The 57,671-nt window shown below is 57.1% G+C and carries 42 protein-coding genes (2 of these 42 cut by a window edge); 15 read left to right on the forward strand and 27 right to left on the reverse strand.

All coding sequences use genetic code 11. The annotated features are described in order from the left end of the window. Positions 1–1,109: the 5' portion of a porin OmpC gene (locus tag H7R58_RS15370; protein WP_106924357.1), read on the reverse strand. Its footprint begins 61 nt before the window's first position; the window shows 1,109 of its 1,170 coding nt (coding positions 1–1,109); its start codon is at positions 1,107–1,109; its stop codon lies off the left edge, out of view. A gap of 835 nt (positions 1,110–1,944) precedes the next feature. Between H7R58_RS15370 and rcsD the strand changes: the two genes are divergently transcribed. Both rcsD and rcsB read left to right on the forward strand, forming a co-directional pair. Beyond that, positions 1,945–4,620 (forward strand): phosphotransferase RcsD, encoded by a 2,676-nt coding sequence (gene rcsD, locus H7R58_RS15375; protein ID WP_106924354.1) that lies wholly within the window; start codon positions 1,945–1,947, stop codon positions 4,618–4,620. 15 nt (positions 4,621–4,635) lie between these two features. Further along, entirely contained in the window at positions 4,636–5,286 is a 651-nt protein-coding gene (gene rcsB, locus H7R58_RS15380; protein ID WP_064544005.1) for a response regulator transcription factor RcsB, read from the forward strand. Positions 5,287–5,387: 101 nt separating this feature from the next. On the opposite strand, the gene rcsC is transcribed toward rcsB, so the two are convergent. Both rcsC and gyrA read right to left on the reverse strand, forming a co-directional pair. After that, positions 5,388–8,234, reverse strand: coding sequence for a two-component system sensor histidine kinase RcsC (gene rcsC / locus H7R58_RS15385; RefSeq protein ID WP_106924353.1), 2,847 nt, complete (start codon positions 8,232–8,234; stop codon positions 5,388–5,390). Positions 8,235–8,359: 125 nt separating this feature from the next. Continuing rightward, positions 8,360–10,996, reverse strand: coding sequence for a DNA topoisomerase (ATP-hydrolyzing) subunit A (gene gyrA / locus H7R58_RS15390; RefSeq protein ID WP_182934423.1), 2,637 nt, complete (start codon positions 10,994–10,996; stop codon positions 8,360–8,362). A gap of 161 nt (positions 10,997–11,157) precedes the next feature. Here gyrA and ubiG point away from each other — a divergent pair, with 161 nt between their 5' ends. The 7 genes from ubiG (at position 11,158) to glpC (ending at position 20,467) form a co-directional block, all read left to right on the forward strand. After that, entirely contained in the window at positions 11,158–11,886 is a 729-nt protein-coding gene (ubiG, locus tag H7R58_RS15395; protein WP_106924351.1) for a bifunctional 2-polyprenyl-6-hydroxyphenol methylase/3-demethylubiquinol 3-O-methyltransferase UbiG, read from the forward strand. Between the two features lie 470 nt (positions 11,887–12,356). Continuing rightward, on the forward strand, positions 12,357–14,642 hold the full coding sequence (gene nrdA / locus H7R58_RS15400) for a class 1a ribonucleoside-diphosphate reductase subunit alpha (protein ID WP_106924350.1): 2,286 nt from the start codon (positions 12,357–12,359) through the stop codon (positions 14,640–14,642). 149 nt (positions 14,643–14,791) lie between these two features. Continuing rightward, positions 14,792–15,922 (forward strand): class Ia ribonucleoside-diphosphate reductase subunit beta, encoded by a 1,131-nt coding sequence (gene nrdB / locus H7R58_RS15405; protein WP_106924349.1) that lies wholly within the window; start codon positions 14,792–14,794, stop codon positions 15,920–15,922. A gap of 1 nt (position 15,923) precedes the next feature. Further along, on the forward strand, positions 15,924–16,178 hold the full coding sequence (yfaE, locus tag H7R58_RS15410) for a class I ribonucleotide reductase maintenance protein YfaE (RefSeq protein ID WP_106924348.1): 255 nt from the start codon (positions 15,924–15,926) through the stop codon (positions 16,176–16,178). A 218-nt stretch (positions 16,179–16,396) separates the two neighbouring features. Next, positions 16,397–18,025, forward strand: a complete 1,629-nt coding sequence (gene glpA / locus H7R58_RS15415) for an anaerobic glycerol-3-phosphate dehydrogenase subunit A (RefSeq protein WP_182930284.1) — start codon at positions 16,397–16,399, stop codon at positions 18,023–18,025. Further along, positions 18,015–19,274, forward strand: coding sequence for a glycerol-3-phosphate dehydrogenase subunit GlpB (glpB, locus tag H7R58_RS15420; protein WP_106924346.1), 1,260 nt, complete (start codon positions 18,015–18,017; stop codon positions 19,272–19,274). Before glpA ends, glpB begins: the two co-directional genes overlap by 11 nt. Continuing rightward, positions 19,271–20,467 carry an anaerobic glycerol-3-phosphate dehydrogenase subunit GlpC gene (gene glpC, locus H7R58_RS15425; RefSeq protein WP_182930283.1) on the forward strand — a complete coding sequence of 399 codons (1,197 nt, stop codon included), beginning with the start codon at positions 19,271–19,273 and terminating at the stop codon, positions 20,465–20,467. Before glpB ends, glpC begins: the two co-directional genes overlap by 4 nt. A 64-nt stretch (positions 20,468–20,531) precedes the next feature. Here glpC and H7R58_RS15430 read toward each other — a convergent pair whose 3' ends face one another. The 9 genes from H7R58_RS15430 to H7R58_RS15470 form a co-directional block, all read right to left on the reverse strand. Beyond that, positions 20,532–21,728: a nicotinamide mononucleotide deamidase-related protein YfaY gene (locus H7R58_RS15430; protein WP_106924344.1), complete on the reverse strand. Its 1,197-nt coding sequence runs from the start codon at positions 21,726–21,728 to the stop codon at positions 20,532–20,534. Between the two features lie 165 nt (positions 21,729–21,893). Beyond that, positions 21,894–22,436 carry a YfaZ family outer membrane protein gene (locus H7R58_RS15435; RefSeq protein ID WP_106924343.1) on the reverse strand — a complete coding sequence of 181 codons (543 nt, stop codon included), beginning with the start codon at positions 22,434–22,436 and terminating at the stop codon, positions 21,894–21,896. Between the two features lie 174 nt (positions 22,437–22,610). Continuing rightward, positions 22,611–23,972 (reverse strand): o-succinylbenzoate--CoA ligase, encoded by a 1,362-nt coding sequence (gene menE / locus H7R58_RS15440; RefSeq protein WP_182930282.1) that lies wholly within the window; start codon positions 23,970–23,972, stop codon positions 22,611–22,613. Then, on the reverse strand, positions 23,969–24,934 hold the full coding sequence (gene menC / locus H7R58_RS15445) for an o-succinylbenzoate synthase (RefSeq protein ID WP_106924341.1): 966 nt from the start codon (positions 24,932–24,934) through the stop codon (positions 23,969–23,971). The genes menE and menC overlap by 4 nt, the downstream gene beginning before the upstream one ends. Then, positions 24,934–25,791 (reverse strand): 1,4-dihydroxy-2-naphthoyl-CoA synthase, encoded by an 858-nt coding sequence (gene menB / locus H7R58_RS15450; RefSeq protein WP_106924340.1) that lies wholly within the window; start codon positions 25,789–25,791, stop codon positions 24,934–24,936. Before menB ends, menC begins: the two co-directional genes overlap by 1 nt. Positions 25,792–25,799: 8 nt before the next feature. After that, positions 25,800–26,567: a 2-succinyl-6-hydroxy-2,4-cyclohexadiene-1-carboxylate synthase gene (gene menH, locus H7R58_RS15455; protein WP_182930281.1), complete on the reverse strand. Its 768-nt coding sequence runs from the start codon at positions 26,565–26,567 to the stop codon at positions 25,800–25,802. Beyond that, positions 26,564–28,234, reverse strand: a complete 1,671-nt coding sequence (gene menD / locus H7R58_RS15460) for a 2-succinyl-5-enolpyruvyl-6-hydroxy-3-cyclohexene-1-carboxylic-acid synthase (protein WP_106924338.1) — start codon at positions 28,232–28,234, stop codon at positions 26,564–26,566. Before menD ends, menH begins: the two co-directional genes overlap by 4 nt. 79 nt (positions 28,235–28,313) lie before the next feature. Further along, positions 28,314–29,606, reverse strand: a complete 1,293-nt coding sequence (menF, locus tag H7R58_RS15465; RefSeq protein WP_106924337.1) for an isochorismate synthase MenF — start codon at positions 29,604–29,606, stop codon at positions 28,314–28,316. 147 nt (positions 29,607–29,753) lie between these two features. Further along, complete coding sequence (locus H7R58_RS15470) at positions 29,754–30,215, reverse strand: GNAT family N-acetyltransferase (RefSeq protein ID WP_182930280.1); 462 nt, start codon at positions 30,213–30,215, stop codon at positions 29,754–29,756. Between the two features lie 44 nt (positions 30,216–30,259). On the opposite strand from H7R58_RS15470, the gene rbn reads away from it, so the two are divergent. Together rbn and H7R58_RS15480 are read left to right on the forward strand one after the other, a co-directional pair. After that, positions 30,260–31,180, forward strand: a complete 921-nt coding sequence (gene rbn / locus H7R58_RS15475) for a ribonuclease BN (protein ID WP_106924335.1) — start codon at positions 30,260–30,262, stop codon at positions 31,178–31,180. A 63-nt stretch (positions 31,181–31,243) separates the two neighbouring features. Next, entirely contained in the window at positions 31,244–32,236 is a 993-nt protein-coding gene (locus H7R58_RS15480; protein WP_106924334.1) for a chemotaxis protein, read from the forward strand. Between the two features lie 20 nt (positions 32,237–32,256). Here H7R58_RS15480 and H7R58_RS15485 read toward each other — a convergent pair whose 3' ends face one another. From H7R58_RS15485 to H7R58_RS15510, 6 genes are all read right to left on the reverse strand, one after another. Then, positions 32,257–33,699: an alpha/beta hydrolase gene (locus tag H7R58_RS15485; protein WP_182934424.1), complete on the reverse strand. Its 1,443-nt coding sequence runs from the start codon at positions 33,697–33,699 to the stop codon at positions 32,257–32,259. Between the two features lie 148 nt (positions 33,700–33,847). After that, a complete protein-coding gene (locus H7R58_RS15490; RefSeq protein WP_106924332.1) occupies positions 33,848–35,182 on the reverse strand; it encodes an HlyD family type I secretion periplasmic adaptor subunit in 1,335 nt (444 codons plus the stop codon). Continuing rightward, positions 35,179–36,951, reverse strand: a complete 1,773-nt coding sequence (locus H7R58_RS15495; RefSeq protein WP_106924331.1) for a type I secretion system permease/ATPase — start codon at positions 36,949–36,951, stop codon at positions 35,179–35,181. Before H7R58_RS15495 ends, H7R58_RS15490 begins: the two co-directional genes overlap by 4 nt. Before the next feature lie 54 nt (positions 36,952–37,005). Further along, positions 37,006–42,438, reverse strand: a complete 5,433-nt coding sequence (locus tag H7R58_RS15500; protein WP_182934425.1) for a peroxidase family protein — start codon at positions 42,436–42,438, stop codon at positions 37,006–37,008. 635 nt (positions 42,439–43,073) lie between these two features. After that, positions 43,074–43,922, reverse strand: a complete 849-nt coding sequence (locus H7R58_RS15505) for a fumarylacetoacetate hydrolase family protein (protein ID WP_182930279.1) — start codon at positions 43,920–43,922, stop codon at positions 43,074–43,076. 111 nt (positions 43,923–44,033) lie between these two features. Beyond that, positions 44,034–44,939 carry a LysR family transcriptional regulator gene (locus H7R58_RS15510; RefSeq protein ID WP_182930278.1) on the reverse strand — a complete coding sequence of 302 codons (906 nt, stop codon included), beginning with the start codon at positions 44,937–44,939 and terminating at the stop codon, positions 44,034–44,036. Between the two features lie 173 nt (positions 44,940–45,112). Between H7R58_RS15510 and H7R58_RS15515 the strand changes: the two genes are divergently transcribed. Further along, positions 45,113–45,862 carry an SDR family NAD(P)-dependent oxidoreductase gene (locus H7R58_RS15515; RefSeq protein ID WP_182930277.1) on the forward strand — a complete coding sequence of 250 codons (750 nt, stop codon included), beginning with the start codon at positions 45,113–45,115 and terminating at the stop codon, positions 45,860–45,862. A gap of 52 nt (positions 45,863–45,914) precedes the next feature. Here the strand turns inward: H7R58_RS15515 and H7R58_RS15520 are convergent, their stop codons facing one another. The 5 genes from H7R58_RS15520 to H7R58_RS15540 form a co-directional block, all read right to left on the reverse strand. Then, entirely contained in the window at positions 45,915–47,102 is a 1,188-nt protein-coding gene (locus tag H7R58_RS15520; RefSeq protein ID WP_182930603.1) for an MDR family MFS transporter, read from the reverse strand. Between the two features lie 60 nt (positions 47,103–47,162). Next, positions 47,163–47,924, reverse strand: coding sequence for a siderophore ABC transporter ATP-binding protein EitC (locus H7R58_RS15525; protein ID WP_182930276.1), 762 nt, complete (start codon positions 47,922–47,924; stop codon positions 47,163–47,165). Continuing rightward, on the reverse strand, positions 47,924–48,961 hold the full coding sequence (locus H7R58_RS15530; RefSeq protein ID WP_106924324.1) for a FecCD family ABC transporter permease: 1,038 nt from the start codon (positions 48,959–48,961) through the stop codon (positions 47,924–47,926). Before H7R58_RS15530 ends, H7R58_RS15525 begins: the two co-directional genes overlap by 1 nt. Beyond that, positions 48,961–49,959 (reverse strand): siderophore ABC transporter substrate-binding protein EitA, encoded by a 999-nt coding sequence (locus H7R58_RS15535; RefSeq protein ID WP_182934426.1) that lies wholly within the window; start codon positions 49,957–49,959, stop codon positions 48,961–48,963. The genes H7R58_RS15530 and H7R58_RS15535 overlap by 1 nt, the downstream gene beginning before the upstream one ends. A 158-nt stretch (positions 49,960–50,117) precedes the next feature. Further along, positions 50,118–50,990, reverse strand: coding sequence for a LysR family transcriptional regulator (locus H7R58_RS15540; RefSeq protein WP_106924322.1), 873 nt, complete (start codon positions 50,988–50,990; stop codon positions 50,118–50,120). 132 nt (positions 50,991–51,122) lie between these two features. Here H7R58_RS15540 and H7R58_RS15545 point away from each other — a divergent pair, with 132 nt between their 5' ends. Further along, positions 51,123–52,109: a zinc-binding dehydrogenase gene (locus H7R58_RS15545; RefSeq protein WP_182934427.1), complete on the forward strand. Its 987-nt coding sequence runs from the start codon at positions 51,123–51,125 to the stop codon at positions 52,107–52,109. 42 nt (positions 52,110–52,151) lie between these two features. Here the strand turns inward: H7R58_RS15545 and H7R58_RS15550 are convergent, their stop codons facing one another. Continuing rightward, the gene (locus H7R58_RS15550) at positions 52,152–53,039 is read right to left on the reverse strand and encodes a LysR family transcriptional regulator (protein ID WP_182930274.1); all 888 of its coding nucleotides are present in this window, start codon (positions 53,037–53,039) and stop codon (positions 52,152–52,154) included. Between the two features lie 164 nt (positions 53,040–53,203). Here H7R58_RS15550 and H7R58_RS15555 point away from each other — a divergent pair, with 164 nt between their 5' ends. Continuing rightward, a complete protein-coding gene (locus H7R58_RS15555) occupies positions 53,204–54,055 on the forward strand; it encodes a Vmh family MBL fold metallo-hydrolase (RefSeq protein WP_182930273.1) in 852 nt (283 codons plus the stop codon). 101 nt (positions 54,056–54,156) lie between these two features. Here the strand turns inward: H7R58_RS15555 and H7R58_RS15560 are convergent, their stop codons facing one another. Further along, positions 54,157–55,332 (reverse strand): MFS transporter, encoded by a 1,176-nt coding sequence (locus H7R58_RS15560; protein ID WP_182930272.1) that lies wholly within the window; start codon positions 55,330–55,332, stop codon positions 54,157–54,159. Positions 55,333–55,413: 81 nt separating this feature from the next. Here H7R58_RS15560 and H7R58_RS15565 point away from each other — a divergent pair, with 81 nt between their 5' ends. After that, on the forward strand, positions 55,414–55,914 hold the full coding sequence (locus tag H7R58_RS15565; protein ID WP_106924317.1) for an Lrp/AsnC family transcriptional regulator: 501 nt from the start codon (positions 55,414–55,416) through the stop codon (positions 55,912–55,914). 463 nt (positions 55,915–56,377) lie between these two features. On the opposite strand, the gene H7R58_RS15570 is transcribed toward H7R58_RS15565, so the two are convergent. Continuing rightward, positions 56,378–57,355: an ABC transporter ATP-binding protein gene (locus H7R58_RS15570; RefSeq protein ID WP_182930271.1), complete on the reverse strand. Its 978-nt coding sequence runs from the start codon at positions 57,353–57,355 to the stop codon at positions 56,378–56,380. Then, on the reverse strand, positions 57,352–57,671 hold the 3' portion of the coding sequence (locus tag H7R58_RS15575) for an ABC transporter ATP-binding protein (protein WP_106924315.1). Its footprint extends 661 nt past the window's final position; 320 of the gene's 981 nt are visible here — the last part of the coding sequence; its start codon lies off the right edge, out of view; its stop codon occupies positions 57,352–57,354. Before H7R58_RS15575 ends, H7R58_RS15570 begins: the two co-directional genes overlap by 4 nt.

The following is a 57,671-nucleotide window of genomic DNA, read 5'->3' on the forward strand; positions in this document are numbered from 1 at the left end:
GTGAAGTCGTTTTTGTCCAGCAGGTTGATTTTGTAGTCAACGTAGGTGGACATGTTTTTGTTGAAGTAGTAAGTCGCGCCCAGGTCGATGTATTTCAGCAGATCCTGGTCACCGTAGTTCACTACGCCGTTATTGATGTTTTTACCTTTAGACTGCAGGTAAGCAATGGACGGACGCAGACCGAAGTCGAACTGGTACTGTGCAACCACTTCAAAGTTCTGTGCTTTGTCAGCAAAACCGTAAACGCCAGCGTTCGGGGAACCACCGAAACGAGTTGCGTTGTAGGTCTGGGTGTACTGCGTTGCCAGATAGACGTTGTTCGCGTCATATTTCAGGCCAGCAGAGTAGGTTTCAGCGCGATCGCCGCTACCGTAGATTTTGCTGGTGCTAGTCACGTTACCAGCAGCATCGGTGGTGTTGAAGGTGCTGGTGTTCTGCTCAGTAGTACGTTTGGAGGAGGAGATTGCACCACCAACGCTGAAGCCTGCACCGATATCATAAGTGATAGAACCGCCGAAACCGTCGCCGTTCTGTTTCAGAGCCTGACGACCGTTAGCCGTTGCGCCTTCACCTGATACGCTGCCGTTTTTACCCTGATACTGCAGAGCAAAGTTCAGACCGTCAACCAGACCGAAGAAGTCGGTGTTACGGTAGGTTGCAACGCCGTTCGCACGGGATTGCATGAAGTTGTCAGAACCGTAGGTGTCGCCGCCGAATTCCGGCAGAACGTCGGTCCAGGAGGTCACGTCGTAAACAACGCCGTAGTTACGACCGTAGTCGAAAGAACCAGCGTCAGCAACACGGATACCCGCGAAGCCTACACGGGTCCAGGCCTGGTCAGAAGAACCTTCAGTGTTGTTCGCCTGAACGTTGTATTCCCACTGGCCGTAACCGGTCAGCTGGTCGTTAACCTGAGTTTCGCCTTTGAAGCCCAGACGAACGTAGGATTGGTCGCCGTCAGAACCGTTGTCGCTGGAGAAGTAGTGCAGGCCATCGACTTTACCGTACAGATCTAATTTGTTGCCATCTTTGTTATAAATTTCAGCCGCATTTGCTGCGCCCGCTACCAGCAGAGCCGGTACCAGGAGGGACAGTACTTTAACTTTCATGTTATTAACCCTCTGTTATATATATATGCCTTTATATATGCCACTGCTTACTGATTAACCCTCATTAATCAGTCGGCAGACCCATTGTGCTGTAAAAACAGGAATAATCCAATAAGAATATGATACGAAAACCCTTGAAATGTTTCATTTATCCATATAGATGTTTCAAAATGTAAAACTTACGGAACTTTTACAAGCACAAAAAGCCAGGAAAAATAGCACTAAAAATCAAAAAGCAAACAGAAATATACATTAAATCAATGAGTTGAAAATCATCAAAGTTATAGCACTGAATGGTAAAACAAAACCTTCACCCACAACTAGAATAGTCAGCGCTATCATCATTAACTTTATTTATTACCGTCATTCAGTTCTGAATGTCTGTTTACCCCTATTTCAACCGGATGCTTCGCATCCGGTTTTTTTTACCCTTCTTTACATAAACTGAATCAAACTGTGCTACCTCGCCTAAATTGTAACGACTATTAACTAATCGATTCGCATCAAAAAAAACAATATCGCCTACCGATGAAAATTAATATCTTGTTAATTAGTGCTATTTTTCTTAATGTTTGGTAAATAATTGTACAACAACGGCCTGTTTGTACACATTCCGCACAATATTGAATTTTCCCATCGGCGGAATAATACCGTTGATATTTTTCTGGCTCAGCGCCAGGCCCCTCTCCCCACGACGATTTTGCCGCGTTGATGCATCCAGGCAGATTTTTTGTATATACTGCCAGCAGAACAAAGCAGGGTTTACACGCCTCAATGCGCTATAAGCTTGAGCATATCCTCATTCAGATGCCGTTATGATGGGTTACACACGCCAATGAGTCAGTCCGACAAGATGAGCCCGACGAAATTTTCCCTGCTCCCAGGGAGCATCACCCGTTTCTTCCTTCTTATGATCATTGTCCTGCTGGTGACGATGGGCGTGATGATTCAAAGCGCGGTCAACGCGTGGCTAAAAGATAAGAGCTATCAGATTGTTGATATGACGCATGCGGTCCATAAACGAATTGAGACCTGGCGCTACACGACCTGGCAAATCTACGACAATATCGCCGCCGCCAGCACCAGCGCCACGCCGGCCGAAGGTTTACAGGAGACCCGCCTCAAGCAGGACGTCTATTACCTTGAGAAGCCAAGACGTAAAACCGAGGCGCTGATTTTCGGCTCTCATGACAGCGCAACGCTCGATATCACCCAGCGCATGTCAACCTATCTGGATACCCTATGGGGCGCGGAAAACGTACCGTGGTCCATGTACTACCTTAACGGCCAGGACAACAGCCTGATCCTGATTTCAACGCTGCCACTCAAAGATCTCTCCTCCGGTTTTAAGGAGTCGACCGTCGGCAGTATCGTCGATTCACGACGCGCCGAGATGCTCCAGCAGGCCAACACGCTGGACGAACGAGAGACTTTCTCAACCCTGCGCCGACTGGCATGGCAGAACGGCCGCTACTTCACCCTGCGCACCACCTTTAACCAGCCGGGGCATCTGGCGACCGTCGTCGCCTTCGACCTGCCGATTAACGACCTGGTGCCGCCAACCATGTCGCTGGACAGCTTCCGCCTGGAGCCGGACCCGGCACAGAACGCCCAGCGCAGCCAGGATAAAGATCCCAGCGACAGCGTGGCCATCAACTTTAATAGCTCGCGCATTGAGATCACCTCAGCGCTGAACTCCACCGGCATGCGCCTGGTGTGGCAGGTGCCGTTCGGCACGCTGCTGCTGGACACCTTCCAGAACATCATGCTGCCGCTGCTGCTGAATATCGGCCTGCTGGCGCTGGCGTTGTTTGGCTACTCCACCTTCCGTAACCTGCCGACGCGCGGCAGCGCCAGCAGCATGCCCTCCAGCGGCACCAACAACGAATTACGGGTGCTCAGGGCCATTAATGAAGAGATTGTTTCACTATTACCGCTGGGGCTGCTGGTGCACGACCAGGAGTCTAACCGTACAATAATCAGCAATAAAATTGCCGACCACCTGCTGCCGCACCTCAACTTGCAGAACATCACCAGCATGGCGGACCAGCATCAAGGCGTCATTCAGGCCACCATCAACAACGAACTGTATGAAATTCGCCAGTTCCGCAGCCAGGTTTCGCCGCGCACGCAGATATTCATCATTCGCGACCAGGATCGTGAAATTCTGGTGAATAAAAAACTCAAGCAGGCGCAGCGCCTGTACGAGAAAAACCAGCAGGGCCGCGCGGCATTTATGCAGAACATCAGCGATACGCTGAAGCAGCCGATTAAGGCGCTGGCCAATGAAGCCAGCCGCATCGACACGCCGGACAGCCAGAAGCTGGCCAACCATGCCGATCTTCTGGTGCGCCTGGTGGATGAAATCCAGCTGGCGAACATGCTGGAAAACGACAGCTGGAAAGGCACCTCCTCGCAGTTCTCACTGCAAGAGCTGATTGATGAAGTGGTGCCGGAAGTGCTGCCCTCGATCAAACGCAAAGGGCTACAGCTGCTTATCAACAACCAGGTCCCGGCCAAAGAACAGCGCCACGGCGACCGCGACGCGCTGCGCCGCATCCTTCTGCTGCTGATTCAGTATGCCGTCACCACTACGCAAATCGGCAAAATTACCCTTGAAGTGAGCGCCGATGAGTCGGCGGAAGAGCGTTTAACCTTCCGCATCCTCGACACCGGTAACGGCGTGTCGCACGGCGAAATAGACAACCTGCATTTCCCGTATCTCAACGACACGCAGTCGGACCGCTACGGGAAGGCTAACGCCCTCACCTTCTGGCTGTGCGATCAGCTGGCACGCAAGCTGGGCGGGCACTTAAACATTAAAGCGCGGGAATCGCTGGGCACCCGCTACACGCTGCACGTGAAAATGGCGGTACGCGAAGAAGATGCCGAGTCAGAAGAGCAGCTGCTCGACGACGTTGTGGCGATGATTGATATCACCTCCAATGAAATCCGCAACATCGTGACTCGCCAGCTGGAAAGCTGGGGGGCAACCTGCATCAGCCCCGACGAGCGTGCAACAAGTCAAGAATTTGATCTGTTTTTAACGGATAATCCGTCTAATCTTACTGCTTCCGGCTTGCTTTTAAGCGATGATGAAGCCGGAGTTCGTAAAATTGGCCCCGGCCAGCTGCGCGTTAACTTTAATATGAGTAACGCCATGCAGGATGCCGTGCTCCAGCTGATTGAAGAACAGCTGGCGCAGGAAGAAGTCACGGAGTCGCCGTTGGGGGGCGATGAAAACGCTGAGCTTCACGCCAGCGGTTATTATGCGCTGTTTGTTGATACGGTACCGGAAGATGTTAGCAGGCTGTATACTGAATCTGCGGCAAAGGACTTTGCTGCACTGGCACAGACAGCTCACCGCCTTAAGGGTGTGTTTGCCATGCTAAATCTGGTACCTGGCAAGCAGTTATGTGAAACGCTTGAACATCTTATTCGAGAGAAAGATGCATCCAGCATAGAAAAATACATCAGCGACATTGACGCCTACGTCAAGAGCTTGCTGTAGCAAGGTAGCCTTTACATGAACAATATGAACGTAATTATTGCCGATGACCATCCGATTGTGCTGTTCGGGATTCGTAAATCTCTGGAACAGATTGAATGGGTAAATGTTGTCGGTGAATTTGAAGACTCCACCGCGCTAATTAACAATTTACCCAAACTTGATGCCCACGTACTGATTACCGATCTCTCCATGCCTGGAGACAAGTACGGCGATGGTATTACGTTAATTAAGTATATTAAGCGCCATTTCCCAGGGCTGGCGATTATCGTACTGACCATGAATAACAACCCGGCGATTCTCAGCGCCGTGCTGGATCTCGATATCGAAGGGATCGTGCTGAAACAGGGCGCGCCGACCGATCTGCCTAAGGCGCTGGCTGCGCTGCAGAAAGGCAAAAAATTCACCCCGGAAAGCGTCTCTCGCCTGCTGGAGAAAATCAGCGCCGGCGGCTACGGTGACAAACGTCTGTCGCCAAAAGAGAGCGAAGTACTGCGCCTGTTCGCTGAAGGTTTCCTGGTGACCGAGATTGCCAAGAAGCTGAACCGCAGCATCAAAACCATCAGCAGCCAGAAAAAATCGGCGATGATGAAACTGGGCGTGGAAAACGACATCGCGCTGCTGAACTACCTCTCCTCCGTGACGCTGTCGCCGTCAGACAAAGACTAAGCATTGCTGCACATCGGGCCTGCATTCCGTAGGCCCGATAAGCGCAGCGCCATCGGGCAAACCTGCACCCAGCGCCGGATGGCGGCGTTGCCTTATCCGGCCTATTCCCGCGCTTTACGCACCCTTGCGGCATAAACCGTTAATGTCTGTTTGAGCACATCCAGCGTAACCGGCTTCGACAGACAGCTGTCCATGCCCGACTCCAGGCAGCGCTGCTTCTCTTCGGCCAGCGCATTCGCCGTCACGCCCACCACCGGCAGGGTCAGCCCCAGCTGGCGGATGCGCTGCGTCAGACGGTAGCCGTCCATATTCGGCATGTTCACATCGCTCAGCACGATATCAATGTGGTTCTTGCTCAGCACGTTCAGCGCGTCGACGCCATCATTAGCGGTTTTGCATTGATAGCCCAACGATCCCAGCTGATCGGCCAACAGACGGCGGTTGATCGGATGATCGTCGACGACCAGGATCATCATATCGTCGTTGCTGTCCGCCGGCGCTTCATGCGCCGCCTGCAGCTCAGCCGCGTCGCCGGTTTCTACCTTCACGCGATAAATACGGCCCAGCAGGGTCATCAACTCATGCGGCGACACAATACTGTGCACCCACTGCCCGGGCTCGAATTCCTGCGGAATACCGATATGCCGGCGGCAGAAGACGACCGCCGCCCGGCCAGCCCAAGGCTGCGACAGGGTATCATCGGCGATCAGCAGATCGTCCGGCCCCGGCGTCTCGCCGCCATAATTGCGCACGTCGATACCGTGGAAAGAGAGCAGCGTATGAATAAAGTCGGCAAGCGAGGCGTTGCGCACCGCCAGCCAGCAGCGGATCTTCGCCAGCCCGTCAATCTCTAGCGGCATCTGCGGCTGTTCACCGTACAGCGGAATGCGCAGCGTAAACTGGCTACCCATGCCCGGCTCGGTATCAACGGCGATGTCGCCATCCATCATATTGACCAGCTTTTCACAAATCGCCAGCCCCAGCCCCGTGCCCTGGAAATTACGCTGCACGCCGGTACCGACCTGGAAGAACGGGTCAAACAGGCGCACCACCTCTTTACCCGGAATGCCCACGCCGGTATCACGAATGCTGATGCTCAGGTAGTACCCTTCCCGCTTCAGGTGCAATACGATGCAGCCGATGTCGGTGAACTTAATCGCGTTGCTGAGCAGGTTAGAAATAACCTGCTGAAGGCGCATCGGATCGCCCATTAGCTTCATCGGCACGTCTGGTTCGATAAAGCAGTACATCCCGAGCTGCTTTCTGACCACCAGCGGTAGGTAGTTGGCGGTAATATGGTTCATCACCTCTTTAGGCGAGAACTCGCGCGGCTCAATTTTCAGCTGTTCGGATTCAATCTTCGAGAAGTCGAGAATGTCGCTGATGATCTTCAGCAGCAGGCCGGAGGAGTTGTTCATCGCCGTCACCAGACGGTCGACCCCCTTCGGCAGCTCTTTGGTTTGCAGCAGATCGAGGTTACCGATAATCCCGTACAGCGGCGTGCGCAGCTCATGGCTGACCGTCGCCAGGAACATCGATTTTGATTGGCTGGCCTGCTCGGCCGCCTGCGCCATCTCCTGCAGCGACTCTTCCATTTTGACGCGGGAACTCACGTCCACCAGCACGCAGATCGCCACGTTTTCATTACGATAGCGCGAATGCACAAAGCTGATTTGCAGGTTGGTATTGTTGCTGGTCAGCACATCAACGAAGTTGACCTGTTGACCGCAGATGATCTGCGTGAGCCGCTGACGGTCTTCGTGGGTCAGCATGTTCAGATAGTTATGCGCCAGCTCATTACTGAGGATATTCGTACCGTCCTGGGTGCGAAGAATACAAATTCCCACCGGCGCCGAGGCGACAATCTTGCGGTTAAACTGTTCGTGCTCTTCCAGGCGCAGCGCGTCGGACTCCGCGGGTAAGAAGATACGCCGCTCGTACATCCGCGCCATGGTAAACAGCGCAATGCCGGTGAGTACGTTCAGCAACAGCGCGTTGAGCACCAGAATACGAATACGCTCCAGCACGGCGTCCAGCGGCACCGAATAAACGATGCTCAGCGACGACGGCGCCAGCGTCTTTTTCAGCACCAGTTCACGGTAGCCTGCGGTGTAACCAAACCACAGACGCTCCTGCATCCCCCGCGCGCTGATGCGCAGACGGCTGTCCGGCCCGGCCAGTGAGATCAGCGTATTACCGTTTTCATCCAGAATAGACACCCCCATCGGCATACTGCCTGGGGTAAAGAAGTTTTCCGCGCGAATCGTTTGTTCCACGCCCAGCAGCGCCTGCAGACGATTAGCCAGATAGACCGGGGTCAGCGCATAGAAATAGCCCACGCTCTGGCGCGGCCCCTGTCCCACCCAAAACAAGTTGCCGCCGCGATCGTCCTGCGGCGCATTACGGTAATCAACAATCCGCTGGTGCAGCTCTTTCAGCGCTTCGGTGCGCTCAACCGGCATTTCGCGCAGGCCAAAATTGGCCATGCAAAGATTATCGCTGCCCACCAGGAACACGCGGTTAAGATCATAGGCGGCCGAGAAATTTTCGCGCCAGTAGCGCAGGAACCAGGCCAGCGACTCCAGCGGCCCGCGCCAGGTGGTGTCGAGCGCGCCGCAGTCAGAATCGGAGAACAGCGGTTCAAAGTCCGGTACGTCAGAAGTGTCTTTTAATGCGCCGGCCGGCATGACGCCGTTGGCGGCGGTTAAGCGGTTTTCCGCAATGTACTTCAGCTCCTTAATAACATCGGAGGTTCGCTGAAAGTAGCGCTGCGCCTGATCGGAATTAAGGTTAAATTCCTGACGAATTTCCGACTCTTTCTGATGCAGAGCATTCACGATGTAGAACACGGAAATCAGCGCGATAAGCAGCCAAAGCAGCAGCGCCAGAGCCCGAAACAGGTAGCGTGAGACTTTCAGCGTTGTGCGGAAGGAGACAAGATATTTCAAGTTGGCGAAACTCCGCCGTCAATGGCTAACAGGATGTGGTTAAGGTAGCGGGAAAAGGCCTTTGCCGCAATGTTAATGAAAAAAGGGCCGGTATTCACCGGCCCTTTCACTACGATATTTGACGATTACTCGTCAGCGTCGTCCGCTACATCATCTTCGCTGTCGGTTTCCGGCGCGATTTCATCATCACCTTCCGCCACGCTACCGTCGATAGCGTCCAGCTCTTCGTCGTCAACCGGCTCGGCCACGCGCTGCAGGCCCACCACGTTTTCATCTTCCGCAGTACGGATGAGGATAACGCCCTGGGTGTTACGCCCGACCACGCTGACTTCCGACACGCGGGTACGCACCAGCGTACCCGCGTCGGTGATCATCATGATCTGGTCACAGTCGTCGACCTGTACCGCGCCCACCACGGAGCCGTTACGCTCGGTGACTTTGATAGAGATAACGCCCTGCGTCGCACGCGACTTGGTCGGATACTCTTCAGCAGCGGTACGTTTACCGTAGCCGTTCTGAGTGACGGTCAGGATTGCACCTTCGCCGCGCGGAATAATCAGCGATACCACGCTGTCGTTTTCCGCCAGCTTGATACCGCGTACGCCGGTCGCAGTACGGCCCATGGCGCGAACGGCATCTTCTTTAAAGCGCACCACTTTACCGGCGGCGGAGAACAGCATGACTTCATCTTTACCTGCGGTCAGGTCAACGCCAATCAGTTCGTCGCCTTCGTTCAGATTCACCGCGATAATACCGGCGGAACGCGGACGGCTGAACTCGGTCAGCGCCGTTTTCTTCACGGTACCGCTGGCGGTTGCCATAAAGACGTTCACGCCCTCTTCGTACTCGCGCACCGGCAGAATCGCGGTGATACGTTCGTTCGCTTCCAGCGGCAGCAGGTTGACGATCGGACGGCCACGCGCGCCGCGGCTGGCTTCCGGCAACTGATAAACCTTCATCCAGTACAGACGGCCCCGGCTGGAGAAGCACAGGATGGTGTCATGGGTGTTGGCCACCAGCAGACGGTCAATAAAGTCTTCTTCTTTAATACGCGCTGCTGACTTGCCTTTACCGCCACGACGCTGAGCTTCGTAATCGGTTAACGGCTGATATTTGACGTAACCCTGGTGAGACAAGGTCACAACAACATCTTCCTGGCTAATCAGGTCTTCGATATTAATGTCGGCACTGTTGGCGGTGATTTCGGTACGGCGGGCGTCGCCGAACTGTTCGCGAATCAGCTCCAGCTCTTCGCGGATCACTTCCATCAGACGCTCGGCGCTGCCCAGAATGTGCAGCAGTTCAGCAATCTGTTCCAGCAGCTCTTTGTATTCGTCGAGCAGTTTTTCATGCTCAAGGCCGGTCAGTTTCTGCAAACGCAGATCCAGAATCGCCTGCGCCTGCTGTTCAGTCAGGTAGTATTTACCGTCGCGAACGCCAAACTCAGGTTCCAGCCATTCCGGACGCGCGGCGTCGTCGCCCGCACGTTCCAGCATCGCCGCGACGTTGCCCAGTTCCCACGGCTGCGCCACCAGGCCCGCTTTCGCTTCAGCCGGGGTCGGAGCACGACGGATCAGTTCAATGATCGGGTCGATATTCGCCAGCGCAACCGCCAGCGCTTCCAGAATGTGCGCACGATCGCGCGCTTTACGCAGTTCGAAAATGGTACGGCGAGTCACCACTTCACGACGGTGACGCACGAACGCGGCAATAATATCTTTCAGGTTCATGATCTTCGGCTGACCATGGTGCAGCGCAACCATGTTGATACCGAAGGAAACCTGCAGCTGAGTCTGGGAGTAGAGGTTGTTGAGAACCACTTCGCCCACCGCGTCGCGTTTCACTTCAATCACGATGCGCATCCCGTCTTTATCAGACTCGTCGCGCAGCGCGCTGATGCCTTCAACGCGTTTGTCTTTGACCAGCTCGGCGATTTTCTCGATCAGGCGCGCTTTGTTCACCTGATACGGAATTTCGTGCACGATGATGGTTTCACGACCGGTTTTGGCGTCGGCTTCCACTTCCGCGCGCGCGCGGATATACACTTTACCGCGGCCGGTGCGATAGGCTTCTTCAATCCCGCGGCGGCCGTTGATGATGGCGGCAGTCGGGAAATCCGGGCCAGGAATGTGTTCCATCAGGCCTTCGATGGTGATGTCTTCGTTGTCGACATACGCCAGACAGCCGTTGATCACTTCCGTCAGGTTATGCGGCGGAATGTTGGTTGCCATACCTACGGCAATACCGGAAGAACCGTTGACCAGCAGGTTAGGAATTTTGGTCGGCATGACGTCTGGAATTTTTTCCGTACCGTCATAGTTGTCCACAAAGTCTACCGTCTCTTTTTCGAGATCGGCCATCAGCTCATGAGCGATTTTCGCCAGACGGATTTCCGTGTAACGCATTGCCGCCGCGGAGTCGCCGTCGATGGAACCGAAGTTCCCCTGGCCGTCCACCAGCATGTAGCGCAGCGAGAACGGCTGGGCCATACGAACAATGGTGTCATATACCGCAGAGTCGCCGTGCGGGTGGTATTTACCGATCACGTCACCCACGACACGGGCTGATTTTTTATAGGCTTTGTTCCAGTCATTGCCCAATACGTTCATGGCGTAAAGTACGCGACGGTGTACCGGCTTCAGGCCATCTCGGACATCCGGCAGCGCACGGCCAACAATGACCGACATCGCGTAATCCAGATAAGAGTTTTTAAGCTCTTCCTCAATGTTGACCGGTGTAATTTCTCTCGCAAGGTCGCTCATCTAACCGCTATCCCTCTACTGTATTCCCGGATTCAAAGGTCGCAAATTATAACACATTAGCGTAAAGACAGGTAAACCCATTAGCACCTGCCGGACGCTTTATTCGCGCGTCGGTACTGATATACTCGCAGGCAATAATGAAATAAGGAGCAGGAACACCCATGAATGCCGAAAAAGCTGCGGTAGCGCATAACGTTGACCACGAAGAAATCGCCAAATTCGAGGCCGTCGCATCACGCTGGTGGGATCTGGAAGGGGAATTTAAGCCCCTGCACCGCATTAACCCGCTGCGCTTAGGCTACATCGCCGAACGTTCCGGCGGCCTGTTCGGTAAGAAAGTGCTGGACGTTGGCTGCGGCGGCGGCATCCTGGCAGAAAGCATGGCCCGCGAAGGTGCCACGGTGACCGGCCTGGATATGGGCTTTGAGCCGTTACAGGTGGCGAAACTCCACGCGCTGGAAACCGGTATTCAGGTCGAATACGTACAGGAGACAGTAGAAGAACACGCGGCGAAGCACGCCGGGCAATATGACGTCGTCACCTGCATGGAAATGCTGGAACACGTCCCGGACCCACAGTCGGTGGTAAAAGCCTGCGCCCGGTTGGTCAAACCCGGCGGCCAGGTCTTCTTCTCCACGCTCAACCGCAACGGTAAATCCTGGCTGATGGCGGTGGTCGGCGCGGAATACATTCTGCGCATGGTGCCCAAAGGTACGCACGACGTGAAAAAATTCATCAAGCCTGCCGAACTGCTCAGTTGGGTTGATCGGACCGTGCTCAAAGAGCGCCATATGATTGGCCTGCACTACAACCCGATAACCAATAGCTTCAAGCTGGCACCGGGCGTTGATGTTAACTATATGCTGCACACTACCGCCAAAAGCGAGTAAGCCGCTGATGACGCTGGCCCGCAGGCCGGATAAGGCGCAGCGCCGCCATCCGGCGCTGCGCCGACGTTCAACGCCTGATGGCGTTTCGCTTATCAGGCCTGCAAACCTATCGGCCCTACCAATCATTGGTATTGCCACTGCGGCAAAATTGCGCTGCATCATATAGCGCAATTTTCCCCTTCGCCGAAGAAATCAGCACTCGATCAAATTTTCATTTTTTTTTGCGCATTATTGACATCCCCGCCAGCCCTTATGCGCCGTGGACTTCGCGTTTTTCACCCTTTATCAACCTCAATTTAACGTCAAAATCAACCCTTGTACTCAAAAGAATCCAGACTAGAATACTCACCATATAGCGTTTAATTAATCAACGAACCCCTACATGTAGTATTTATCCACAGGTTTTACTACAACCGGCATTGTGGATAAATCAGGGGATATTTTCCTTTTCACGGACAGGTAACAATCACATGAATCAGAGTCTGCTGGTGACGAAGCGTGACGGCCGCACAGAGCGCATTAACCTCGACAAAATTCATCGCGTGCTGGATTGGGCAGCGGAAGGGCTGCATAACGTCTCGATTTCTCAGGTCGAGCTGCGTTCACACATCCAGTTCTACGACGGAATTAAAACATCTGATATTCATGAAACGATTATCAAAGCAGCCGCAGATCTGATCTCCCGCGAAGCACCAGACTACCAGTACCTGGCCGCACGCCTGGCGGTATTCCACCTGCGTAAAAAAGCCTACGGCCAGTTCGAGCCGCCGGCGCTGTTCGACCACGTCAAACACATGGTCAATCTGGGTAAATACGACAATCATCTGCTGGAAGACTATACGGAAGAAGAGTTCAAGCAGATGGACTCGTTTATCGTTCACGACCGTGACATGACCTTCTCCTACGCGGCAGTTAAGCAGCTTGAAGGTAAATACCTGGTACAGAACCGTGTGACCGGCGAAATCTACGAGAGCGCGCAGTTCCTGTATATTCTGGTCGCGGCCTGCCTGTTCTCCAACTACCCGCGTGAAACCCGCCTGAGCTACGTGAAGCGCTTCTACGATGCGGTTTCCACGTTCAAGATTTCTCTGCCTACGCCGATTATGTCCGGCGTACGTACCCCGACCCGTCAGTTCAGCTCCTGCGTCCTGATCGAGTGCGGCGACAGCCTGGATTCCATTAACGCCACCTCCAGCGCGATTGTGAAATACGTTTCCCAGCGCGCCGGTATCGGTATCAACGCCGGTCGCATTCGTGCACTGGGTAGCCCGATTCGCGGCGGTGAAGCGTTCCACACCGGCTGTATTCCGTTCTATAAGCACTTCCAGACGGCGGTAAAATCCTGCTCTCAGGGCGGCGTACGCGGTGGTGCGGCCACCCTGTTCTACCCAATGTGGCACCTGGAAGTCGAAAGCCTGCTGGTCCTGAAAAACAACCGCGGCGTCGAAGGTAACCGCGTGCGTCACATGGACTACGGCGTACAGATCAACAAACTGATGTACACCAGACTGTTGAAAGGTGGCGACATCACGCTGTTCAGCCCATCCGACGTCCCGGGGCTGTATGATGCATTCTTTGCCGACCAGGACGAGTTTGAGCGCCTGTACGTACAATATGAAAACGACGACAGCATCCGCAAACAGCGCGTTAAAGCGGTCGAGCTTTTCTCGCTGATGATGCAGGAACGCGCCTCTACCGGCCGTATCTACATCCAGAACGTTGACCATTGCAACACCCACAGCCCGTTCGATCCGGCTATTGCGCCGGTGCGCCAGTCTAACCTGTGCCTGGAAATCGCGCTGCCGACCAAACCGCTGGACGACGTGAACGACGAAAACGGCGAAATCGCGCTGTGTACGCTGTCCGCGTTCAACCTGGGGGCCATCAACAGCCTCGACGAGCTGGAAGAGCTGGCAATACTGGCAGTGCGCGCGCTGGACGCCCTGCTCGACTACCAGGACTACCCGATCAAAGCCGCAGAGCGCGGTGCGATGGGTCGTCGTACGCTTGGCATTGGCGTTATCAACTACGCCTACTGGCTGGCGAAAAACGGTAAACGTTACTCCGATGGCAGCGCTAACAACCTGACGCACCAGACTTTCGAAGCCATTCAGTACTACCTGCTGAAGGCCTCTAACGAGCTGGCGAAAGAACAAGGCGCCTGCCCGTGGTTCAACGAAACCACCTATGCGCAGGGTATTCTGCCGATCGATACCTATAAGAAAGACCTGGATGCGATTACCAACGAACCGCTGCACCTCGACTGGGAAGCGCTGCGTCAGTCCATTACGACCCACGGCCTGCGTAACTCTACGCTCTCTGCACTGATGCCGTCCGAGACCTCTTCGCAGATCTCCAACGCCACCAACGGCATCGAACCGCCGCGCGGCTACGTGAGCATCAAAGCGTCGAAAGACGGTATTCTGCGCCAGGTCGTGCCGGACTACGAGCATCTGGGTAACGCCTACGAGCTGCTGTGGGAAATGCCGAACAACGACGGCTATCTGCAGCTGGTGGGGATTATGCAGAAGTTTATCGACCAGGCCATTTCCGCCAACACCAACTATGACCCGACGCGCTTCCCGTCAGGCAAAGTACCGATGCAGCAGCTGCTTAAAGACCTGCTGACGGCCTATAAGTTTGGCGTGAAAACCCTGTACTATCAAAACACCCGCGACGGTGCGGAAGATGCTCAGGATGACCTGGTGCCGTCCATTCAGGATGACGGCTGCGAAAGCGGCGCCTGTAAGATCTAATAACGATTGCCGGGCAGCGATACGCTGACCCGGCCTTTGATTTCCGTACCGACGAAAACCTTATTCGGTGTACGGATTTTTTTGCGATGATATTGTAAGCAGGTAAGTAACCGCCATCCGGCATTACTCTCCAGACAGGATTGACATCAATGGCATACACCACTTTTTCACAGACGAAAAACGATCAGCTCAAAGAGCCGATGTTCTTTGGCCAGCCGGTCAACGTGGCACGCTACGACCAGCAGAAATATGACATCTTCGAAAAGCTGATTGAAAAACAGCTCTCCTTCTTCTGGCGTCCGGAAGAAGTGGACGTGTCCCGCGATCGCATCGACTACCAGGCGCTGCCGGAACACGAAAAGCACATTTTCATCAGCAACCTGAAGTATCAGACCCTGCTGGACTCCATTCAGGGCCGTAGCCCGAACGTGGCGCTGCTGCCGCTGATTTCCATTCCTGAGCTGGAAACCTGGGTGGAAACGTGGGCGTTTTCTGAAACCATCCACTCGCGATCTTACACCCACATTATCCGCAACATCGTCAACGATCCGGCGATTGTGTTTGATGACATCGTCACCAACGAACAGATTCAGAAACGCGCAGAAGGCATTTCCAGCTACTATGACGAGCTGATCGAAATGACCAGCTACTGGCATCTGCTGGGCGAAGGCACCCACAGCGTCAACGGCAAAACCGTGACCGTGAACCTGCGCGAGCTGAAAAAGAAACTCTACATCTGCCTGATGAGCGTGAACGCGCTTGAAGCCATCCGCTTCTACGTCAGCTTCGCCTGCTCTTTCGCTTTCGCCGAGCGCGAACTGATGGAAGGCAACGCCAAAATCATCCGCCTGATCGCGCGCGATGAAGCCCTGCACCTGACCGGTACCCAGCACATGCTGAACCTGCTGCGCAGCGGCACCGATGACCCGGAGATGGCGGAGATTGCTGAAGAGTGCAAGCAAGAATGCTACGACCTGTTCGTTCAGGCCGCTCAGCAGGAAAAAGAGTGGGCAGACTACCTGTTCCGCGACGGCTCGATGATTGGCCTGAACAAAGACATTCTGTGCCAGTATGTTGAATACATTACCAACATCCGTATGCAGGCGGTCGGCCTGGATCTACCGTTCCAGACCCGCTCCAACCCGATCCCGTGGATCAACACCTGGCTGGTCTCTGATAACGTACAGGTAGCACCGCAGGAAGTGGAAGTCAGCTCATACCTGGTCGGTCAGATTGACTCGGAAGTTGATACCGACGATCTCAGCAACTTCCAGCTGTAAGATGAGCCGGGTTTTTCTGCGCATCACCGGCACGCGTCTGCTGTGCCAGGATGAACATCCGTCCCTACTGGCGGCGCTGGAGTCCCACAACGTTGAGGTGGAATATCAGTGCCGTGAAGGCTACTGCGGCTCCTGCCGCACGCGGCTGGTATCGGGCCAGGTTGACTGGCTGACCGAGCCGCTGGCCTTTATCCAGCCGGATGAAATTTTGCCCTGCTGCTGCCGGGCAAAAGGCGATATTGAAATCGAGATGTAACGGTTAGTGCACGACATACCTCTTCGCTAATGGCGCCGATAAACGGCGCTTTTTCTTTTCTGCGCCAACACGCCGCCGCGCGCCCAGCCGGCAGAAGTCGACTCAGACCCCAAAATGCGCGATTCTGCTTTCGATTAACGCGCGAATATGTTCGATATCAAACAATTCTCCATAATGATGTGACTTAATGTAATGAAAACGAACATTGAGGACACACTATGGACAGCGCCTCTGTATCTGAATTCGACGTTATTATCATCGGCGGCGGCGCCACCGGCGCCGGGATCGCCCGCGACTGTGCCCTGCGCGGGCTGAAGGCGGCGCTGGTAGAGCGTTTTGATATCGCCACCGGCGCCACTGGACGCAATCACGGTCTGCTGCACAGCGGCGCACGCTACGCGGTGACCGACGGCGAGTCGGCGCGCGAATGCATCAGCGAAAACCAGATCCTGCGCCGGATTGCCCGCCACTGCATTGAGCCCACCAGCGGCCTGTTCATCACGCTGCCGGAAGACGATCTGCACTATCAACGTCCCTTTATCGAGGCCTGTCTGGCCGCCGGTATTCAGGCTGAAGCCATCGACCCGCAGCTCGCCAGGCGCATGGAACCCTCGGTTAACCCGGCGCTGACCGGGGCGGTGCGCGTGCCGGACGGCACCGTCGATCCGTTCCGCCTCACCGCCGCCAACATGCTTGATGCGCGTGAACACGGCGCAACCATCCTGACCGCTCACGAAGTCACGGGGCTTCTCCGCCGCGGCGACCGGGTAGAGGGCGTCAAGCTGGTCGATCGCACCACCGCCGAGCAACGTGAGCTGCGCGCGCCCGTGGTGGTCAACGCCGCCGGGATCTGGGGCCAGCACATCGCCGAATATGCCGATTTACGCATCCGCATGTTTCCGGCCAAAGGCTCGCTGCTGATTTTCGAAAACCGCCTCAACCAGCACGTTATCAACCGCTGCCGCCCTCCTGCCGACGCCGATATTCTGGTACCCGGCGATACCATCTCGCTGATTGGCACGACCTCCACACACATTGACTATCGTGATATCGACCGCTGCCGGGTCACACCTGATGAGGTTGACATTCTGCTGCGAGAAGGCGAGAAGCTGGCGCCCCGTATGGCACATACGCGCATTCTCCGCGCCTACTGCGGCGTACGGCCGCTGGTGGCGAGCGACAACGATCCCAGCGGGCGCAACGTCAGCCGCGGCATTGTCCTGCTGGACCACGCTGAGCGCGATGGGCTGGAAGGCTTTATCACCATTACCGGCGGCAAGCTGATGACCTATCGCCTGATGGCGGAATGGGCCACCGACGCCGTCTGCCGAAAATTGCGCCACAGCCGCCCCTGCTCAACCGCCGACACGCCGCTGCCCGGTTCTCAGGAGACCGCCGAGAAAACGCTGCAGCGCATGATCTCCCTGCCCGCGCCGCTCCGCGGTTCTGCGGTCTATCGGCACGGCGACCGTACCCCGGAGTGGCTCGGCAACAGCCGCCTGCACCGCAGCGTGGTGTGCGAATGCGAAGCCGTCACCGCCGGTGAAGTGCAGTACGCGGTGGAAAATCTGGCGGTCAATAATCTGCTGGATCTGCGTCGCCGTACGCGCGTCGGCATGGGGACCTGCCAGGGAGAACTGTGCGCCTGTCGGGCGAGCGGCCTGCTGCACCGTTATCAGGTGACCACCGCCGCCCAGTCGCTGGCGCAGCTTTCTGACTTTCTTAACGAGCGCTGGAAAGGCGTCCAGCCGATTGCCTGGGGCGATGCGCTGCGCGAAAGTGAACTCACGCGCTGGGTGTACCAGGGTCTGTGTGGCCTGGACAAGGAGGGCAACCATGAGATTTGATAGCGTTATCATCGGCGGCGGGCTCGCCGGACTGCTGTGCGGGCTACGGCTACAGCAAGCAGGGCTACGCTGTGTCATTGTCAGCCGCGGCCAGAGCGCGCTGCATTTCTCCTCCGGGTCGCTGGATCTGCTCGGCGCCCTGCCCGATGGCCAGCGCGTAGACGATCCCGTCAGCGGCCTTATCGCGCTCGCCGAGGCATCACCGCAACACCCTTATGCGCTTCTCGGTGCCGATAACGTGCTGCGCTATGCGCAACATGCGCAAACGCTGCTGGCTTCCTGTGGTCTGAACATGCAGGGCTCCAGCACGCAAACGCACCAGCGCGTAACGCCGCTTGGCACCCTGCGTGATGCCTGGCTCAGCCCGCCGGATATTCCCGTCACACCGCTGCCTACCGGCGCCATTCGCGTGGTCGGCATCAGCGGTTTTCTCGATTTCCAGCCGCACCTCGCGGCGGCCTCTTTGCAGCAACAGGGGCTGACGGCTGATACCGCCGAAATCGATCTCCCCGAGCTGGACGTGCTGCGCGATAACCCAACCGAGTTTCGCGCCGCCAATATCGCCAGGGTGCTGGACGAAAAAGCACACTGGCAGACGCTGTATCAGGCGCTGCTGCCGCTGTGCGAGGGGCACGATGCCTTGCTGCTTCCCGCCGTTTTTGGCCTGCGCGATACCGCGCTATTCGACTGGCTTAACGCCAGCCTGCCCTGCCCGCTATTTTTACTGCCTACGCTGCCGCCTTCGGTGCCCGGTATGCGTTTGCACGCCGCACTACAGCGGCAGTTCGTCAGCCTTGGCGGTATCTGGATGGCGGGGGATGAAGTCGTGCGCGTCAGCCACGCTGACGGTAACGTTGACGCCGTCTGGACGCGTAACCACGGCGATATTCCGCTGCGCCCACGCTACGCCGTACTGGCCAGCGGCAGCTTTTTCAGCAACGGGCTGATCGCCGGGCGCGAGGGTATCCGCGAATCGATTTTGGGGCTGGATATCCAGCAACCCACGCCGCGCGCGGCGTGGTATCACGATAATTTCTTCGCGCCGCAGCCGTGGCAACAGTCCGGCGTCATCGTGGATGACGCCCTGCGCCCGGCGCAACGTGGCGTCACCTTTACTAATCTGTTTGCCATCGGTTCCGTTCTGGGCGGCTATGATCCTATTGCCCAAGGGTGCGGCGGCGGCGTCTGCGCGGCCACCGCCCTGCACGCTGCGGAGCGGATTATCGCGGCGGTGGGAGGCCAACCATGAGCCAGAACAGCTTTGAAAACTGCATCAAATGTACCGTCTGCACCACCGTCTGCCCGGTGAGCCGCGTCAACCCACGCTACCCCGGGCCAAAACAGGCCGGGCCGGACGGCGAACGGCTGCGGCGCAAAGACAGCCGCCTCTACGACGACGCGCTGAAATACTGTATTAACTGCAAGCGCTGTGAAGTGGCCTGCCCTTCCGACGTGAAAATCGGCGATATTATTCAGCGCGCCCGCGCCGACTACGGTCAGCAAAAGCCGGGAGTGCGTGACGCAATCCTCAGCCATACCGATCTGATGGGCAGCCTGTCGACGCCGTTTGCGCCGCTGGTTAACGCCGCCACCGGCCTCAAACCGGTACGTCAGCTGCTGGACACCGCGCTGAAAATCGACCACCGCCGCAGCCTGCCTAAATACGCCTTCGGCACCTTTCGCCGTCGCTACCGGCACATTGCCGAACGGCAGACGCAGTTCGCCGAGCAGGTGGCATTTTTTCACGGCTGCTACGTTAACTACAACCACCCGCAGCTGGGGCTCGATCTGATTACCGTTCTCAACGCCATGGGCGTAGGCGTGCAGCTATTAAGCAAAGAGAAATGCTGCGGGGTGCCGCTGATTGCTAACGGCTTCTTCGACAAAGCGCGGCAACAGGCGCAAAGCAACGTGGCGTCGCTACGCGAAGCCATTGAAGACAAGCAACTGCCGGTGTTAGCGACCTCGTCGACCTGCACCTTTACGCTGCGCGATGAGTATCCGCATCTGTTAAATGTCGATAACCACGGGCTCCGTGAGAGCATTGAGCTCGCAACGCGCTGGCTATGGCGAAAATTGGACGAGGGCGCCGCGCTGGCATTAAAGCCGCTGCCGCTTAAGGTGGTGTATCACACGCCGTGCCACATGGAGAAAATGGGCTGGTCGCTGTATACGCTGGAACTGCTGCGCCGTATCCCGGGTCTGGAGCTGCAGGTTCTCGAATCGCAATGCTGCGGCATCGCCGGAACCTACGGCTTCAAAAGTGAGAACTACCCTACCTCACAGGCGATAGGCGCGCCGCTGTTCGCACAAATTGAAGCCAGCGGCGCCGATCTGGTGGTGACGGATTGCGAAACCTGCAAATGGCAGATTGAGATGTCCACCAGCAAGCGCTGTGAACATCCCATCACCCTGCTGGCGCAGGCGATTTCGCGTGATTGAGCCTGGTGCCCGCGATGTGCCGGGTGGCGCTGCGCTTACCCGGCCTGCATTCCGCATCCGACGTCTAGAGTACCAGCGAATCGACGACGTTAATCCAGCCGTGCTCGCTGGCAACCGGTTTGCCGTGCAGCCAGCGGCGCAGCATGTTCAGCGCCATCATGGCGCACACTTCCTGGCGTATCGCTAAACCGTGTCGCGTATTGCTGAACTTCACCTGCAGCGCGTGGGTGCCTTCCGCCGTCGAGAGCGCAAAATTAATGTGCTCGCTCTCCAGTCCGCTGACCGCCAGAGCCAGCCCGGCAAAGTGATTAACGCGGCGCTCGGCGGCCCAGCGCGCGGTCTGCGCCAGGGTTTCATCCTGCGGCGGCACCACTTCACTGGCCAGCAGCGGCGCATCGGCGCGGGAGAGCTGTAGCGCAATCAGCCCGCTGGTGAACTGCTCGCTCAGCGTCAGGCTCAGCTGTTTTTCTTTCAGCACGCGGGCCAACTGCGCGGGCAGCCCCTCGGTACCTTCAAAAATCAGGCTTTCCCCGGCCACTTTCTGTACCTCTGGCCACAGTGCCAGCATCGCCTCGCGATGCTCCGACGGGCCGGTCAGCTTCAGTTCAATAATCGGCATGGAAGAGCGGTAGCCCATCGTCACGCCCGGCGGCAAATCAAGATGCTGCAAACTTTGGGCGAGGTCGCTTTCCGAGCGGCCAAAGGTGGTGAGTCGTAGACACACCGGCGGCTCACCAACCGGGTAACGCTGGCGGATGCGCGGCAGAATTTCACGTTCCACCATGACTTTAAATTCCGACGGCACGCCCGGCGTGAAGAACATAAGACAGCGGTTGAGCTTCACGGCGAAGCCGCAGGCGGTGCCCACCGGGTTATCAATCAGCTCCGCGCTGGCCGGGATTTCCGCCTGCTTGCGGTTGCTGGGTGCCATCACGCGGCCGCGCTCGCTGAAAAATCGCTCCATAAACGCCAGCCACTCTTCATGCATAACCAGCGATTCCCCTTTGGCGGTCGCCGCCGCCAGCGCGCTGAGATCGTCGCTGGTCGGCCCCAGACCACCGTTCACGATGAGAATATCAGCCTGCGTGCTGCGTTCGCGCAGAATCGCCACCAGATCATCCAGGTTATCGCCTACGGTATTGCGGCGGGACAGCGGAATACCCTGCTGGAAACAAAAATCAGCCAGCCAGGCCGCATTCGTATCGACGATCTGTCCCGATAAGACTTCGTCACCGGTGGACAGCATCTCAACCGTTATCATCACTTTCTCCATTAAAAAGAGGACGATTAACTATACACAAAATCATTCGAGTTACATCACAAAACGCGCCTGCGTTTTGACCTGAAGGGGGAGAAGTGAATCACGCAAACGGAGGATTTAAGAGGGAAAAAAGGGGCGCAGCGGTAGCCGCTGCGCCGGGGAGGATCAGAACGCTGCGCTTACGCCGACGTACGGGCCATCGGCCACGGCGTTGTCGCGGTTGCCGTCTTTGCCGGCAAGGTTCAGGTAGCGATAGCCTGCTTCGATGCTGATCGGGCGCATCAGGGTGTATCGCGCGCCGGCGTTCGCTTCGGTATAGCTGTCGATACCGCTGGACAGCGAGTCCGGAGAATAATAGTACTCGCCGAACAGACGCAGGCTGTCGCCGATTTTCCACTGCAGGCCGCCGCCCACCGCTGCCGCATAGCCGGAATCGCCCGCTTTCGGATCGGTGTAAATACCTTTACCGCCCACGGTTGCCAGGAACGGACCCAGCGGGATATTCAGCCCCAGGCCCAAACCGGCGACATCACCGTCGTCATCGTTGTGCGTCCAGTTACCGGTTAACGCCAGGCCCGACGTTTCGGTGCCCATGCCAAAACCCAGGTTGGTATATTCTTTACCCGCCTGGCCGCTAATACTGATAGCACTCGCTGACGCAGAGACAAACATCAGCCCCGCCAGACTCAATAACACGCTCTTTTTCATCTTCATCCTTTCACGCAAAGCAAAAATAAATCCCACAAACCGCTGAATTGTACTGCGTTAAACCGCGGTTTCAATCTACGAAATAGGCAATAATCGCCGCGATTGTAACGAATTACGACTCATACATCCGCAAAAATAATGAATTAAATTAACAAAATAAACACAGGATATGATTTATGCGGCAAACTGCGCGGCAACCCAGAGACTGAGCTGATGACGAGAAACTTTTATCCCGCTCCCTTTCATCGTTTCGGGCAGCCGTAGCCAGCGGCAGGGCTGCTGAAAACCGGCCAGTTTATCTTTGGCCCATGCGGCCAGCGCAGGCAAGTCCAGCGCGGCTTCACCGTCCACTACCGCCACCGGACGCTGGCCAAACTCGGCGTCGTCCACCGGCACGATAAACACCTGATTGACCGCTGGGTGCTGGGCAATAACGCGCTCAACCGCTTCCGGCTGAACACCTTCACCGCCGCTGAAAAACAGGTTATCCAGCCGTCCTATTACCCGCAGGCGGCCATCATGCAGCTCACCGCGGTCGCGAGTCGCGAACCACCCCTCGGCATTAACCAGCGGCACGAGCGCACCGTCACGCCAGTAGCCCGCCGCCATGCTGGTCGCACGGAGCCAGATTTCGCCCTCAACCAGCCGCATCTCGCGGCCGGGCAGCGGCGTACCCACGTCATCGCCGCCGTTGGCCTCGCGGGCACAAACGGTCGACGCAAACTCGGTCAGGCCGTAGCCGCAGAAGGTGCGGATCCCCCGAGCGGCTGCCTGTTCCGTCAACGCCGCAGGAATCGCCGCGCCGCCTAATAACACCGCCTTGAGCGAGAGCGGCTGCCGGTCGTTAAACAGCCGCCACAGCTGCGTAGGCACCAGAGAAGCATGCGTGCAGCCTGACAGCGCATCGGCCAGCGGGCGTTCACTCACCGCCATCTGCGCACCGGCAAACAGCCAGCGCCAGAAGATCCCCTGCCCGGACACGTGGAACAACGGCAGCGACAGCAGCCAGCAATCGCCTTCGCTAAACGGCATCAGGCTCAGCACGCCTTCCGCACTCGCCAGATGCGCGGCGCAGCGGTGAACCGCCGCTTTTGGCAGCCCGGTCGAGCCGGAGGTCAGCGTCATGGAGGCCAGCCGTTCAGCCTGCCAGCCAACATCGTGGTACTGGCGCGCGCTACGCAGCCGCAGCACAGGCAAATCGTAGTGCGCCTCGCCGTCGAGATTAAGCACATGGCTGAGGGTCAGCCCCGGCAGCAGTTCACTGACCAGAGACGCGGGCAGACGCGGGTTGAGCGGTAAAATGCGGGCGCCGCACTGGAGCAGCGCCAGCCAGGCCAGCACCGCCTGAGGATGGTTGCGGGCGCACAGCGCCACGCCGTCCCCTGCCCTGACGCCCTGTGCCTGCAAACCGGCGGCCAGCGAGTCAACGCGCTGGCACAGCGTGGACCAGCTCAGCGTCTCGTCATCAAAACGCAGCGCCGCCGCCGCGCCGCGCTGCGCGCACCAGTGACGCCACGGCCAGTTTGTGAAGGTCACAGCAGCGGCTCCATATCCTCAATCGCACCGCACGGCAGCGCGCTGTGCGGCCAGCAGCGAATCAGCTGGGTCTGCATCAAATCCAGCGTATCGAGACCCGGTACGGTCTGCGGCGTCAGCCAGGCCGCGATACGCGCCAGCTGCGTGAGGCCAAGGCTGGACTCCAGCGAAGAGCTGATAACCGCCGTCAGGCCCAGCGCATGGGCGGCCGCCACCTGCGCTTTCACCCGCGCCAGGCTGCCGGTCAGCGTCGGTTTAATCACCACCGCCCGCAGCCCCGGCTCGGCTTCAAAGCGAAAATCCGCCTCGCGCAGGCTTTCATCCCAGGCAATGGCGATGCCGGTTTCCTGCGCAAAGGCGCGCGAATCCTCGCGGGTTTTACACGGCTCTTCAAGAAAAGCGATGCGCGCGCGATGCGCCGGGTCAACGTATTTAGCGAACTGCTGCGCCTTCAGCGGCGTCCAGGCGCGATTGGCGTCAAGACGCAGCGTCAGCTCCGGAATGGCTTCCAGCAGCAGATTCACCACCATGCCATCGCGAACCGCTTCGTACAGACCCACTTTCACTTTGGCGACTTTCTCACCAGGCATCTCAGCAAGCTTGAGCACCAGTTCATCAGGGTCGCCGGTACACAGCGGCGCGGCGCGAAAATCCGCTTCCTGCGGCAGTTCATCGTTGATTTCGGCCAGTGCGCAACTGATACCAAACGCCACGGAGGGCATCTCAGGCAGCGGCGCGGCGTCATCCTGACGCCACGCGTTTGTCCAGGCCAGCAGCGCCGACTGTGCGTCGTCCAGCGTTTCGTGGCTGAACCCCGGCAGCGGGGACACTTCGCCCCAGCCGTCACGCTCGCCGTCACGCAGGTAGACGAACAGCCCGTCGCGGGTTTTCAGCCGCCGCTCGCGCAGAACCACGCCCGCGTCCATCGGGATCTGCCAGCGGTAAACCTGGGCGCGACGCATTACGGGTTCCGTTTAAATTTGCTGAAGTCAGGCTGGCGTTTCTGGTTGAAGGCGTTACGACCTTCCTGACCTTCTTCGGTCATATAGAACAGCATAGTGGCGTTGCCCGCCAGCTCCTGCAGACCCGCCTGACCGTCACAGTCGGCATTCAACGCGGCTTTCAGGCAGCGCAGCGCCATCGGGCTGTTTTGCAGCATTTCGCGACACCAGCGAACGGTTTCTTTTTCCAGATCCGCCAGCGGTACCACGGTGTTCACCAGGCCCATATCCAGCGCCGCTTTGGCGTCGTACTGGCGGCACAGGAACCAGATTTCACGCGCTTTTTTCTGACCCACGATGCGCGCCATGTAAGAAGCGCCCCAGCCGCCGTCAAAGGAACCGACTTTCGGGCCGGTCTGGCCGAAGATGGCGTTATCGGCCGCAATGGTCAGGTCGCACATCATGTGCAGCACATGGCCGCCGCCGATGGAGTAACCCGCCACCATCGCCACAACCGGTTTCGGGCAGGTGCGGATCTGGCGCTGGAAGTCGAGCACGTTCAGGTGATGTACGCCGCTGTCGTCCTGGTAGCCGCCGTAGTCGCCGCGCACCTTCTGGTCACCGCCGGCACAGAAAGCTTTATCGCCTTCGCCGGTTAAGATAATCACGCCAATATTGTCGTCATAGCGCGCATCGGCCAGCGCCTGGATCATCTCTTTCACCGTCAGCGGGCGAAACGCGTTGCGTACCTGCGGGCGGTTAATGGTGATTTTGGCAATGCCGTCAGCGGATTTTTGATAGCGAATGTCGGTAAAACCTTCGGAACAGTCGTGCCATTCGGCCGGGGCGTACAGCATAGCTTCATCAGGATAAATCATAGCGAGTCCTATAAGTTAGCAGGCAAAATCTGCGCCAGACACGCCGCCACGTCCGCGGGATTTTCCCGGTGTGCGTTGTGTCCGGCATCACGAATAATATGGCAAGGCCGCGCAAGCGATTCGGCAATAGCACGAAACTTACGATCGCGTTCGCCACAAAGAAAGTGGAATGGGAAAGCGCAGGTTTGCAGCGCAGGCCGCAAATCGTCCTGCACCGCCAGCGAGGTGGCCAGCAGCATTGCCGCCAGCGCCACGCCGTTGTTTTCTTGTCGCAGCGCCACCAGAGCGTCGCGCTGTACGGCGGTCAGGCTGGCAAACACCGGCTGCTGATACCAGGCGTTAAACACCGTCGCCAGCGGCTGCTGGGCAAAGCGTTTCGCCCACCGCTGGTCGTTTTTCCAGCGTTCGGCGCGCTCGGCATCATCGGCGAGCCCGGGATGACCGCCTTCGACGATGACGCCTGCCAGGCCTGTCGGCTGCGAACAGCAGGCATAGTGCATCGCCACCCGGCCGCCCAGCGAGTACCCTACCAGCCAGTAGTTGAGTATGTTGTAACTCAGCAGCGTTGCCGTGAGCCATTTGTCCATGTCAGCGAAACCGCCTATCTGCACATTGTCCGAGCCGCCGTGTCCGGGAAGGTCAATATACAGGCGGTTTAGCGCGCTGAAGCGCTCACCCACAGAACGCCATTCGTGGCGATCGCCAGAAAAACCGTGCAAAAAGACCAGCCACGGCTGCGCGGGGTCGCCACGCTCGGCGACGGCATGGAGGATCATAGTTGGCTCACCTGCGCCAGTAGCTGCTGTAGCGTTTGTGCCCCGTCGGTGTCGTTCACCACCAGTTCAATCACCGTCGTCGCCGGTGCGCGCCAGGCCGCGCCGAGCGCCGACTCCAGCTCACTCCAGCTCTGCGGCTGATGGTAGTTCAGACCAAACATTTTCGCCGCGTGTTCAAAATGAACGTTCTGCGGCATAGCGTAAAAGCGCTCGCGCTCTTCCACCGGCGTGGGGAGCAGGGAGAAAATCTGCCCGCCGTTGTTGTTCACCACAATCAGTACCATCGGCGCCGAGACCTGGCGCAGCAGCGCCAGACCGTTAAGATCGTACAACGCGGAAAGATCGCCGACGATCGCCAGCGTTGGCCGCGCGCTGGCTCGCTGCACGCCCGCAGCCGTGGAAATCAGCCCATCGATACCGCTGGCGCCGCGATTGCTGTAGACCGGGTATCCCGCGGGCAGCTGGCCTAAAGCGTCAATCAGGCGCACCACGAGACTGTTGCCGACAAACAGCTGCCCCTGTTGCGGAAGATAACGATGAATACGGTGCGCCAGCTGCGCCTCGCCGAAGCGGTCGCCGTGCGCGGCAACCGTCTGCCAGGCCTGCGCGGAGATAGCAGGAATCACGGTGGCCCACGGCGCGCGTTTTTCCGCCGGATGCTGTTCCAGCCAGCGCTCAATGTTGCATACCAGACGACGCCCGCGATGGTGCGCCGGATCCAGACGGCCCGTAAGCGAGTCCACCAGCCAGTACTCGTCAGGCTCGCAGGCAAGCTGCCATTGCAGTACGCGTTTACCGGTCAGGCTGCTGCCGATTTGCACCACGATCTGCGCCTGACGCAGCTCGTTCACCGCCGCCGGGTTGCCCAGCCAGAGATCGGCGCAGGGCAGCGGCTGCCCGGTTTGCGACAGCACGTCGCCAATCAGCGGCCAGCCCAGGGTTTTCGCCCACTCGGCCACCTGCTTGCCTTCTTCGGCGCTCATGCGCCCGGCCACCACCACACCGCGCTTCTGTCGCCAGAAGAACCAGTCGCGCTGGGCCGCGCTTTCCTGATGCAGCGCCTCGCGCAGCCAGGGTTTTTCCCCCTGCCACCAGTTTCCCAGCGCCTGCTGCCAGGCAAGGCCGGTTTCATCCATGTCGCCGTACAGCGGCTCGGCAAACGGGCAGTTAATATGCACGCCGCCGGCGTGTAGCGCTCCCAGCGCATCGTCAACCACCGATACCAGCCAGCGAGCCGGGATGTCCTGACTCGGGCGCGGCAGCGAAACGGTATGCGACGGGTGCGAGGCAAACATCCCCGGCTGGCGAATAGCCTGATTTGCGCCGCAGTCAATCAGCTCCGGCGGGCGGTCGGCGGTCAGCAGAATAATTTTTTCACCGGTCAGGCCCGCTTCAATCAGCGCCGGATAGAGGTTCGCCACGGCAGTCCCCGAGGTGACGATCACCGCGACCGGCGCTCGGCTCACCTTCGCCAGCCCCAGCGCCAGGTGCCCAAGGCCGCGTTCATCGAAATGGGTATGATGGATAAAGGCGCGGTTTTCCGCCGCCGCCAGGGTGAGCGGTGTTGAACGTGACCCGGGCGCGATGCAAACGTGCCGCACGCCGTGACGGGTTAATGCTTCCAGAATCACCGCCGCCCAGCGTCGGTTAAATGCGCTTACTGACATGAAATTGTCCGGTATCAAAGATTGCGGCTCAGTATAAATACTACGACAACGTAGGATTTTGATATGAGTCGGTAATGTTCTATTCAGAGAACAACAATGAGCGCAGCCCTGCCGCTTTATTTTCGATTTCCTGCCACTCCTGCTCCGGGTCGGAACCGTCGACAATCCCGGCACCTGCGTACAGGCGTACCGTTCGGTCTTCAACTTTCGCCGATCGCAGCGTGACGCAAAATTCGCTCTGCTGACGAGAAAGATAGCCCGCGGAGCCCGCGTACGCTTCACGGGTAAACGGCTCAAAGCGCTCAATAAACGCCAGCGCTGCCGCGCGCGGCAGCCCGGCAACCGCCGCCGTTGGCTGGAGCTGCAGCAAACACAGCGCGTCGTCCGGCCGCGTGAGCGTCGCCTGGATGCGGCGACGTAAATGCTGCACCTTGCGCAGGCGTACAATTTCGGCAGGCAACACGTCCAGCGCTTGCGTTACGTCCTGCAAACGCTGGCAGATATCGTCAACGACCAGGCCGTTTTCGCGCTGATTTTTATCGTCGCGCATCAGCCAGTCGCCGAGCCGCTGCGCCACCGTCGGGTCGTCGTGCGCCGCCACGGTACCGGCCAGCGCCTCGGTCAGCAGATCAACGCCGCGCCGACGGAACAGGCGCTCCGGCGACGAGCCGAGAAACGCCCGCCGCGCATCAAACGCCATAAAGAAATGATAGCAAGAGAAATTGACCCGGCGACTTGCCGCCATCAGCGCCCCCGCGTCCGGCGCATGGGTGAAGGTGAGATCCGTGGCCCGGGCCAGTACCACTTTGGTAAACTCGCCGTGACGAATCGCCTCGGTCGCCTGCGAAATCAGCCGGCACCAGCCCTCTTTACCCGGGCGATGGGTTTCGCTCTCCTGACGCAGGGTTAAGGCCGCGCTCGCGTGGTGGTCCGTGAGCAATGCCAGGCACGCCCGCGCCAGCGCCGCATCCTGCGCCAGCGAGACGTCGCTGCACACATTCAGTCGCAGCACCGCCCGTCCCGCTTCGCGCCGCCACTCCAGGCGGGGTAAAAACAGCGAGCCCTCGGTCGGCGTGAAGGCGTTAATGCCGCAAACGCGCACATCGTCACGCGCCTGCATCGCCAGAAAATCATTGGCCTGAGTCAGCGAGGAGAAGACGCGTACCGCGCCCAGCGCGGCGATCTCTTCTTTGCCGCTGCGCTGCTGCCAGTAAAACTGCGGCCAGACCGCCTGACCATTGAGCCAGGCGAGCGGATCGAAGGCATCGTTCAGGGGGAAAGCGACTTCAAGGATTCGCGTGCCGGGCAACGCGGGAAAATCGTCTGCCAGACGCGCTGACAGGCTTTGTAGCGCCGCTAAGATTGACAGCACGCAAACCTCCCTATCATAAAAACCACATAGTATAAGGGGTACTACCCATAAATTGCAGTACCCACGATTAGGGAGCGGGCGGGTATCAAGGCAATATCGCACTGAAAAGCAACGGACTTTGCCTTTTACTATAGCGGGAATTGGCGGCTATGCGCGGGTCACCTCACGCGCCATACCGACGTGCGGAATGCCGTCTTCGTCATACACATCGGTGACGGCGACAAAACCAAACTGAGCGTAAAAGTCACGCAGGTGTGCCTGGGCACCGAGATACAGCGCGCGCTGCGGCCAGCGTTGCAGGCAAGTGTCGACGGCGCGGGCCATCAGTTGATGCCCCAGCCGCTCGCCGCGAACGTCAGCACTGACGATCACCCGGCCGACAGTCACCGGTTCGAGCGTTTCTTCACTCACCAGAATGCGCGCGTAGGCCACCAGCCTGTCGTCCTTCCAGCCCAGCAGATGGCGGTTCTCGCCGACCAGATCGTCGCCGTCGACATCAAGATACGGGCAGGTTTGCTCCACCACAAACACTTCACAACGCAGCTTTAGCAGCGCATACAGCGCCGGGACGGTTAATTCAGAATGGTGCAAATCTTGCCAGCAAATCATGGTAGGCTCCTTAGACCTTTTTTTACCGCCAGGGGCGCGGCGCTATGCAATTGACTTTTTTAGGCACTTCCGCGGGTGTGCCAACGCGTACTCGCAACGTAACAGCAATGCTGCTGAATCTGCAACACCCCACGCAGCCGGGACTGTGGCTTTTCGACTGCGGCGAAGGAACCCAGCACCAGTTGCTGCATACGGCGTTCAACCCGGGAAAAATTGAGCGGATTTTTATCAGCCACCTGCACGGCGATCATCTTTTCGGCCTGCCAGGGCTGATTTGCAGCCGCTCGATGGCCGGTAGCGCCCAGCCGCTGACGCTATATGGCCCGAAAGGGCTCGCTGAGTTTGTCGACGCTACGCTGCGGCTAAGCGGCTCATGGACCGATTTCCCGTTGGACGTGGTGGAAATCAGCGCCGGTGAGATTCTGGACGATGGTCTGCGCAAAGTGACCGCCTACCCGCTCAATCATCCGGTCGAGTGCTACGGCTTTCGCGTGGAAGAGCACGACAAGCCCGGCGCGCTGGACGCCAGGCGGCTGATTGCCGACGGCGTGCCCTCCGGCCCGCTGTTCCAGAAGCTTAAAGCGGGCGAACGCGTCACGCTGGCAGACGGCCGGATTATCGACGGCGCCCATTATCTTGCGCCGGCAACACCCGGCAAGAAAATCGCTATTTTTGGCGATACCGCCCCCTGCGATGCGGCGCTGGCGCTGGCCCGTGACGTCGATCTGATGGTTCATGAAGCCACGCTGGAGGCCGCGATGGCGGAAAAAGCCAATAGTCGCGGCCATTCGTCGAGTGAACAAACCGCACAGCTGGCGCGAGCGGCTAACGCCAAACGGCTGATCGTCACTCACGTCAGCTCGCGATACGATGCCGAAGGCTGCCGCCGCCTGCTGGCCGAGTGCCGACATATTTTCCCGGACTGCGAGCTGGCCGACGATTTCGCCACCTTCACGCTGGCATAACGTTTTGTCTCACGGTGCCGATAACTGCGTTATTGAGTTCACGCTTTATACGCTGAGGGCACCATGGATAATTTCCAGAAAGAGATCGACGACAGGGCTAATTTGACCCTGTCCAACCGTTTTGAGCTGCTGCTGTTCCGCCTGGGCAAAGCCTCACAGAGCGACGCCTCGGAGCTGTACGGTATCAACGTGTTTAAGCTGCGCGAAATCGTCCCGATGCCGAGCTTCACCCGCCCCGCAGGCATCAAGCCGCCGCTGATGGGGATGGTGAACATTCGCGATCAGATTATCCCGGTTATCGATCTCGCCGCCGTCGCCGGCTGCACCCCCAGCAACGGGCTGAATATCTTGCTGATCACCGAATATGCCCGCAGCGTGCAGGCCTTCGCCGTCGAGTCGGTAGAGAATATCACCCGCCTCGACTGGACGCAGATTCACACCGCCGAAAAAGCGGTAAACGGCAAGTACATTACCAGCATCGCCTGCCTGGACGATCACCAGGAGAGCAACAACCTCGCGATGGTTATCGACGTGGAGCAGATTCTTTACGACATCACCCCGTCAAATCACGATCTGCACGCGAAAGAGCTCAATCCGCGCAAATTCAATATTAAGCCGGGCGCAACCGCCATTGTGGCTGAAGATTCCAAAGTGGCGCGCGCGATGCTCGAAAAAGGGCTGAAGGCCATGGATATCCCGGCGCAGCTGCACGTCACCGGTAAAGAAGCGTGGGAGAAAATTGAGCATATCGCCCAGCAGGCGGCGCAAGAAGGTGTGCCGGTAAGCGACAAAATCGCCCTCGTGCTGACCGACCTTGAAATGCCGGAAATGGACGGTTTTACCCTGACCCGCAAGATTAAAACCGACCCGCGTCTGCGCAATATTCCGGTGGTGATCCACTCGTCGCTGTCGGGGAATGCCAATGAGGACCACATCCGCAAGGTGAACGCCGACGGCTACGTGGCAAAATTTGAGATTAACGAGCTGGCCTCGGTGATTGAGCAGGTGCTAAAGGCACCGGGCGGTAAAACCGACGGCGCGCTGCACGCGGTGTAATCCCCCGTGCCGCAGGCCGCTTAACGGGCAATGGTCCGATCGATACGGCTTATCATGTACGGGAAGAAGGGGTTGGACGACATGCGCATCAGGGCATCCAGTTCAACCACCATCGCCCCGCGTTCGCCGCGCGCGGCCACGGTCCCCAGGCTAATACCGTACTGATTGCGCGGCTGAGGCTCGCGACCGTACAGGGAATCCGTCACCGGGAACGGCAGCGCAATATGCGAAAGCGAGTAAACATCGCGCGGATAATCAATGCCCAGCGGCGCCACGCGCGCATTCATCTGCCCGGCCTCGGTGGTGCGGGCCTCGGTTTGGGTGGTGGTAGGCTCAACGTTCGCCACAACGGTCACGCCGTATTGACGCGGCGGCGCGGGCAGCAGCCGTGAAAGCGCCGCACTGGATGACGCGCGCAGCAGCGGCGTCACGGTGGCGGCCTGGTTAAGGTCAAACAGCACCAGCTCGCTGCCGTTGGCAGTAAGCCGCTCGTATAAGCCGGTCAGCACCGCGTCACTGCTGACCGTCGAATCCATCACCGACTGGAAGGTCAAAATCGGCGGCAGCGCGCTCAGCTTATGCTGTCGCGCCCCTGCCGCTATTTGCTTTTGCAACGCCTGAGTGAGCGCATACGACTGACGTGCGGCGTTGACCGGGAACGAATTATATTTGAACGGGTTATACTCCGGGACAATGCCGAGCCACGCCGCTTTTGCAAACGCCGGGAAGACCGCCGGCCAACCGGCAACGCCGGCAAAACGGGCGAACGACGTAATGCCGATCATCGGCGAAATCAGGACCACCTGCTGCGGCCTGTCCAGCGTCGGGTCATCCAACGCATCCAGTGCATATTTCATCGCCAGCGCCCCGCCGTTGGAGTAACCCACCAGATGCAGCGGGCGATCCTTACCGCTCAGCGCCTTCGCTTCTCTTACCGCCAGCCGCGTAGCGGCCAGCCAGTCCTGCCACGCTACATCCGTTAACGCCCCGGGTACCGTGCCGTGCGCGGGCAGACGAATGGCCACGGCCACGTAGCCCAGTTGCTGATAGTGCATCGCAATATGTCGCATGCTGTAGGGCGTATCGGTTAGCCCATGCAGCAAGACCACCGCACCTTTTGGCTGCCCCTGCGGCTTCAGAACGACAGAACGGTTCCAGTCCATGGAAAAATGACCGGGATAAAGCGGGCTTTGCGCAAAATAGCGGTTAAACGACGCCTGCTGGCTGGCGGGCAATTTGTCGGTTACGTTGGCGCGAACGTCAGAGAAAAGCCGATTTTCCGCGCGGATGTAGCCGTCCCAGGTTGTATTATCGATGGCCGGAGCCTGCATGTCGTGCGGCACAAAGGTATGCCACAGCTGGAGAGGCGGTTTGCTTTGAATGTCGTAAATCCGCGTCCCCAGCACGCCGAGCAGCACAAAAACAACAAATAAAACCATGCGCTTAGTCCATTTCACCAGCATGACGTTGACGCAGCTCCTTAGGGTATCGAGTATTCTGGCTGGCCAACAGAGGCCAGCTTGAGTCAGTGGGTAATAGGGTATTACAAACCAAGAAGGTCGGCCTGAAAAATTCGCCAACCTTCTGAGGAATGCCAGACAGCAACCGCGCTCAGATCTCTTTAAACGCCATCTCAAGCCGGGCCATTAGCGGTTTAAACAGATAGCTCAGGAATGTCCTTTCGCCCGTTTTGATGGTGACGCTGGCCGGCATCCCGGCCTTAATTTTATGGTCACGCAGCAAACGCACCCCCTCAGGTAACACCTGAACTTCAGCCAGGTAATAAGGTTGTTGCGTTACTTTGTCGGTCAGGCGATCGGCGGAAACTGTCAATACCCGAGCCGGTACAGAAGGCAGCAACGCATGGTTTAGCGCGGGGAATAGCACATCGACAGTGAGCCCCGGCGCCAGTTTATCAATCGCATGCACCGGGATTTTGGCATCAATTTGCAACGGCTGACCGGCGGCGACAATGTCCATTAAACGTTCCCCCGGCTGAATCACCCCGCCAACGGTGCTGACCTTCACATCCAGCACAATACCGTCAATAGGAGAACGAATCACCGTGTTATCCCGTTCATGCCGGGTTGACTGCAGCTCATCTTCCAGCATCGCAACCTCTTTTTGCTTAAGCATTAATTCGGACTCCACTTCCCGCAAATACTGATGTTGCACCTGATAGGCCTTGATTCTCATCTCATTTTGCTGCGACTTTAACTTGGCGATATTGAGAATATCCTCTGATACGGTACTGGATATTTCTGCGGCCTCACGTTCCAGTACCATGAGCTGTGCTTTGGGGTAGTAATTTTTCTCACTGAGCGCCCGAACGGCGCCCAATTCTTTATTGATTAGCGTGAACTGACGTTCGCGATAGCCTTTGATTTTATTGAGGTTCTCCGTCTGCCCGGCCAGGCCATCCAGCGTCTCCTCAATCATTGATATCTCATCCTGCACATTTTTCCGGCGAGTTAAAAAGAGCTTCGCCTGCAGCTGCTGACTTTCCAGCAGGCGTTTATTGCCAGCAAAATGCTTGAGCAGCGACGGACTGAACGTGATGTGATCCGCCCCCGTCCTTTCCGCCAGTAAACGATCCTCGCTGGTTTTCGCCGAAATATACTGCGCGCTTAAGGCGCTGTAGCGCATGTCCAGCTGCAACGTATCCAGGCGCATCAGGACCTGATTTTTTTTCACCACATCGCCTTCTTTCATGTAGATATCCGTTACCCGCCCTCCGCTGAGATGCTGGATAGTTTTGCGATTATTCGACACCGTGACGGTACCATCAGCCACCACCCCGGCATCTAAAGGCGCTTTGACGGCCCATAATAAAAAGCCGCCTACCGCAATCACGATAACGACCAGACCTTTAATGAGCGGCGGCCAGATATTGGTATCGATAGTGTCGGTTTCCGGCATGGCAGACGCTTTCGGTTTACTTTTCATGATAAGGCCTCGCGAGGGGCGTCATTGAGGGTCTGCACAACGGGATTGTCTGCCGTCGCGGCTTCGGTAGCGGAGACGGATTTCAGAATATTGGCCTGACGTAAATTGGCGAATACCTGCTCACGCGGACCGAATGCCTGCATCGTCCCCTCGTTAATTAGCAGCACTTTGTTCACAACGCCGAGCAGAGTTGGGCGATGAGAGATCAGCGCGACCGTTTGCCCGTGCTCGCGCAGCGCGATAATCGCCTTGATTAACGCCATCTCACCGGCATCATCAAGGTTGGCATTGGGTTCATCAAGAACAATAAAAGCCGGATTATTAAACACCGCTCGCGCCAGACCGATACGCTGGCGCTGACCGCCGGACAGCTGGTAACCATTAGCGCCCAGAGGGGTGTCGTAGCCCTGAGGCAGGCGTAAAATCATGTCATGGACGCCAGCGAGCATGGCTGCGGCAACGATCGGCGGGCTGTCGGTATGGCTAAAGCGGGCGATATTTTCGGCAATCGTCCCTTCGAACAATTCAACATCCTGCGGCAGGTAGCCGATAGAGGGGCCAAGCAATATTTTGTCCCACTGGCAAATGTCCGCCCCGTCAATCCGTACTTTTCCACTCAGCGGCTGCCATACGCCAACCATGAGCTTAGCCAGCGAACTCTTTCCGGAAGCGGAAGGCCCGATAATCCCCAGCACCTCACCTTGTTCGAGTTGGAAAGAAATGTTGCGCAGCGTGGCGATTTTTTGCCCGGGAGGCGCGGCGAAGACCCCTTCAACGCTAATCGTGCCTTTCGGGGTGGGAAGGTTCATTTTCTCTGGCGGGGCCGGATAATCGCGCAATAATGCGGTTAACTGCTTCCAGGCGCTGCGGAACTGCACAAACTGCTTCCAACTGCTGATAACCTGTTCCACCGGACTCAGCACGCGCCCCAGGATGATCGATGCGGCAATCATCAGCCCCGGGGTGATCTCCCCGGCGATCACCAACAACGCGCCAACGCCCAACGATATAGATTGCAAAAGTACGCGGACAAAACGGCTCAGGCTGCTGTATACCGCCGATCTATCGGCAATGTAGGTTTGTAAAATCATCACCTTACTGTGGCCTTCCAGCCAATGCTGCTTCAGGGAAGCCAGCATTCCCATGGCTTCAATAGCATCGGCATTTTGTAACTGCTTATTAAGCCTGCTGCTGTTATTCACGCTGAGCATATTCGCCTGTTGAATCGGATTTTTCGTCGACAATTCGGTTAATAACGTCAGGAAAAATAAAATAATAATCCCCGCAAGCGACAGATAACCTAATATGGGGTGAACCAGAAAAGCGACCAGTAAATAAAAAGGTGTCCAGGGGATATCCAGTAAGGCAAATAAGCTATTGCCTGCCAGCACCTGGCGAATTTGAGCCAGATCGTTTAGCGCCTGCGCCGGATTGTTATCACCGGTCGCAATTTTACGCTTAAACGTGGCGTTAAAGACCAACTGATTCAGCTTTACATCCAGGCGGTTACCGAGCCGGGTCATGACGCTGGAACGCGCGAATTCGATCATCCCAATGACGCAGTATAACCCAATGATTAACAACGTTAGCATGAATAATGTTGTGGTGTTCTGGCTGGCCAGAACACGATCGTACACTTGTAGCATATAAATTGCCGGCGCCAGCATAAGCATATTGATGACACTGCCAAAAAACAGCAGCACAATAAATGCAGGTCGGGTTCCTTTCAGAGCATTTTTCAATTCTGTGGACTTATACTGGCGCGGCATAGTTTACTCCTTATTAAACCAATAAGGTTGTGCTGTTATTACGGCGTTGATGAATTAACCCAGCTGGAAATCATTCAGCTGGATCGAATTAACCGCAGTATTCAACAACGTGATTTTGTCTCCGTTAGTGAAGCTCAGGACCGTTGACGTTCCGCTCGCCGCAATACTGACGTTGCTGGCAAAGTTCGCCGCCGTCAGCCCCCGACCCTGCAGGCTGATCAGATCCTGCCCCTGGTTCGGGTTGCTGTCGAAGTCGGTAATGATGTCCTGGCCAAAGTTAAGGCCGAAAATAAAGAAGTCATTCCCCCCGCCCCCGGAGAGGGTATCATTGCCGCTGCCGCCGTTCAGACGGTCAACGCCGTTGCCGCCCGTAATGATGTTGTTCAGTGCGTTACCCGTACCGGTAAAGCCGCCGGTCCCGGTGAATGCCAGCACTTCAACATTGTCGCTCAGCGTGTAGGTATTCAGGCTGGTTCTGACGGTATCATTGCCGCCATTCACCGCCTCTATCACCCTATCCCCTACATTATCAACAATATAAATATCATTACCGGCCCCACCCGTCAGGGTATCAGCACCCACGCCACCGTTCAGACTATCGTTGCCATTGCCGCCCAGCAGCGTATCGTTACCCGCCAGACCCGACAGGGTATCGTCACCGTCCATCCCGTTCAGCGTGTCGTTGCCGCTGCCGCCGGTCATGGTGTTTGCCAACGCGTTCCCGACGCCGTTAAAGTTCCCCGAGCCGGTAAAGATCAGGTTTTCAACGTTATCTGCCATCACGTAGCTGTTGAGAGAAACCGAGACGGTGTCCGTTCCGCCATTCACGCCCTCAACCACCACATCCCCCAGGTTATCAACGGTGTAGCTATCGTTACCGGTACCGCCGGTCATCTGGTCGGCACCCGCGCCGCCGTTGAGGGTGTCATTGCCGGCTCCGCCGAGCAAAATATCATCACCAGCCAGGCCGGACAGGGTATCGTTACCGTTGCCTCCGTCGAGATAATCACTGCCGTTGGTACCGACGAGCGTCGTTGCGCCGTTACCGCCCACCAGCATATTGCCGACAGTCTGGGTCGACGCAGAGGTCAGTACAACGGAAGGGTTTCCTTCGTCATCGGTCACGGTCACCACAACCCGCAGATTACGGTCCACCGTCAGTAACGTTGGGGTATAGGTGGCGGCCGTAGCCCCCACAATATTGATAAAGCCGAACAGCGTGCTCATTTGCCATTGGTAGCGGAAGTTGTTGCCGTTGGTCAGGCCATCGCCATCGGTGATCCCCGAAACATCGGCCGTCAGCGTCATGTTCCTGGTTGGAGTCAGATCGCTTATCACCGGCAGACCACGGGTCGGAAGATCGCGTGGCCCAACGGCGCTGGTGGCCGCCGAGATCAGCGTTTCGGCATCGCCCATCCGGTCGGTAAAGCTGGCAACCACCCGCAGCTGGGCGCCTGACAAATTATTGCCCACCCGGAATTCGGTCCCCGTCGCCTGGTCTCGCCACTGCCCGCCGATCAGCGCCTGCCAGGTATAAACGATCGGTAAATTACTCACCAGACCGTTACCATCCTGCACATCGGAAGCACTCACGCGCAGCAGATCGCCTGCCGCAGGTGCCTTGTTGTTAATATCGACGTTGCCCGTGGCTTTTTGCGCCGTCACCCACAGCTGTGTGCCATCACCGAACTCCAGCTTCTCGATATTAAGCAGGCGGTCGACGCCGTCACCGTCAGGTAAATTAGCCGATACCGTGGCATGATTGACCGTCAGGCTGCCATCCGGATTACGGGTAAACAGGTAGTTGCCGTTAACGTCGCGGTAGAGCGCAAGGTCAATTTCCCCTTTATTACCGTCGTTGAGGATTTCACGCACAGTATGGAGCTGACCGGGGTTCAACGTGCCGTTAAGCAGTTCAGCCTTGATGTCATTCATACTGTCGACGCTTTTAATCACCGCCCCCAGTTTATCTCTGACCTCAATGCGCACATTCAACCAGGCATCACCATCGATAATGTCATCCCCCGCTTTCCCCATAATGCGGTCACTGCCGCCGCCGCCGAGCAGAATATCGGCGCCATTATCCGGGTTAAGCACCACGCCATTGACCGCATTGTTGATGAGATTGCTGCCGACCACTTTGTCCAGACCGTTTATCCGCGCAACGCCGTCGAGGGTAAGGTTGTTGGACAGCGGCGTCCCCTGTACCGGCGCCGTGCCGATGGGCGCATCGGTACCAATTAACAGATCGTTAAATTTCCAGCCTGATAACCCTTCGACCAGGTCGAAGCGATCGCGCAGAATAAACTCCTGCTGATTGACGAAGATCGGAATACCCAGGTCGGAATTCGCCGCGTTCGGGTCACCTTTATGAATCGCCCAGTCGAAGCCCGCCATCCCGTTGTTACGCTGGATCCCTGCGCCCTGGACCATGATATCGTCGCCGGCCTCGCCGTCGTAGTCGGTATCATTCCCCTGGCCATTCAGCACATCATGGCCCACGATGGTGCTGTTAAAGAACAGCTCGGAATTTTCACCGGCCAGGGTATCGAAGCCATCCCCGCCTTCGATCCAGTCATCGCCTTCGTTGCCCATCAGCATATCGCCGCCGGAGCCACCGAGGATAAAGTCATCATCCAGGCCGCCGAACACCTCCTGCGCATCTTCGCCCACCACGATAAAATCCTTACCGCTGCCGCCGAAGCTCAGGTCGTTGCCGTTACCGCTGAAGATAACGTCGTTGCCCGCATCGCCGTGAAGGAAGTCCGCGCCGCCAACCGGGGTACCGGTGTCGGTAATAATGTCATCCCCATCGCCGCCGTGGACGGTATCCGCCTCATCGCCGCCATCCAGCCGGTCATTCCCTGCGTCTCCCCACAGGCTGTCGATACCTTTACCGCCTATCAGGGTGTCGTTGCCCGCAGATCCGCCCAGCACCACATGGCCATCGCCGGAGTATTTGAGGTAGGCACCATCCGCTTTGCCGTCACCGTCAACATCCGCACCGGCCGCTTTACGGACGACTAATGGCGTCAGAAGGTCTTTTAAGCGATCTCCCCAGAGAGGGTCCGCGCCGACCTGCACCGCCTTGTTCACTTCCAGCGTGTGATCGGGGGTCATAAACAGTTTTGCATGGACGTGAGAGGAACCTTCATCACCCAGATCGCTGTTACGCATGACCAGGGCGGCGAACGAGTTGGCCTCCAGTTGGTTAAGCATGTTTAGCCCCTGAGTTCGACTCAGGTAATAGAAACGGTCGCCGTCCTGTAGCATTTCCATTTGGGTTTCAAAGACAAAGTTGAACGTAGAGCCCAACATGCCGCCGAATTCCATTTTGCGTTCCGCCAGGCCGCCGATCCAGAAATCGACCTTGTTCAGCCCGCTCTCTTTGTTGGCCCATACGCCGGTACTGTTAAAGAAGTCAAAGGCGTCAGCACGGCTAGCGTCGGCATCAGGGCCGAACAGCAGAAACTCAACGGCCACGCGTTTTGCCTCGATGGTGGTGGCGTTAAGAATCAACTCATGCTGACCATAGGCGGCCATAAAGTTGAGGATCGAGGCCGTATTTTTTAAATGCGCCGCAAAATCTGCCCAGCTGGTATACGGTTTTAGTTCGCTATTACCGGTGAGCGTATAAAACTGATCGCGGGCCTGGTTGAGCGTCGGCATAAAAGTGTCGCGGCCGCGAGCAATATTGAGTGCGCCGAGATCGAGCGGCAAACCAACCAGATTATTACGCAGCGCGCCGGTGAGAAACTCATCAATTTCGTTCCCCACCTGGCGGGTCATACCACGGACAATGGCCCCGATGGCCGCATTATTATCCATGGAACCATTGTTATCGAACGCCAGTGGATTAAGAAACGCCTGAATAAGCCCCAGATTGTCACTTTGCATATCGATGCCCGTTCTGTCGACGGTCTCCGTCAGCATCGAGTGACCAAAGCGGTAAACGACGTGGGCAAACTCAGCAAAAATAGCCGGGTTAATATCGGCCGTGTTCGAGAAGACGAAGGGGTCAACCGCAGGCTGTACGGCACGCGCAAACTCTTCAAAGACGAGGTGCTGATACTGCATCTCGGTGGTGAATCGTCCCGCCTGGAACAAATATTCCCCGTTCCAGACCAGCGTGCTGGTATCCGCCGGAATGGCGGTGATTTCATGTCCTGGCATCAGCCATTGGTTAACCAGCCCTACATCACCTGACGCCAGCAGCGTGGTTTTGTACTGCTCAACCAGGCGGTTATGTTCATCATGGAAAACCGAGTGCACCGCAGTTAAGCCAATGTTTTCATTGCCACGCCCATCGCCGGTAATGAAGTGACGATCGAGCAGTTCATTATCGTAGGTTCCCGCTTCCGTCGTGCCATTAATGACATTATCCGCATCCGGCGCCAGTATCTTAACGCCATCAACCGTGACAAATTTAGGCACCGCAGTGTGCGCAATATCGTCAAGGAAGGCATGGCCGGTGCGCAACGTGTCCGCAGGCAACAGTCCTCCGTTGGCTTCAACCAGACCATGCAGGGTAACAATCTGGACTTTTCCGCCATCGCTCAATATCAGGTTTCCGTAACGGTCGGTTGCCAGCAGCGGCACGTTGGAAATATCCGCATCCGTCAGCTGGATACCGAGGTACTGCAGCGCATGCGCCTTCACTTCGCCCCAGGTCGCAATCCCATGAGCACCGTCCAGCAGTTGGCCCGTAGGCTCCGGCTTACCGTCAATAAAAGTGTATTCCCGCAGGAATATCTGATGCGATGGATGAGAGGTATAGGTCTGGTTTTGGTCAATCCACGGCGTGGTGGTATTGACCGTATTCAGCGTTGCGTCGACTTTCGCCCGGGTGAGGATCATGAAATTTGCCGCGCCCGGGGCCGTGCTATAGAGCGGGTCATCGGGCATCAACGGGATAAACACGATCCCATTTCCGGCTTTCGGAATCAGATCCAGACCATGGTCAAAGAACTGCCCAAAGAAGGTCATCCAGCCGTTAAAGGCCGGAGATAAACCAATGTCCGGCGAGAGATTCGGAATCGACAAACTGCCGTTCACGCTCCCGCCGCCGCCGGGAGCATCCGCAAGACCCGCGGCCGCTTCGACCGCAGCAGGGTTGTTCGTACTCTGATCGGAGATAATATTGCTAATCATACGCGGGTCAGCATCGTTCACCACGGCGTTCGGGCCCGATGCCAGCAGGTATTGCGCTAAGGTGGGATCGTTGCGGATAGCCTCCAGATCCAGCGGAACGAGTCTTGGCATCGTCTGGTCGGCAGAGCCAAACAGCTCCTGACCGGGTAACAGATTATTCCATGACCCATCAACGGTGCGTATTCCATACGGGAGCAGCGGATCGCCGACAAGCGCGGTGAGCTTATCGCCGTCGATACTGCCATCCGCATTGTTAGCCGATTCGGAGAGTTTGATCTGCTTGAGAATAAACGCCAGGTCATGTAGCGTAACCGTAAAATCATATTGTGCGGCCATACGTCATTACCTCAAAATTGAATCGCAATTAACATTCGTTTTTTATTAACGAACGTTCGGGCAATTACATTCCATCTTGCTGAATTAACTATCGAATGGCGGTTGCATAGATATCCTCCGGGCAACGTTGTTGATGACACGCACGTCCCCGAATGACAGACGCGGGGCCGCGCTGGCGATAAAGGTTAATCACGATGCTGGAGGAAATAATAAAATGACAGCCGAATACCGCTACGCCGAGAATGCATAGGGGGATGCTAAAAAATAAAACGGGGCGATGACAATCGTTAGAAAATCTTAATGATTATTTAAATATGTTAGTGAATGTAACGATTTTGTCATGATAAAACTATGGCATGCTGAAAGTCGCTTTCAATAATACTTTAGATTGATTTTCATTTAAATTTGCCACTGTAAAAACAGCAATTTAAACAAGGCGTAAGCGCTGGCTTTAATATTGAGCGTATTGATAACAATAGGTTGTAGATGACGAAAATATCTGGTGCGGGTAAACCGACACACAACTTTCTTCCTCAGTCATAAAACCGATGCGGAGAAGGTAAAAACGGCCGTCAGCAGTCTGCGCTCCAACGGCTAGCCTTTTCCTCCCCACACCGTCTGAACCGCCGGCAACATTATCCAGGGTATTTGACTAAGCGCTGCTTCAGCTCGCCAATGCCTTCTATGTGAGTAGACAGCACGTCTCCCTCTTTTAGCCACACTGGCGCCGGTTTCATCCCCATCGCAACCCCTGGAGGTGTCCCCGTCGCAATAATATCTCCGGGATTCAGCGTCATATAACGGCTTAAATACGCGACAATTTCTGCAACAGGGAAAATCATCTGCCGAGTATGACTGTCCTGGCGGACCTGACCGTTGACCTCAAGCCAGATACGCAGATTTTGCGGGTCGGTGATTTCATCCGCGGTGACCAGGTAAGGGCCTAATGGGCCGAAGGTATCAAAGCTCTTACCCTTATCCCACTGTGAAGACTGAAACTGGAAAGTACGCTCGGAAATATCATTTACCACACAGTAACCCGCTATATAATCAAACGCTTGCTCCTGAGGGATAAATTTTGCTTGTTTACCAATAATAATACCCAATTCAGCCTCCCAGTCGAGTTGACTGGAATGGGGAGGAATGAATATATCGTCATGTGGCCCACAGATTGAACCTGGTGATTTAAAGAATACTACCGGCTCCTGCGGAATGGGCATGCCGGCTTCTTGAGCATGATCCCGGTAATTTAATCCTATAGCGATAAATTTCGAAGGTGTGGCAATTGGCGCGCCAATTCGTACTGATTTATCGATTAATTCCAGATTTTCCGGATCCAGTTGGCGAATAGCATCAAGACATTTTCGATCAAGCGTTTGGTGGTCAATATCACCCATCAAAAAAGACAGATCGCGGATATTTCCGTTGTTATCTATCAACCCCGGCTTTTCTTTACCCACTTCACCATAACGACAAAGTTTCATATTTACCTCTGCTCATTTCGCCTGTTTTAAACTGTCCTCATTATAATATCTTAATATTCATTTGCTCATTATCTTTGCTGATAACCATTATATTTAATTATTATACCTTTGCTATCCCTTCAACGCCGCAGGAAAAACATCGCTAAGCCATTCAATAAACACCCTCAGGCGCGAAGGCAGATGCCGGTTATGCGCATAGACGACGTGGAACGGATACGGCGCCGGACGCCATGGGCTGAGTATCTCCACCAGCGTTCCGCTGGCCAGCGCGTGTCGCAAAGAGTAGGTAAAGGTCTGCACAATACCTAACCCGGCTTCGGCGGCGGCAATATGCGCATTGCTCTCGTTAATCCCGAGGTGATGCTCCGTTTTAATCTCGGTGACAACACCGTTACGTAGAAAGCGGAATGGAAACGCTCTGCCGCTGGCGGGCGACAGATAGCTGACGAGACGATGCCCGTTCTTGAGCTCATCGGGAGAGGCCGGTACACCGTAGCGCTTGAGATAGCCCGGCGTGGCGCAGGTGATTAACGGCGACGCGCCGATTTTTCGGGCGATAAGCGTCGAGTCGTCCATCGGCCCGCCGCGGATAGCGCAATCAAGATTACCGCCGATCAGGTCCGCCGGACGGTCAGCCACCGCCAGATCGAGACGAATATCCGGGTAGCGCGACATAAAATCGGCCAGCAACGGAACGAGAACATCGCGCGCGGTCGAGCCGCCAATCGCGATGCGCAGATGGCCCTTGATGGTTGCCGGCGCGGTCTTAAACGACGCGTCAATCTCATCCAGATCCCGCAGCACGCTCAACGCTTTCTCGTAGTATTCCTGCCCTTCCGGCGTAACGGTTATGCGCCGCGTGGTGCGTTGTAGCAGGCGCGCGCCAAGATGCGATTCCAGCTGCTGGATCGTTTTGCTGATGGTGGCATTGGGCATGTTCAGCGAATCCGCGGCACGCGTAAAACTGTTGGCTTCAACGACCCGGGTAAACACTTTAAGCGCTAAAAATCGATCCATTATGCCCCTTTATCACCCGCGATTATTCACTCACGTAAACAGTGTTTTTCACTTTCGCACATTTTTCTCCCCCGGCGATGGCGGTAGAGTAGCCCCCGTAGTGAGCAGCCTGGTTATCGCTGTAAGTCGATGACTCAATTGGCATATTTATACTTTAGTTAAGGAAATGCGTCATGAGTAAAAAACTTTCTGGAAAGATAGCGTTAGTCACCGGCGGCAGCACCGGGATTGGTCTGGCAGCGGCGAAAGCGCTGGCGGAACAGGGCGCACGCGTTTATATCACCGGCCGCCGTCGGGAAGAGCTGGACGCGGCGGTCGCTGAAATTGGCACCGCAGCAACCGGCATTCGCGCCGATGCATCGGCGCTGAGCGACCTGGATACCGTCTTTTCCACCATTGCCAGCACATCAGGTCGTCTGGACATTCTGTTCGCCAACGCCGGCGGCGGCGACATGATGCCGCTGGGCGCCATCACCGAAGAGCATTTTGATCGTATTTTTGGCACTAACGTGCGCGGCGTGCTGTTTACCGTGCAGAAAGCCTTGCCGCTGTTAAGCAACGGCGCATCGGTGATTCTGACCGGTTCGACGGCAGCGGTAAAAGGTACCGCCAATTTCAGCGTCTACAGCGCCAGTAAAGCCGCAGTGCGCAGCCTGGTGCGCTCCTGGGCAATGGATCTGAAGGATCGCGGCGTGCGTATCAATGTGGTCAGCCCAGGGCCCATTCGCACCCCAGGGCTCGGCGGGCTGGTGCCCGATGAACATCGCCAGGGGCTGTTCGATGCGCTGGCCGCCGAGGTGCCGCTTGGCCGTCTGGGCGAGCCGGAGGAAGTCGCCAAAACCGTCGTCTTCCTCGCTTCGGATGACGCGAGCTTTATTAACGCGGCGGAAATTTACGTCGACGGCGGATTAGCGCAAATCTAAGCCCCTTTCTCGTCGCCATTTTGACTGCAGGCCCGTCCTTAACGCCGGGCCTTCAGCGATTGGGCAGCGGGCGGCAAATCAGCACCATGGCCAGCGCGCTGCAGAGCGGAAACAGCGCCAGCAGCAGCCACGGATAAATCGCCTGCACCGACGGGACCAGCGCCGTATCCAGCAGGTGACCAAAGGCTAAATTCCCCGCCAGCACCGCCACGCCACCGGCCGTCGCGAGCGCGCCATAGTGTGCGCCCAGCGTCGAATCGTCGGCAAAACACGGGATCAAATCCTTGGCCGCCGGCACCAGCAGCATTTGCCCCAACGTCAGCAGCGTGACCAGACAGATGGCGGGCACAAAACGCAGCCACCCTTCCGGCGGCACGCTGGCGGCAAACATCGCCACGCTGGCAAAGGCTGCAGACAACAGTAAAAAACCCACCGGCAGAATGCGAACCGCCCCAACCCTGCGCGCGAAACGCGCCAGCGGCAGCTGAAAGGCAATAATCAGCACCGAGGCGAGCATAAACAGCGGCCCGAGATCTTTCTCACTGCCGCCCGCGCGTTGAATCTCTACCGGCAGCGCCAGGTAGAGCTGGTTATAGCTCAGCAGCCACGAACTGTAGGCAATAATAAAGGCGACAAAACGCGGCTGACGAAACGTGGTCCACCACGGCAGCACGTTGAGCGGCCGCCTTTCCTGCTGCGCCAACGGCAGACAAAAAAAGAGCACCACCAGCGCGACGACAAAGACCCCGGCCCCCATCAGCGCCACCTGGCGGAATCCCAGCCCCGTCAGCAGCGCGCCCGCTGCGGGCCCCAGCACCGCACCCAGTTCACCGCATACGGCGAACAGCGCGAACCACTCGGCGCGGCTGCGTTTGCCGCTCGCCTCGCTCTGGGTCCCCGCCCTGGCCAGCAGCGCTTCAATCGACGGTGAGAACAGCGCGCCGCCGACGCCGGTGAGACATGCCCCCACAATAATGGGCCACAGCGATTCGCCAAAGGCCAACAGCAGATAGCCCACCACGCGAATCACACAGCCGCAGAGGATGACCGCGCGCGCGCCGAAGCGATCGGAGAGCGCACCGCCGACAATAAACATGCCCTGCTGCGAGAACGTACGCAGCCCCAGAATCAGCCCGATAAGGCCGCCGGAGAGCAGCATATCGTCGCGAAGGAATATCGCCAGAAACGGGACGACCGCGTAAAAGCCAATATTGAAAATGAACTGGCTGCCCAGTAACACGGGCGGCCAGAGCTTAACCGCAGGGCGCAGGGAAAATGACCGCATCACAATCGCCCGGCGTTAAACGATAAAGTAAATGTGTTTTTTGCCATGGAACCGGGAGATCTCAATTTTCGTTTTCACCCGGAAAACGTCCCACAGCAGCGTTTCAGTGAGAATATCCTGCGGCGAACCGGTCGCCACAATTTGCCCTTTCTGCATCACGATCAGTGAGTCACAGAACATGGCGGCGTGATTGAGATCGTGGATGGCGACAATGCTGGTGACCGGCAGCTCGCTAATCAGCTGCATTAGCTGCATCTGGTGATGAATATCGAGGTGGTTAGTCGGTTCATCCAGCAGGATTTCCGTCGGCGTCTGCGCCAGCGCGCGGGCAATATGCACCCGCTGGCGCTCCCCCCCGGACAGGCTCAGCCACCCCTGATCGCTTTTTTCCAGCATATCAACCCGCTGCAGCGCTGCGGTGACGGTTTCGTCGTCGTGGGTACTCCAGTTCGAAAACGGAGAATGGTGCGGAATTCGCCCCAGCTTGACCACGTCGCGCACGCGCATATTGGCATCGGTCATGCCGTGTTGTTCAACAAAGGCTACCCGGCGGGCAAGCTGCTTTTTGCCGATCCGCGCCATATCTTTCCCGTCCAGCGTCACGCTACCCGCATCCGGGCGACGCAGGCCCGCAAGGATGCGCAGCAACGAGGATTTACCGCAGCCGTTAGGGCCAAGCAGGCCAACGGTTTCGCCGCGAACGGCGCTTAACGACACCCCATTCACGATAACCTTTTTACCCACTTTCCAGGTGATATTGTCCGCAGAGATGCTCATCACTTAGTCCTTGAACGGTAGATAATCACGGCAAAGAAAGGCACGCCGACCAGCGCCGTGACTACGCCCACCGGCAGGCTTTGTGGCGCAATCAGCAGGCGCGAGGCGATATCCGCCAGCACCATCAGAATCGCCCCGGCCAGCGCGCAGGCAATCAGCAGCGTGCGGTGCAGCGGGCCAAAAAAGAAGCGCATCACGTGTGGCACCACCAGCCCGACAAAGCCTATCGAACCGGCCATACTGACAATCGTCGCGGTAATCAGCGCGGTGGTGGTAAACAGGATCAGCCGCACCCAGGGCACGGCAATCCCCAGCGAGGCGGCGGCATCATCACCAAAGGTAAAAGCATCCAGCGCGCGGGAGTAGTAAAGGCAGACGGCCAGCCCGACCAGCACCACGACCAGCACCAGTTGAAACTCCGGCCAGCGCACGCCGCTAAAACTGCCCAGCAGCCAGAACATGACATCGCGGGCCTGCTGCGCGCTGGCCGACGTGCTGATGGTGTAGGCGGTGATGGCATTAAACAGCTGAGAGGCCGCCACGCCGGCCAGAATAGTCCGTTCGTTACCGCCGCGCGCACCGTTGGTTAAAAAGGCCACGAAGGCAAAGGCGGCAAACGCACCGGCAAAGGCACCAGCCGACAGGGAAACCGCACCGGTCCCGACGCCCAGTACCACGACCGACACCGCCCCCGTTGACGCGCCGGCGGAAACGCCCAGTACGTAAGGCTCCGCCAGCGCATTCTTCAGCAAGCTTTGCAGCACCGCGCCGCAAATCGCCAGCCCAGCGCCACAGCAGGCCGCCACCAGCGCACGGCTGAGACGGAAGTCCCAAATCACGCTTTCATAGATGCGGTTGAGCGGGACATCGGTCAGCCCGAGCTTATTGCCAATCGCGTAAAAAACGCTTTCCAGCGGGATCGACAGCTCGCCGACGCTAACGCCAACGGCAATGACCAGCAAAAGCAGGCACAAAGAAAGCAGGCACGAGGAGGTCAAAAACAACCCCTGGCGCGATTGCAGCACGGTTGCGGTCATTAATTCAGCCCCAGCTTTCTCAGCTGTTCACCCACCTGTTCAGCGCCGTAGAGGGTTCTGATGGTCGGGTTCATCGCCTGGCCGTCCATCACCACGATATGGCCTTTTTTCACCGCGTCCAGCTGGCTGACGGCCGGGTCACTTTTGAGGAATTTAATTTTCTCCTCCGCGTTATCCAGCGCCCAGCGGTTGCGGTCAAGGCTGGAAACCACGATCACATCCGGATTTGCCGCGATAATGCTTTCCCAGCTCACCGTCGGCCATTCGGTTTCAGAGGTAATGGCGTTATGCCCGCCCAGCACGTTAGCAATAAAGCCGGAGGCGCTATTTTTACCACCGACGTAGGCATCGGCAGAAGGCGATGCGCTAGAGAACCAGAAGACGAAGGAGAGATCTTTTTTATGCTTGCCGAACTCTGCGCGCAGGTCGTTTTCACGTTTTTTGAAATCGGCAACAACCGCAGCACCCTTCTCCTGGACATTAAATATCGTGGCAAAATCTTCAATCTCTTTATAGAGATAGGTCATATCCCACAGTTTCTGACGGCTACCGTACATGTCGCCGGCGGCCTTTTTAGTCGCACACATTCCGGGGGACAAATAGCTGTTTACGCCCACGGTCGCAAAATCTTCGCGTTTAGCGACCTTGCTTTCCGGGCCCAATAACAGCGGCAGCTGCGCGGCAACAAAGTCCGGATTTTGCGCCAGGACGGATTCCAGCGTCGGAATTTCCACCGTCAGCAGCTTGATTTTTTCATTTTGCTCCGCCAGCGATGGCAGTACCCGGGTTGGCCAGAATGCGCTGGCGACGACATTTTTTTGCAGCCCCAGCAGCAGCAGAATTTCCACGGTATTTTGCCCCAGCGCCACCACGCGCTGTGGCGCCTGGGTAAACGTCTCTTTATACCCGCAGTTTTCGATGGTCAAAGGATAGGTCGTTGCCAGAGCAGAACTGATTGACGCCAGCACCATGCCTAACGCGCAGAGGGTCTTTTTCATTAACGCTATCCTTCATTAAAATTATTGTGGGAAATATTGCAGGCGATTTCTTAATGTAAATGAAACTCATTACTGAGGCCGAGTTTTATACAATGACCGATATAACGTGTCAATGAGATATGGTGGCGGACGAAACGCCCGCCAGACGAGCGCGCGAGTTAGCTCAGATTCGCCGTAAAGCGGCTGCAAAAATCGAGATAGGCGCGTATGGCCGGAGCCGGATAATGCTGGGGGGGATAAACCAGATGAATGTGCTGCTCGGGTAAGGGATAGTCCTCAAGAAGGCCGACCAACCGCCCCTGCGCGATATCCTCATTCACCATAAACGGCGGCAGTTCGCTGATAACATCCCCGCTCAACACGCGCTGGTAGAGATGCGCGTAGTCATTGGTCATCAGTATCGCCGCAGGATGAACGGTTTCACCACCGAGGGACCAGACGCTTGGCCGCCAGGCGCTGGCATTCCACACCGCGCAGGGATAGCGGCTCAAATCAGCGGGTGACTGCGGCCGCCCGTATCGCTCAACTAACGAAGGTGCCGCGACCAACTGATGCCGCCAGGAAATAACCCGTTTGGCGACCATCGTTTCGTGTTCAATCGCCCCGACCCTTAGCGCCACATCAATGCCGTCGGCAACGAGATCGACACGGCGTTCGGTGGTTTGCACAAATAGCCGAATCCCCGGATAGCGCTGCTGGAACTGCGCCAGCAGCTCCCACCAGACTGTCATTGCCGGGGGGATTGATAAGCGTAAATAGCCGCTAATCTGCCGCTCATCATGCTGGCTTGCCAGCTGTGCGCCCTTGAGGATATCGACCCCGGCGCTGGCCTGCTGATAAAAATGCATCCCCGCCACCGTGAGCTTAACGCCGCGTACGGAGCGCTCGATAAGCTGGAGATTAAGTGAATCCTCCAGCGCGCGTACCCGCCGGCTTAAGGTGGGCAGCGGGATCCCCGACTGCTGTGCCGCTTTACTCAGGCTGCCTGCGCGCACCACGTACACAAACATCTCCACGGCGTTCAAATCCATATTCGCAACCTCTCATTAATGGAAGATTTGTTCTCATATAACGCCATATTGCAATCGTTAATGAAAGGCTATTGTTTGTGCAGACGGTTAATAACCGTTCCGACTCACCGACTCACCGAACTGGAGCACATCATGAAAGCATATGTTATTGAACGTACCGGCGGGCCAGAAGTATTAACGCTACGCGACATTGACAGCGTAAAACCGCAGGCCAATGAGGTTCGCATCCGGGTACGCGCTTTTGGCCTCAACAAAGCGGAAGCCTACCTGCGCACCGGGAAAATGGGGCCGATTGATGCCCCTCGCGTACCCGGCATCGAAGCCGTTGGTGAGGTAATTGAAGACCCGGCCGGCGTTTTCCATCCGGGCCAGCGCGTCGCCACGCTGATGGGCGGAATGCAGTTCGATCGTCACGGCAGCTATGCCGAAGAAGTGACGGTACTGCGCAGCAACGTTATTGACCTCGACGATGCGCCGCTAAGCTGGGCGGAGCTGGCAGCCTTACCGCAGGCGTTTTTAACCGCATGGGGCGCGCTGGATCACAGCCTTCACATCCAGGCTGGGCAGACGCTGCTTATTCGTGGTGCAACCTCCACGGTGGGCCTGGCCGCAACCAGCTATGCGCAGCACGCGGGGCTGACGGTGATTGCGACGACGCGTCGCACAGAACATACCGCCGCTTTACGGCAGGCCGGGGCGAGCGAAGTGGTGATTGATGACGGCAACATCGGCGCTCAGCTGAAATCACGCTACGGCCAGGGGATTGACGCCGCGCTGGAAATTGTTGGCGCGTCGACGTTACCTGACACCGCCAGCGCGCTGCGCCCCTTCGGGCATCTGACCACCATCGACCTGCTGGGTGGCGCGCCGATACTCAACCAGTTTAATTTGATGAGCGATTTGCCACCGGCGGTCAGCGTAAACTTCTTCCCGAGCCAGCTCTTTGGTACGCCAGCCCTGCCCCTTACCGCCTCCCCTCTGGCGCGGATTGCAGGCGATATTGCCAAAGGTAAGATGCATAAACTGGCGACCCGAGTCTGTTCATTTGATGACGTTCCGCAGGCGCACCAATGGCTGGACAACGCGCGGGAACCCAGCAAAATTGTGGTGGTCCTGTAGCCAACGGCGCGTGTCGCCCCAATAGATGCGGTAACCGCGCGTCTATTGGGGTGGCAGCCCCAGGCTTTGCTTCACGGCGTCCAGAAACAGCCCAAGCGCAGCGTGCTGATGATCGCGGGACTGATAGAGCCCATAAATCCCCAGCGGCTGCGGTTCAAACTGCGCCAGCACCTGCACCAGCCTTCCACTTTGCAGCCCCGCTCGCGCTTCAATTTCAGGCACCATCGCCAGCCCTACGTCCGCAGCTGCCATATCACACAGCAGTGATGAGATACCGGCGCTGAAGTTGCCCCCCACCGCCACCGACATCACGCCGTTTTGCCGATCGCGAAAGGACCAGGACTGCCCGGAAAAACGGCTGTAGTGCAGGCAATTATGCTGGGCAAGATCGCCTGGCGTGGCGGGGATACCGTTGTTAGCCAGGTATGCCGGTGAGGCACACAAGACGGACCGGCAGGCCCCCAGATAGCGCGCAATCGCACCGGGTTCAGGCTGATTGGTTATCCGAATAGCCAGATCGATGCGCTCGCCCACCAGGCTGACGGGATGGTTATTGATATCCACCTCGATACGCAGCGCGGGATACTGACGCAGAAAAGGCGGAATCACCGGCCCCAGCAAATGCGTCGCCGTAAAGTGGGCGCAGGCGATGCGCAGCGTGCCCGACGGCGTGACGCGCGTCGCGTCACCTTCAATCCCCTGAGACAGCTGCACCAGCTGGCGCGTTTTCTCCAGCGTTTTCTCCCCTGCCGGGGTAATGGACAGCCGCCGGGTTGAGCGGTGAATCAGCCGCGCACCGGCCCACTTTTCCATCTCGTCAAGATAGCGGCTGACCATCGGGCGGGAGATGCCCAACGAACGCGCGGCCGCGCTCAGGCTACCAAGCTCGCAAATACGATTGTAGGTGATTGCTGCCATGATCCTGTCCATTGCATCTCCATTTGATCGTTTTATGAAACTCAGCATGTATTGTTTCAGGAATTCTTAGTGAAGTACAAATCCGTAGAATGAAGCACAGCATTTCGTGCCAGGCTTGACTGAATGATTCCGGTTCAGCCAGCCCGTAACCTTCGGATAAGACACTAAGGATCACCATGAATATCAAGCCTCTCTCACTCATTATCTCGCTGGCCGCCGCGCCGGCCTTTGCCGCCCCGCTGCACCTTGATGTCTATAACCCGCAGGAAAAAGGCATTTTCCCGGTGTCGTCCACGCTGGTTTCCGGTCCAAAAGAAGCGGTGCTGTTTGATGCTCAGTTCAGCGTCAAAGACGGTGAAAAACTGGTGAAAATGATCAAAGACAGCGGCAAAACGCTCAAAGAGATCGTGATTACCTCCGGCGATCCGGATTTTTATTTTGGCCTTGAGCCGCTGGTGAAGGCGTTCCCGCAGGCCAAAGTGGTGGCATCACCGGCGGTGGTGGAACATATCAAAGCGACGAAGGACGCTAAGCTGGCGTTCTGGGGGCCGCAGATGAAAGACGGCAAGCCGGACAACATTATCGTGCCGCAGGCCACCCACGCCACGCGCTTCACCGTAGACGGTGAGCCGCTGGAGCTGAAACACGCGGGCGAGTATGCCGCGTACGTCTGGATCCCGGCGAACAAAGCCATTCTGGGCGGTACCGGTATTGCCTCCGGCATTCATGTGTGGACGGCGGATACCCAAACGAAGGCGATTCGCCAGGGCTGGATGCAGGTACTGAGCGAAATGCAGGCGCTAAAGCCGCAACAGGTGATTCCGGGGCATTATCTGGGCGAGCGCCCGGCAAACGATGGAGCCATTACCTTTACCCAACGCTACCTGCAAACCTTTGAGCAGGCGCTGAAAGACCACAAAGGATCGGCCGAGGTGATTGCGGCCATGAAGGCGGCGTATCCGAACCTTGCCGATGAGAGCTCGCTTGAGCTGAGCGCGAAGGTCAATACGCACGAAATGAAGTGGTAAGGTAAGCCACGACCTTCCCTCTCGCCGCCGCGACGGATGCGCGGCGGTGATTTGTGGTGCGCATCCTCCTCAGTGTACTGAGCGACGACGCTTCCATGTGGTTAACATGATTCCGCCTTCAGCGAATAGGGTTTACGCGCGCACTGCCAGGCCAGCAGCGCCAGACCCAGCGCAATAAAGGACAGTATCGCCCCCGCCCAGTTCGGTGAGACGAGGCCAAATCCGGCGGCAATGGTCGCACCACCGGCCCACGCGCCCAACGCATTGCCCAGATTAAACATGCCGATATTGACAGAGGCCGCCATCGTTGGCGCCCCAGCGTGGCTGGCACGGTCCATGACCAGTTTCTGAATCGGAGAAACGGTAGCAAAACCAAATGCCGCCATCAGGAACACGCAAACACCGGCAACCAGCGGGTTCTCAACGCCAGCCCAGAAGACCAGCAGAACGCCCCCTTGTGCGGCTAGCGTGATAAAAAGCGTGCCAAACAGCGAGCGATCGGCAAAGCGCCCTCCCAGCCAGTTTCCCACGGCCAGGCCAAGCCCAAAGATCACCATCAGCCCCGCGACGCCAGCGGCTGATAGCCCAGCGACTTCGATCATCATCGGAGCGATATAGGTAATAGAGGTAAAGAAGGCCGCGGGCCCGAAAACGGTAATCCCCATGACCAGCAGAACCTGGGGATCAACAAACGCTCGCAGTTCAGCCTTCAGCGCAATACCCGGCCCTTTTTTTATGTCGGGCACAAACAGCGCGATGCTGGCTATCGTTAACAGACCAATTCCCGCAATTCCCCAGAATACCATTCGCCAGCTAAAGGCCTGAGCAAGCCAGGTGCCAGCGGGCACGCCAAGCAGATTCGCGAGGGTTAACCCGGAAAACATCAAGGCAATTGCGCTGGCCTGGCGCCCGGGCGCAACCAGCGAGGCCGCGATAATCGACCCAATGCCAAAAAAGGCGCCGTGGTTGAAGGAGGTAATGACGCGCCCGACGACGGCCACCGACAGCGTAGGTGCCATAGCGGTGATGATGTTACCAAGAGTGAAAATGACCGCCAGCGCTATCAGCATGGTCTTACGCGGTACGCGAGACCCCACCACTGTCATAAGCGGTGCCCCGATAAAAACGCCGAGTGCATAAGACGTTGCCATTAATCCAGCCGAAGGGATGCTGACGTCGAAGCCGCGGGCAATCTGAGGGAGAATGCCGGCAATCACGAATTCCGTCAGACCAATCCCGAAGGCCCCCACGGCGAGGGCAAAAAGTGCGATAGGCATTGCAACTCCATTACTGATCATTGATTAATAAAATTAGGTGAAGGAAAGTATATTCATAGTTTTATTCTGAGAGTTAACCAAATGAACGAACCAGATAAAGAAAAAAATGGTATCAGGCAGACACGGCATAAACCGGCCGATCTAGATAATATTGACCGAAAAATATTAGGTGCGCTGGCAGAAGATGCCGGGCGTAGCTACACCGAGCTCAGCGAAATCGTGAACCTTTCCGCCCCTGCGGTACACGATCGCGTGAAGAAGTTAAAACGTGATGGCGTGATAAAAGGCACGGTGGCGGTACTGGATGGCTGCAAGCTGGGCCGCACGCTATTAACGTTTCTGGTGATTGATACCAGCAGCTATGAAGCCACGCGCGCACTTTTGCAGTTCACCCATCGGCATGAAGTTGAGGAGTTGCACACTGTCGCAGGTGACGGATGCGTGCTGATGAAAATACGCGCAGCAGATACCGAATCGCTGGAGACTTTCCTGATTGAAGTTCAGAGCGTAGAAGGCGTGCGTTCCGTCCGCAGCTATATCGCCCTCTCCACGTTTCTGGAACGCGGCCCATCGCCTGACTAAAACTGAGGGCAGGAAGGAATGTCGCCTGCTTGAGGTGGTCAGCGACCGTTTGCTCATCGTCGAATCAGCTTTTTACAAGGCAGGAGCCCGGAGGACTGAGGATGTCTATTTCCGAAAGCAAGATAATTTAATGCTTTCCATCAAACCTGAGTGGGCGACAGAGAAGCGCAAAGAAGTGACAGAAATCCTTAATGCTTAGATTCACAAATGTCATTTAGTTTTCCGAGTCGCCTTTATCGGCAATCTTATTCGTATACCACTCCATCACCAACATCAAAGCATAAGACGCCTGGCGAGGTCTGGAGCAAGGACCGCAGTAGCCTTTGTTCAGTGATTCTTTTAGGTGATTCTTTACACCAGGATTGGAATCCTATACTTAACTGTCCACCTGTACAGATGGACGTCTACGTTACCAGCACTGAGCTGACGGCTACATACGGCGCCGGGTTTACGCTTACCTGTTTTATTGCATCGACGCCACCCAGTGGCACGCCACCTGATGGCCAGGGTGCACTTCACGCAGTGCCGGAATTTCAGTGCGGCAGCGTTCCGTTGCCTGCGGGCAGCGGGAAGAGAAACGGCAACCGGAGGGCGGGCGTGACGGATCGGGAATTTCCCCCTGCACCACCGCCACGGGTTCGCTTTCAGGATCGAGCGTTGGCACCGCCGCGAGCAGCGCCTGGGTATAGGGGTGCAGCGGCTGACTGAACAGCGCATCGCGACTGGCAGTTTCCACCAGTTTCCCCAGGTACATCACCGCTACGTCATCACACAAATGCTCCACGACACCGAGATCGTGGGAGATAAACAGGAAGGTGACGCCATAGTCATCGCGCAAGTCGGAGAACAGATTAATGATTTGCGCCTGAATGGAGACATCCAGCGCCGAGATCGGTTCGTCGGCGATAATAAAATCCGGGTTGAGGATCAGGGCGCGGGCAATGCCGATGCGCTGGCGCTGGCCACCGGAGAACTCATGGGGAAAACGATGGTAATGTTGCGGCGCCAGGCCACAGATTTTCATTACCTTCAGCACGTTATCGCGTAGTTCCGCTTTGCTGCACAGCTTGTGTTCCAGCATCGCTTCGCCAATCGCATCGCCAATGCGAATACGCGGGTTCAGCGAGCTGTACGGATCCTGAAACACCAGTTGGATTTTCGGGCGCAGCGCGCGCATTTGTTTCGGCGTCAGATCCTGCAACACTTGACCGCGATACTTCACGCTACCCGCCGTTTTGTCATACAGCCCCAGCAGCGTGCGTCCGACGGTGGTTTTACCGCTGCCGGATTCGCCTACCAGGCCAAAAATAGTGCCGGGTCGAATATTAAAACTGATACCGTCCACGGCGCGCAGTTGACCGGTTTCCTGACCAAACAGCCCGTCGCGCAGCGGGAAATACTTTTTCAGACCATCCACTTCAATCACATATTGTTGGCTCATGCGACCGACTCCGCTAACTCACTGTGAATACATGCGGCTTGCCGCGTTTGACCGATCAACGACGGAATGCCTGCGCGGCACTGCGACGTGGCACGTTCACAGCGATCGTAGAACGCACAGTACGGCGGCAGTTCGGCCAGATCCGGCACCTGGCCGGGAATCGAATAGAGGCGTCGTCGGCGCTCGCCGGGAACAGGACGCGACGCGATCAGCCCTTTGGTGTAAGGGTGCAGCGGGTTACGCAGCACATCAGCAGTAGGGCCTTGCTCAACGATGCGCCCGGCGTACATCACGACAATGTGTTCCGCCATCTGCG

The organism is Klebsiella sp. WP4-W18-ESBL-05 (assembly GCF_014169075.1).
Classification (GTDB): domain Bacteria; phylum Pseudomonadota; class Gammaproteobacteria; order Enterobacterales; family Enterobacteriaceae; genus Kluyvera; species Kluyvera ascorbata_B.

Coding starts and splice junctions, on each gene's coding strand:
- rcsD (WP_106924354.1), top strand. CDS start 1,945: ATGAGTCAGTCCGACAAGATGAGCCCGACGAAATTTTCCCTGCTCCCA.
- rcsB (WP_064544005.1), top strand. CDS start 4,636: ATGAACAATATGAACGTAATTATTGCCGATGACCATCCGATTGTGCTG.
- gyrA (WP_182934423.1), bottom strand. CDS start 10,996: ATGAGCGACCTTGCGAGAGAAATTACACCGGTCAACATTGAGGAAGAG.
- ubiG (WP_106924351.1), top strand. CDS start 11,158: ATGAATGCCGAAAAAGCTGCGGTAGCGCATAACGTTGACCACGAAGAA.
- nrdA (WP_106924350.1), top strand. CDS start 12,357: ATGAATCAGAGTCTGCTGGTGACGAAGCGTGACGGCCGCACAGAGCGC.
- nrdB (WP_106924349.1), top strand. CDS start 14,792: ATGGCATACACCACTTTTTCACAGACGAAAAACGATCAGCTCAAAGAG.
- yfaE (WP_106924348.1), top strand. CDS start 15,924: ATGAGCCGGGTTTTTCTGCGCATCACCGGCACGCGTCTGCTGTGCCAG.
- glpA (WP_182930284.1), top strand. CDS start 16,397: ATGGACAGCGCCTCTGTATCTGAATTCGACGTTATTATCATCGGCGGC.
- glpB (WP_106924346.1), top strand. CDS start 18,015: ATGAGATTTGATAGCGTTATCATCGGCGGCGGGCTCGCCGGACTGCTG.
- glpC (WP_182930283.1), top strand. CDS start 19,271: ATGAGCCAGAACAGCTTTGAAAACTGCATCAAATGTACCGTCTGCACC.
- H7R58_RS15430 (WP_106924344.1), bottom strand. CDS start 21,728: ATGATAACGGTTGAGATGCTGTCCACCGGTGACGAAGTCTTATCGGGA.
- H7R58_RS15435 (WP_106924343.1), bottom strand. CDS start 22,436: ATGAAAAAGAGCGTGTTATTGAGTCTGGCGGGGCTGATGTTTGTCTCT.
- menC (WP_106924341.1), bottom strand. CDS start 24,934: ATGCGTCGCGCCCAGGTTTACCGCTGGCAGATCCCGATGGACGCGGGC.
- menB (WP_106924340.1), bottom strand. CDS start 25,791: ATGATTTATCCTGATGAAGCTATGCTGTACGCCCCGGCCGAATGGCAC.
- menH (WP_182930281.1), bottom strand. CDS start 26,567: ATGATCCTCCATGCCGTCGCCGAGCGTGGCGACCCCGCGCAGCCGTGG.
- menD (WP_106924338.1), bottom strand. CDS start 28,234: ATGTCAGTAAGCGCATTTAACCGACGCTGGGCGGCGGTGATTCTGGAA.
- H7R58_RS15470 (WP_182930280.1), bottom strand. CDS start 30,215: ATGATTTGCTGGCAAGATTTGCACCATTCTGAATTAACCGTCCCGGCG.
- rbn (WP_106924335.1), top strand. CDS start 30,260: ATGCAATTGACTTTTTTAGGCACTTCCGCGGGTGTGCCAACGCGTACT.
- H7R58_RS15480 (WP_106924334.1), top strand. CDS start 31,244: ATGGATAATTTCCAGAAAGAGATCGACGACAGGGCTAATTTGACCCTG.
- H7R58_RS15485 (WP_182934424.1), bottom strand. CDS start 33,699: ATGCTGGTGAAATGGACTAAGCGCATGGTTTTATTTGTTGTTTTTGTG.
- H7R58_RS15490 (WP_106924332.1), bottom strand. CDS start 35,182: ATGAAAAGTAAACCGAAAGCGTCTGCCATGCCGGAAACCGACACTATC.
- H7R58_RS15495 (WP_106924331.1), bottom strand. CDS start 36,951: ATGCCGCGCCAGTATAAGTCCACAGAATTGAAAAATGCTCTGAAAGGA.
- H7R58_RS15500 (WP_182934425.1), bottom strand. CDS start 42,438: ATGGCCGCACAATATGATTTTACGGTTACGCTACATGACCTGGCGTTT.
- H7R58_RS15505 (WP_182930279.1), bottom strand. CDS start 43,922: ATGAAACTTTGTCGTTATGGTGAAGTGGGTAAAGAAAAGCCGGGGTTG.
- H7R58_RS15510 (WP_182930278.1), bottom strand. CDS start 44,939: ATGGATCGATTTTTAGCGCTTAAAGTGTTTACCCGGGTCGTTGAAGCC.
- H7R58_RS15515 (WP_182930277.1), top strand. CDS start 45,113: ATGAGTAAAAAACTTTCTGGAAAGATAGCGTTAGTCACCGGCGGCAGC.
- H7R58_RS15525 (WP_182930276.1), bottom strand. CDS start 47,924: ATGAGCATCTCTGCGGACAATATCACCTGGAAAGTGGGTAAAAAGGTT.
- H7R58_RS15530 (WP_106924324.1), bottom strand. CDS start 48,961: ATGACCGCAACCGTGCTGCAATCGCGCCAGGGGTTGTTTTTGACCTCC.
- H7R58_RS15535 (WP_182934426.1), bottom strand. CDS start 49,959: ATGAAAAAGACCCTCTGCGCGTTAGGCATGGTGCTGGCGTCAATCAGT.
- H7R58_RS15540 (WP_106924322.1), bottom strand. CDS start 50,990: ATGGATTTGAACGCCGTGGAGATGTTTGTGTACGTGGTGCGCGCAGGC.
- H7R58_RS15545 (WP_182934427.1), top strand. CDS start 51,123: ATGAAAGCATATGTTATTGAACGTACCGGCGGGCCAGAAGTATTAACG.
- H7R58_RS15550 (WP_182930274.1), bottom strand. CDS start 53,039: ATGGACAGGATCATGGCAGCAATCACCTACAATCGTATTTGCGAGCTT.
- H7R58_RS15555 (WP_182930273.1), top strand. CDS start 53,204: ATGAATATCAAGCCTCTCTCACTCATTATCTCGCTGGCCGCCGCGCCG.
- H7R58_RS15560 (WP_182930272.1), bottom strand. CDS start 55,332: ATGCCTATCGCACTTTTTGCCCTCGCCGTGGGGGCCTTCGGGATTGGT.
- H7R58_RS15565 (WP_106924317.1), top strand. CDS start 55,414: ATGAACGAACCAGATAAAGAAAAAAATGGTATCAGGCAGACACGGCAT.
- H7R58_RS15570 (WP_182930271.1), bottom strand. CDS start 57,355: ATGAGCCAACAATATGTGATTGAAGTGGATGGTCTGAAAAAGTATTTC.